Genomic DNA, 57,671 nt, shown 5'->3' with positions numbered 1-57,671 from the left:
TATAATCCCTGTTTTATTAAAAGAAACCTTTTTAGAACCAGGGTGTACCTGCATATTCGTAACACTTTCATTCTTCCCCATCCAATAATCGCCATCCGAATCTTTAAAAATTGATTTTATAGGCTGTTGTTTGATTAATTTATTGGGATCGGTACTCGTTTCAAAAAAGTAATGATCAATTTCCGGTAATGTAAAATGGTCTTCAAACTTAATTTTGTTTAGTCCATTCTCTGTACCAACCCACAGGTAATCATCATCTTCTAAAATAGTATTCACCGATGCATTACTCAAAGTGTTATCGGAAAGGGTATTCCTGGTTAAAAAGAGAATGTCCTTTTTTTGTAAATCACTTTTATTCAAGCCTCCAACCTCATTACCAACCCAAAGTACATTAGTTTTGTCTATAAATACCGTTTTAATCCGCCTGTTGCTTAAACTTTCTTCATACATATCATTGGGCGCATGCAACGTATAGTTTCCGGTTTCCGTATTAAGGTGATATAAGCCATACCCATAAACACCAACATACAATTTACCATGGCTATCTTCTTTAATTGCACTTATATTTCCAAAGGTTTCGTAGGAGTTGTCCAGATTTAAACTGTATTTTTTAAACTCCTCCTTACTCAGTGCGTGTATACTTGTTGGTTTTTCTAAACAGAATAAACCATGCCCCATCTCTCCAACCCAGAATTTTTCTTTGTTGTCCAGCAACATAGCCTCAACAGGCCTGTTGAAGCCCTTAACACTCATAAAGTTTTTTGAATCCGATGTAGATAAATACATTCGGTTTAACCCTTTTTCCGTACCTACCCAAAGGTTGTCATGCCTATCTTTTGCTATCGAAAGAATCGTATTGTCATTAATAACATTGGCCTGATCAGGTTGATAGAAAAAATGCTCAAAAGTTTCTTCTTCTTCATTAGGCTTTACAATACGGTACAAACCCGATTTTCTAGTGCCTATCCAAACCGATCCATCTGATCCGTCAGCATAAATTGCGGTAATATCTTTATTGTCTAAACTTTTATTTGCTTTGAAGAATTGTTGCTTTTTAATGTGGAAAGTACAAAGCCCTCCAACAGTGCCAATCCACAATACGTTATTTTCATCTACTTCTAATTTATTAATAACATTATTAATTATACTATTGGGTTGATTGGCATCATTTCTATAAATGGTAAACCGTTGTCCGTCATATTTATACAAGCCATTGGCAGTTCCAATCCAAAGAAAACCGTCCTGGTCCTGAACAACATCCATAATGGTGTTCTGAGTTAAACCTTTATCATCAATAAAGTGCTCAAACTTAAGTTCAGGTGTTTGGCAGAACAATACATTGCCGACAAACAACAAAAAGCATATTGAGAAAAAGCTTAGAACTTTAAACAAATAAACTTTATGAAAGGATCCCTTTTTTATCATGTTAATAAACCTCGTAGCTTTAAAAATAGACAAAATAGTTTTAATTAAAATTCTCAGGATTAAAAAAACGACTCAAAATACACTGTTATTTTGAGCCGTTTTAAAAACTAAAACAATTCTAAAAATATATGAATATGACTAACTATAATTATTAGTAACCCTCATTTTGACTCCAAAGAGGATTTCTATCAATATCATTCTGCGGAATAGCTATATACTCTCTACCCGGCTTATATGCAGTTGTTCCGGCACTTTCAGATTTTAAATCCGGGTTGTCCACAATTCTGGATTTTACTCTACCCCAACGTAATAAATCGAAATATCTGGAACGCTCAAATGTCAATTCTTTAATGCGCTCATCTTCTATATCCTGTAGCGTAATGCTAACATGTGCCGGCATATCGGCTCTAGCTCTCACTGCGTTTATTGCATCTAAAGCAGCCTGGGTAGAACCATTTAGCATAAATTCGGCCTCGGCAAACATGAGTAGAACATCAGCATATCTCATCATTCTTAAGTTGTTTCCGGCACCATGCCATCCGCCATCAAGCGATTGCGATTTTCCGTTAAATTCCCAATCCTGCCATTTATTACCATAAATATTGGTTCCGGTAGGTGAAAACGCGTCAGCATAAGAAGTGCTTTCAAAAGTTCTGGAACGTAAGGTTTTGCTTTGATAATCTGTTGTTTCTTCAGTATTCCAAAAGAATGTTGTAAACGTTCTGGGGTCAATTTCACCATTAATGGTTTGCTCATCTAAAAACAAATCCAATGCCCACTGATTTACGCGCATGGTATTTTGATTGGTATAACCAACCGGGGCTAAATCCGGTTGATATGCTGAACCTTTTCCGGAATTATTCCTGTCAGCTCCCCAACCACCATTACCATCAGACACCATCTGAATTTCAAATAAAGACTCCGCATTATTCTCAAACTCCTCTGTAAAATTATGCGCATAATCATCCATGAGCTGGTATTGACCGCTAGTCATTACCTTTTGGAACTCTGCTTTAGCTTCAGCATATTTTCCCTGGTATAAATAAGCCTTACCTAAATAGCCCGTAGCTGCTCCGGAGGTAACTCTTCCCTCCTGATCAGCCGGCCATGAAGCCGGTAACAAATTTTGTGCTTGTTGTAAATCTGATTCGATCTGAGCCCAAATAACAGATGGATCTTCCTGTGGTGTAGCCGTTAAGTCCGGTATTTCCGATGTAGGAACTGTTATCAAGGGTAAGTTTCTCCAACTGTTTAATAAATTAAAATAATTGAACGCTCTGATAAAATAACCTTCTCCAGTTATATTATCTCTTAATGTAGCATCCATTTCCTCAATTTGCGGCACTCTAAAAATGACCTCGTTGGCCCTGGCTACACCTTGAAACATAGCTTGCCATACCCAAAAAGTAGCATTACTATCCGGTGTCCCACTAAAATAACCAACAGCAGTTCTTTCAGACGTATTAAATCCATTGATTACGTCATCTCTATAATCCGATGTAAAGATTTCAAATCTGGTGTAGTACCATATGTGAGTAAATGGTGCATAAGCTCCATAAATACCTTTTGTAGCATCGCTTTCGGTTTTCCAAAATGAGGAAGGCGTAATCGAATTTGGATTTACCTGATTCAGCTTATCTTCTGAACAGTTAATGTTCAACACCCCAACTACTGCCAGCATTAGCAGGGCGGTGATTGATACTTTTATTTTTGTTTTTTTCATAATTCTATTTTTTTTTCATTAAAACGATACTTGTAAACCAAGTTGAAAAGTTCTGGGTGTTGGATAAGAACCTTCATCAACCCCTGTATTGAATAAGGTTACATTCCCCGTTCTGGTATTTCTACCAACTTCCGGGTAATATCCGGAATAATCCGTAATGGTGAATAAGTTAATTGCAGAAAGATATAACCTTACCTTTTCTATTTTAACTTTTTCTAAAATACTATCTGGCAGCGAATAACCTATTTGTGCATTTCTCAATCGGAAAAAGGCGCCATTCTCTAAATAGAAATCAGACATCCTTCTATTGAATCCGGGATCAGCTTGCGTATTTCTGGGGATAGTGGAACTCGTATTACTTGGTGACCAGGCATTTAAAGCGTCAGCAAAATAGTTTCCATTGAAATCAAAATAACCTCTATACTTGGTACCATTCAATATTTTATTACCGGAAACCCCATTAAAGAATAAACTTATATCCCAATTTTTATAGTCTGCCGTTAAATTAATTCCATATTCAAACGTCGGTATTCCGTTTCCGAAATATACCTGATCGTCTTCATCGATATCACCATCGCCATCCACATCTTTGAACTTTAAGTCTCCAGCTCTAGGATTACCAGGCTGGTCATTAGCTGCTGTTGCTTCGGCATCGGTTTGATAAATCCCATCCGTCACATAACCATAAAAAGAAGCAATTGGTTGCCCCACATCGGTTCTAGTACTAAAAATAGTATTTGAAGTAAACGATCCTGCTCTGATAGCCGTTCCTTCTCCAATAGAAGTCACTTCATTGTCAAGCGTTGAAAAATTTACGGAAGCACTGAAATTAACATCACCTATTTGGTCCCTGTAGCTTGCTAAAAATTCAAACCCTTTATTTTCAATATTTCCATTATTGGATGGCACCGCATTACCAGTACCAGTAGTAAATGTAAATGGTGTGGCCACTAAAATATCTTCCGTTTCCTTTAGGAAATAATCCATTGTTACACTAAGCCTGTTATTTAAAGCATTAAACTCTATCCCAACATTAGTTGTTTTTGTGGTTTCCCATGTTATAAAAGGATTTACACTATTGGTAATGGCATACCCATTAACTCTCTGACCACCTACAACATAGTCGCTAAACAAGTTAAGAACCGGATCCGTACTGTATATTGGCACGTTGTTCGACCCTACTTCTCCATAGCCTCCACGAATTTTAATATTTGTAAGCGCATCAAAATTTTCCATAAAAGGTTCATTACTTAAATTCCATGCTATGGCACCGGAAGGAAAGGATCCCCATCTTAAACCATCTTTAAAAAGTGAAGACCCATCTCTACGTATGGTTGCCGTAATCACATATCTGTCATCAAACGTATAATTCAACCGACCGAAGTATGACTGAATCACTGATGTATTATCTCTAGAGTTGGCACTTTGTAAGTCACCGGCTGAAACAACGCGAACCTCGTTCGTTGGAAAATCAATGGCATTGGCTCCTAAACTTCTAACATTGGTTATTTGTTCAGTTGCCCCACCCACTAAATCAATGGTATGCTTGCCAAAAGTTTTGTTATAATTAACTGTTGTTTCCACTAAGGTAGACAAAAAGTTATCATTAGTTTCGCTTAGCTCTGAAAAAGCCCTGTTCGACCCATCAAAAATAACCTGAGCGTCCGGGCTAAATCTATAGTTATTGTCTGCCCAACTTTCAAGACCCAGATTAACTTTCACACTTAATCCGTCAATTATTTTAAGTGTACCGGCAATATTACCTAAAACGGTATTTCTAGTCCTGGTTCTATCTTCCAGTTCAGCAAATGCTAACTCATTTAAAATGGATCCGGGACCGTAAAAAGCTCCTAAAGCAATTCCTGTGATGCCCCTATCTGCTCTATCATCGGCACTCCATTCCCCAGCATCATTTCTCATTCTAATAGTCGGAATTAAATTCCTTTCCTTATTAAAATAAGGATTAGGGTTATTAACTGTTCTGGTTAATCCTATGGTACTTTCAACTTTCAGCCTTCCTTTTTCAAAACTACCGTTAGCTCTCACTGTGGTTCTTTTAAAATCGGAATACTTAACAATACCTTCTTCATCATAATCGTTAAATGACAGACTAAAGAGGGTGTTTTCTCCACCTCCGGCAAATCTTATATTTGTATTCTTAATAGTTGCCGTTCTTAAGGATTCATCGTAAAGATTGCTGGAATAACTTGGGTCAAATTGAGCATCGTTAGCCGGGAATCTGGGTTGCCCGTCGTTATCTCTTGCTGAATTTGATATCTGTGCATACTGGTTCACATCGGCCCAATCAAACGTTTTGATCACATCCTGGATACCGTAACTTGTATCCAAATCGATGCTTACTTTTCCTTTTTCACCTTTCTTTGTGGTAATAATTACTACACCATTGGCTGCCCGAGATCCATAGATAGCTAATGCCGAAGCATCTTTTAACACGGAAACAGATTCAATATCCATTGGATTTACTGTATTCATATTGCCGGTAATCATACCGTCAATAACGAAAAGCGGTCCAATATCAGTAAATGATGATGCCCCTCTTATTACAATGTTTGCTCCAGAACCGGGAGCTCCACCTGATGATTGCACACTAACACCGGCCATCCTACCCTGCAGAGCCTGTGATGCACTGGTAAAAGTAAAATTTTCAATGTCCTTTGCACTTACTGAAGCTACTGCTCCGGTAAGATCAGATTTCTTTTGGGTACCATACCCAACAATTACAATCTCATCTAACTGACTGGCGTCCTCAGCGAGTGTAATGTTAATTGAGGTTCTGCCATTTACAGCTACTTCCTGGGTAACAAACCCTAAGTAGCTTACTACAAGTGTAGCGTCACTTGCAGCCGACAGCGAATAGTTACCATCAAAATCGGTTTGCGCCCCGGATGTGGTTCCTTTTACCAAAATGTTGGCACCGGTTAACGGTTGACCTGATTCATCGCTAACAACACCACTAATGTTTATGTTTTGCGCAAAACCCACCGAGACTCCGGCAAGCAATAATACGGCTAGCATAAAAACGCGATGTTGACATTTTTTCTTAAGTAATTTTAATACTTTCATAAGCGTTTTGAAGTTTTAGTTATTTAATTTAGTTTGTAAGTCAGTTAACAGTTCAAAATGGCATTAAAATTTGACTGATTCTTGAGACGTCAGAACCTGAAACATCAACACACACTTCTCCCATTAAATGCTTAGTTCAAAGTAACAGATTTGGCATTTCTTCCTTTGGGAAAATATGTTCATTATTATGGATTATTAATTCAAGCACCAGTAAAATCAATAATTCCGCAAACAATTGAAAGAAATTTTACAAGGCATACACCATAGTAACCTACAATAGATTAAGCTTTGTAAATGAAGCATAATTATACTTAATTACTTTAAAAAGAATAGATACCTACCGAGAAGTAATGAGTCTATTTGGTAGTAGTAACCTCCAATAATTTTATGGTATCATCATTACGGGCAAATAGCACACCTAACTGACCATTTTTTCCTAATTGAATGGTTCGTATGTTTCTTATTTCCCCTTTTATGAATAAACCGGTGGTATTTGCAGATAACAAATTCAGTTCCCCCCTCTCATTAAATTTAATAACCGAACCAATTCCCGCGTCATTTCTTGGAGTTTCTACTTCGGCATTGTATAAATTGCCTGCTGCTAACATGTAAGACTCATTACCCGTATTAATCTTTTGAAACCCGTTTACTGATGTAAATTGCATGTCATTAGGCAATTTATGTAACTTAAATTTGCCAGGACCCTGATTTTCTATCCAGGAATTCCCAAAAGTGGTTGCTTTATAATGCAACGACCGGTCTAACATAGCCTGCCCGTAAATATCGGCCAGGGATGCATCAGCAAAAAGTTCAAAGGTTTCAAAACGCCTGGCTATGGCCGGTACTTGCTGCGAAGAGCATTCTCTTCCTCTTAGCGGTAATAACTTACCATTTTTTTGATAGCTCAAAACTATATCCATACTTCCGTTTTCATCAAAATCATTGGCATACACTTCAAACGGTTTGTCTTTCTTGGCTTTATACTTATAATTAAGTCCTAAATTACCTGCTAAATAATCGGTATCACCATCGCCATCCACATCTGCCTTTTGCAAGCTATACCACCACCCTGTATAATCGCTAAAACCTAATTTATCAGTTACCTCATTAAATATATTACCTCTATTTTCAAAAAAACGAATAGGCATCCATTCACCGGCAATAATCAAATCTGTTTGTCCATCCTGATTAAAATCGTCCCAAAGTGCTGAAGTTACCAAACCGGCTTCATTTAGTTCCGGTAAAACCTCATCGGTTACATCAACGAATTTTAACGCCTTGTCTTGTCCGCCATCATTCCTTAAAATATAGCTTTTAGCCGGAAACGGGTATTTTCCCGGAATGATTCTTCCGCCAACAAACAAATCCATATCACCATCATGGTCATAGTCAGAAGCTACCACTGTATTACCGCTTGATATAATCTTAGGTAACGCAGATCCTGTTTTCACAAAACCTTGTCCGGTATTTATATATAATCTATCCTGATAAAAACTTTCAGGCTTTGTAGCATCATTGCCACCGTTGACCACATATAAATCCAGATCACCGTCATTATCAGCATCAAACAATAAAGCCCCTGTATCTTCAAACATACTATCCTGCTCCCAGGGCCCGTTCATGATACCAAACGTTTTATCCTGATTTTGAACATACATGGCCGCAGTATTTCCGGTAGCGTTGCCAACAAAGAAATCCTCCAGCCCATCATCATTAATATCACCAACAGCTAATGCCGGACCAAAAGCAGAGTTCTTATGCGGCAACAACGGCTCTTTTAAGAAATCGTCAAAACCATCTTCCTTATGGATAAAATCAATACCAGATGTTTGCGTAATATCTTCAAATAATTTAGGTTGTGTTTCCTTTGTTCCCTCAACCTTAATTGACTCCGTAAATGAAATGGTCAATTCCTGATTAACAGCAACATCATTCAAAACCTGGGTATTTCCGTTAGGCCATAAAACCTTTAATTCTTTTATTGTCGAATCATTCCCAAATCCAAAATGAAGTACAGGTGCTACACTGGACTGAAACCCTCTGCTCAACGTTAACTCCTGAAACTGTTCTCCTTGACCAGTTTTAACGGACACTCTTGTTCCCAAACCAAACCGGTTGTTCTCTGGACCATCAAGTTTTACCTTTAAATAATTCTGAACTATGTTATCATTCGTTTTATTTTTAAAAATGGAAGCCGTATCCCCTAAATTATTAATGACAACATCCAAATCACCGTCATTATCAAAATCAGCATATGACACGCCGTTTGAAAAGCCTTCATATTTCAGGCCCCATAATTCATTGGCTTTAGAAAAGGTATAATCACCTTCATTTCTAAAAACGTAATTGTCAATTGGGTTGCTCGGATATTGACGATAATCTATAGCTTTATTTAATTCCGAAAAACCTAGGGCTTTGGTTCTTTCATTTACATCATTATTGTTCACATCGCGTTTCATGCCGTTAGTTACAATGACATCTTTTAGACCATCATTGTCGAAATCTGCAAACAGCACCCCCCAACTCCAGTCGGTTGTCGCTATGCCTGCCAACCTGGAAATATTACTGAAAATTGGAAGCCCGTTAGCATCCACACCATTATGGACCTGCAATGTATTGTGCATATACTGATGGTGCATCCCCAAATCTACCGCCTCATAGAAAGTCTCCGGACTCATACTGGCCATATTGGTTTTAGAGCGTTTATAATCTTCTGGCGTCATATCCAATTGAACGAAGTCCAGTAATTTATCGTTATTAAAATCGGCAGCATCTATTCCCATTCCAAACATGGATATATGGTTAGTAGCTTCTTTTACCATGTCTTTAAAAGTGCCATCCCCATTGTTTAAATAGAAATAATCCGGCACGTTAAAATCATTTGACAAATACAGATCCTGCCAACCATCATTATTAAAATCAGACGCTAATATGCCTAAGGTCATTCCAAAATTCTGAACACCTGCAAGGGTTGTCACATCTGTAAATGTGTTATCTCCATTATTCTTATAAAGATGCCCGGAATCTTCAAATTTATTTTCCTGCATTTTACCATAATAATATCGGTTCCCCTGGCTTACGGGAACCAACGGATAATTGGCTACAAAAACATCTAAAAGGCCGTCGTTATCATAATCGAAAAAAGTAGCTTGTATGGAATACGATGCGTCTGCAAGTCCATAGACTTCAGCTTGTTCTGTAAATGTAGCATCCTGGTTGTTAATAAAAAGCTGGTTCCTGGTCTCGCCATTTAAGCCTGAAACCGCCACATAAATATCTAACCAACCGTCATTATTGATATCAGCCATGGTTACTCCGGTATACCATCTGTCATCACCTGTAACGCCAGCTGACTGAGAAATATCTTCAAACTGCATGTTGCCCTTATTCAGATACAACTTGTTTTCGGTCATATTTCCCGTGAAGTAAATATCAGCTAATCCATCGTTATTGATATCTCCGACAGCCACACCACCCCCCATATACATGTATGGAAACGTGAAATAGTTTAAGGTATCATTCTCTATAATATCATTTGAAAACGAAATACCGCTTTCATCCGAAGTTAAGGACTTAAAGGATGTTTTACTATCAATGCTGGTCTCCGTTTCTTTTTTACAGGAAACCACAAACATTACTAAGCTAATAAGGAAAATTATCTTCTTCATTCTCAAATTTAAGTACTACTAATTTAAATAATCAATAACATAAATCAACGGCTATTTTACGGAAAATCTATTTAGCATATGGTCTTAGATTAACTCTTAAAAGATAATCGTCTGCGGTAATAAACAGGTATCTGCCATCTTCTGTAAACTCACAATTTCCTGTTTTTCTGCCGGTATTGATAGTGCCAATATGCTTTCCTTCAGGAGTGATTATCAGAATGCCGTCACCGGCAGCCACAAAAATATTTCCGTGTTTATCTAATTTGATACCATCAGGGTTTTGCTTTGATGTACTTGAATCAATGACCTTTTTTGGGTTAAAAAATAGTCGTTTGTTCTTCACCACACCTGGTTTTGCAATATCATAGGCCCAAATGATGGGTCTTGGCACGTTAGATTCAGCTACATATAGTATTTTGCCATCATTAGAAACCACAACACCATTAGGGCGGGCTAAATCCCCATCTACTAACTTGACTTCTCCATCTTTGCTTGCAAAGAACACCCCGTTAATCCCCAATTCACTTTTTCCATCCCCTAAGCCATAAGGCGGATCCGTAAAATATAAATTACTATTTGAATCGAAGCATAAATCGTTGGGAGAATTAAACTTTTTGCCTTTGTAATCTGCAACAACAGGCTCAAAAACCGGACTTAACGAATCTTTTAAACTCACTAACCTGCTAATGACCCTATCGCCATGTTGACATAAAATCAAATCGCCATTTTCGTCTAAAGCTAAACCATTGGAGCCTTTACCTCCTGCCCTGGGTGCTGTCCCCGTATATCCCGATGGCGTTAGGTAAACACTCAGGCCATCCAGATCATTCCATTGATATACTTTATTTTCAGGCACATCTGAAAAGAATAACTTTTGGCCCTTGGGTTGCCATACCGGACCTTCGGACCAGTTAAACCCTTGGGCTACCAAATCAATTCTGGCATGTTTTGATATAATAGAATCTATTGCAGGATCTAACCTTTCTATACTTCCCGTGGTTGGATATTTTTTCAAGGAGTCTATAATACCTTTAAATCTTTCTTTCATCTGTTTCTCGCCATCCGATTTAGCTTCAATAACGGATTGCTCCAGTACATCATCTTCAATATTATAAAACCTGCCATCACCGTAAAGTTTGTAATTGGCATTCATAACGAACTCATCCGGATGCAAATGATCTTTATGGGCTCCCGGCTTGGGATTGTAACTCATATAAACCCAATCTCTTCGGGCTTTTGATTCTCCATTTAAAATTGGTAAAAAGCTCTCTCCATCCGTATGAAAATCTTTTGGTGTTTCTGCTTTAGCTACATCTAAAACGGTTGGCAGAAAATCTATAGCGTCTATTAGTTCATCAGATTGTTGCCCTTGTTTAATATGCCCTTTCCAATTAGCTATTAAAGGCACTTTAATTCCAGCCTGTGTAGTTAAGCCTTTACCACCCTGAACCACTTTATCACCCATTTTGGAATATATTTTTTGGTGGGTCCCGTTATCCGAATAAAATAATACAAGCGTTTCTTCCCTTAATCCCTGTGCTTCCAGGTTATCTATAATTTTGCCAATTAATTTATCGGCATACGCCACCATATCTCCAAAATATTGGGGTTCGTTATCCATTCTTAGTTCTTCATCATCCCAGATCTGACTATCCGGTGTAGGCGAAAACGGGTCATGGGTCAATGCCATGGGATAATACACAAAAAATGGTTTATCACTTGGGCTATTCACAAAATCATTTAAATAATCCACAAAAATATCAGGCCCGTATTTCCCTTCGGTGGTGTCCAGAAATACTCCATCCTGAAAGATGGTTGGGTTCGCAAACCTGGAGCCTTTATCTTCCGTATGTCCAATATGCCAACCGCAATACTTATCAAAACCCGCCTTGCTGATCTTCATTCCGGTATCCCTTCTGTATTCCGATCCCGGATACCCCGGAGGATCGTAACTTTGAAGTTGCCACTTACCCGCAATACAGGTCCTGTAACCGGCTTCCTGCATCAGGTGCCCGAATGTTTTCTCTTCAGGGTCTAAAATGCCAAAAGCCGTCCAGTTTCTAAAATTGTACTTCCCGGTCATCAACTTAACGCGCGTATTGGTGCAAAGCGGTTGTGCATAGGCCTGATTAAATTGTATTCCGGTTTCTGCTAGTTTATCTATATTAGGAGTTTTGTATGATGTCCCTCCGTAACTGCCAATACACTCAAAACCCAGATCATCGGCCATAATTAGAATGATGTTTGGCTGTTTGTTCCGGTTTTCCGAAGATTCACACCCGGTAAGAAATAATCCTAAAAAACTAATCAGTAGAAAACCGGCCTTAAATATTTTCATACGTATTTTAATTATCTGACTTATTTTAAATTAACTGACAGAATATAATCATCAGCGGTCATAAAAAGTCGTTTTTCATCAGATGTAAGGGCACAATTAGAAGTACGCTGTCCCGTTAATATTCTCGCTAACACTTTGGCATCCTTATTGAAGATCCAAACGCCTCCGGGACCTGTTGCAAAAATGTAACCTTTACTATTCACCTTCAAACCATCTGGTGCTCCTTGCCACCCTTCCTTACCCATAAGCTCTGTCACGTCATAAAACGTTTGTTTGTTTTTCACTTTACCGGGAGCCATAATGTCATAACTATGCCACACCACTTTTGGCCCATGGGAAACGGCTACATACAAGGTCTTTCCATCGGGTGATTGTGCAATACCATTGGGCCTGGGGACTTCTTTATCCAACAGCTTGAGTTCACCAGATTTCAACAAGCAATAAATCCCCTGGAAGTCCAGCTCCTTGGTCTCATCTTCCATTCTTTTTGGTAAGCCATAAGGTGGATCGGTAAAATAAAGATTCCCTCCGGCATCAAAAAAACCATCATTTGGACTATTAAATCTTTTACCCTTGTAATTATCAACCAGAGCGATATAATCCGGTTTAGGGTCGCTTAGTGGTGCATTCATTTTTCCAACACGCCTTTCTCCATGCTGCATTAACACCAGGTTTCCATCATTATCTAAAGTTAAACCATTGGAACCCGGTTCTGCGAAATCAGGATTGGGCCCTAAAAACCCTGACGGATGTAAATAAACGGATACCTTATTAAGCGAATCTAATTTGAACACTTTATTATTGGGAATGTCTGAAAACAATAAAAACTTGCCCTCTTGAATCCAAACAGGGCCTTCGGTCCAGGTAAATCCTTCAGCCAAAACCTGTATAGTTGCTGTAGAATCTATAATACTTAGTGCTTCATTATCCAAAATTTCAATAGAAAAAGCATCGCTAATATTTGTTTTGGCAACGTCTTCTGTCTTTTCTTTGATCGGTTCCTTTTTAGCGGATTCTTTACAAGCGATTAAACCCAAAAGGCTTATAAAAAGTAAAATACCTCTTTTATACATGTCTATTTATTTTAGTTTAAATAATCAAAGTTACCATTCTGCAAAATTCCCATCACCGTGCCTCCAAATAGGGTTTGCCCAATTATGACCTATTTTAACCCCTTCTTTTAACTTGTCTTCATCTATTTCAACACCGAGCCCGGGTTTGGTCAACAAATCAATATACCCGTCTTTAATATCAAACACCTCAGGGTTTGCCATGTAATCCAAAATATCATACCCTTCGTTATAATGGATGCCGATACTACTTTCCTGAATCACAGCGTTAGCAGACACAAAATCCACATGTAGTGATGATGCCAAAGCAATAGGGCCTAACGGACAATGCGGTGCCAATGTTATGTCATAGGCCTCAGCCATGGCAGCAATTCGTCTTACTTCTGAAATACCTCCGGCATGGCTTAGGTCGGGTTGAATAATATCAACCACACCCTGATGCAAAATGTCTTTGAAATCCCAACGTGAAAACATACGCTCACCCGTGGCAACGGGAATACTGGTATATTGGTAAATATGTTTTAAAGCATCATTATTTTCAGGCAATACGGGTTCTTCAATAAACATCGGATGATATGGTTCCAACTCGTCAATAAGTCTTTTAACCATCGGTTTATGTACACGTCCATGAAAGTCTAATCCAACATCCAGATCATCTCCAAATTCGTCACGCAATAGTTTGATATTGTTAGCAACTTTTTTTACATCTTTAATGGATGCTACCCATTCCAAAGCACCTGTAGCATTCATTTTCACAGCCTTAAAACCTGCTTTTACTTTCTCATGAGCCTGTTCCAGGACCACTTCAGGATGATCCCCGCCAATCCAACAGTACATTTTCATTTTATGTCGAACCGGGCCTCCCAATAATTGATGCACAGGCACACCTAAAGCTTTGCCTTTAATATCCCATAAGGCCTGATCTATACCTGAAATAGCACTCATTAAAACCGGACCACCCCTGTAAAATCCTCCTCTGTAAAGAATCTGCCAGATGTCTTCAATATTACCGGCGTCTTTCCCAATAAGATATTGTTCCAATTCTTTAATACAGGCTGCTACCGTATCTGCCTTTCCTTCAACAACGGGTTCTCCCCAACCCACAATGCCATTTGCGGTTGTGATCTTGAGAAATAACCAACGTGGTGGCACCTTAAATAGTTCTATATTTTCTATTATCATACTATCCGTATTTCTTTACTTCGGCTATGAACTGAGCCGCCCTGTTTTTAACAGCTTCTAATGCTTCTTCGCTTGTAACCGATTTGGTCAATGCACCGCCAATACCTATACCGGCGGCTCCAGCACTTAACCAATCGCCCACAGTATCCAAATCAATACCTCCAACAGCCAAGAGTTTGACGTGATCCAATGGTGCTTTAATCGATTTAAAATAATCAATACCCATGATATCAGCCGGAAATAGTTTTACAAAATCGGCACCTGCTTCGGCAGCATTACAAACTTCGGTTGGTGTCATCGCTCCCATTAAAACCGGAATAGCATGTTTATGGGCCACATCAACAACTTCTCCATTTGTATTAGGCGTCACTAAAAATTGGGCTCCTGCTTTTGAGGCTATTTCAGCTATTTTCGAATTAATTACCGTTCCAGCCCCAATTAAAGCATGAGGATACAACTGCCTTGCTTTTGTGATTTCTTCTGCAAAACCAGGTGTATTAGACGTCACTTCCAAAATCTTTATACCGGCTTCAACTAAATTCTTAATGACACCGGCTACTTCATTTTGGTATTTTAAGCGGATAACAACAACCAGTTTTTCTTGTTCTATTATCCTTGTAATATCTTCTCGCTTCATATAATCTTACCAATTATTAAAAGAACCGTCTTTACGTTTTAAGCGCGGAATTTCAATTGGTGTAAATCCTTGTTCCAGAGCATAGTCTTCATTAAACTCAACGCCTAATCCAGGTTCTGTAGGTACGGGGTATCTCGGGCCTTCCAATTTAGGCTGCACCGGATAGTATTTAGGGTCGTTAGTAGACACATGCGCACCTGTATTCACTTCTTCTAACCAGCTAAAATTAGGACAAGCTGCCGCAACATGAATAGAGGCTGCCGTACATATAGGCCCCAACGGATTGTGTGGCATCAGATCGATGTAATGTGCTTCTGCCAAAGAAGCTACTTTCATGGATTCAGTAATACCTCCAACATTACAAACATCAATACGTGCAAATTGCGCAATATTACGTTCTAAAAACGGTAAAAATTGCCATTTACTTGAAAACTCCTCTCCAATGGCGAAAGGGATATCGATCATTTTACGTAAGCTTTCATAAGCTTCGGGGTTTTCATCCCGGATGGGTTCCTCAATAAAATCCAAAGTCCCGGGCGGCATACGTTTCATGAATGAATAGGTCTGTCCCGGTGTTAATCTGGTATGGTAATCAATCCCGATGGTTACTTTAGTCCCCACTTCTTTTCTCAGTTTGATCATCCAATCTGCTAAAAGCGCTATGGAATCTCTGGGTTCAAAAAGGCTTTGATCTTCCTGTGCTTCAAACTCGGCCGGTGCTAATCGCAACATATTCCAACCCTCTTTCACCATTCTTTTGCACTCATTCAATAATTCTTCCAAGGTTGTAAAACGTACCGAAGCGAAACATTCAACGTAATCACGTTGTTTGCCTCCCAGTAATTCATAAACCGGAACCTCTAAAGCTTTACCTTTTATATCATAAAGTGCAATATCAATAGCTGAAATAGCCGCAGTTAATACGCGTCCACCTTCAAAATACTGACCTCTGTATAAATCCTGCCATATAGCGCCTATCTGCATGGGATCTCTGCCAATAAGTAAGGGTCTGTAATGTTCTACTGCTCCTATAACCGCCATCTCTCTTCCTGATAAACCGGAAGCACCCCAGCCATAAATACCGGAATCGGTCTCTATTTTAATAACTAATTGGCTCCCTGAACCTATATTAACAGGATATGTTTTTACTGCTGTGATTTTCACAAGTCTAAATTTTTGAATTTATTTTTTAGGAACAATACGCTCTACTTTTCCAACTATAAAGATATAAGAAAGCACACCAATTAAAGACACTATGGCTATAAAAACTAATGCCGGGCTAAAATCGCCATCAGACACCAGATATCCAATAATGGCAGGAACGAAAACTGAAAGCCCTCCAATGCAATTAAAAACGCCTCCTACCAACCCCAAGTTTTCTTTAGGAGCTATTAAAGACACAAACACCCAGGCAATACTTGCCAGGCCCATTCCAAAACCGGCCAGCGCCAGGAATAATATTATAAAGAAAGTATCATTAGTATAGTTAGCGCCTACAATAAAAATGGTCATAAGCATACCTATAATTATTGGTGCTTTTCTTGATATTTCAGCAGAAAACCCCTTCTTAGTCAAAGTATCAGAAGCAAAGCCAGATAGGAGTATTCCCAAAAACGCTGCTAAATAGGGCACCGATGCATAAAATCCGGACTTCACAAAGTCAAGCCCTCTAAACTCCACCAAATACGTTGGAAACCAGGTCAAAAAGAACCAGGTCACCGCACCTAAACAAACTTGTCCCAAATATATGCCCCAGAGTTTCTGATATATAAAAGCTTGTTTAAAATCGTCCCAGGTAAATTTCTTTTTTTCTTCATCCTCCGACTTGGAACCTACTAAACCGCCTCCTTTTTCAATGTACTCCAACTCCGATTCACTAACTGATTTATGGTCTCTCGGGTCTCTGTAAAAGAGATACCAAACTACTGCCCAAACAATCCCTATAAGCCCGGAAACTATAAACAAACCTCTCCAGCCTAAGGCATTTTGAATTAATGTTAAAACCGGCATTAAAAAAGCCAATCCTAAAAACTGCCCGGATGTATAAACTGCAATCGCCGAAGCCCGTTCCTTTTCCGGAAACCATCTGGTTACTACTAAATTGTTTATCGGATAAGAAGGTGCTTCAAAAACACCAATACTAGCCCGTAAACCTATTAAAGCTGCTAAAGAATTTATAAAGCCCTGAACCAAAGTAGCAACAGACCACAGCACCAAAATAATGGAGTAAAGAATTCTGGATTTAATGCTATCGGCAAGAATGCCACCCGGTATTTGTAATGACGCGTAGAATATGCCAAATACGGAAAACACCCAACCCATTTGCTCAGTGCTTATTCCCAAATCTGTTCTGAGGGCAAAAGCCGCCACTGAAATATTAGTTCTGTCAAGGTAATTAATAACCACGGTTACAAATATCATTACCAAAATATTGTACCGTTTACGGGTCTGGGTTTTAACTGCCATTCTTAATTGCTTAAAAGCTAATTTACAATCATTTACTTTCACTATAGAATAGCTCCATAGCATTTAAATCAAATATATACATAACCACAGTTAATTCAACTATACAAAACTTATATTGACCAGATTTTACCCCTTAATTCTCATATTTTACAAAAGCAAAAGCTTCCTTTGCCATAATTTTAAACACCCGAAAATTTTAACCTTTGGAGGTTAAAAACATTTGTGTCACTTTTATGTACATATGTTTATATTTTTAAGTGAATAAATTCAGACTTTTATACTTCAGCTAAACTAAATACATTATGAATCGCCGACTATCCCTCACTATCTTATTGATCGCATTGTTTTTTACCAACACAAACGCACAAAACTTACCCTATGGATTCCCTGACACGGACAGAACCAAAATTAGCCTTAATCAAGGCTGGAAATTTCATTTGGGTGATCCGGATGCTAAAAACTACAGGGTTGATCTGGATGATTCTAATTGGGAAACTGTCAATGTACCACACACCTTAAAACTCACCTCTCTAACACTTGATGGTTTACAAGATGAAAAAACACAACTGGTTTTTCACAGGCATGTGGGTTGGTACAGAAAAACCATCCCGGTTGCAAACTCCGGTAAAAAAGTATTTTTAGAATTTGAAGGCTCGCATCAGGTTACCGACTTATGGATCAACGGTAAGCACATTGGACAACATGCTGTGGGTGGCTATACCCCGTTTCATTTTGACATCACCGATTTTGTAGACAAAGGCAAAGACAATCAGATAACCATACTCGCAGATAACAGACGAAACGACATGGTGCCACCGGATCCGGGGCCATTTGATTATGTAAAATTCAGCGGACTTTACAGGGATTTATACCTGGTTGAGACTAACCCGGTTCACGTCACCTTCAACTGGGAAACGTTGAACTCAGGGGTTAACATCACCACGCCAACCATTGATGTGATCAATAAAAATGCTGTTATTTCTGCTAAAACATCAGTCAAGAATGAAACCGATCAGACCGTAAAATGTCAACTCCTAACACGTGTTATCGATAAAGAAGGCCTTGTAGTTCTACGCTTAACTGATGATGCTGATATTTGGCCTGGGCAGGAATATCAATTCAATCAAATAGGGAGTTTGGAAGATAATGTCCAGTTCTGGGGAATAGACCATCCTTACCTCTACAGAGTAAATAGTGTTGTGATTGTCAACGGTAAAGAAGTTGATTTTGTTGAAAATAAAATAGGGCTTCGAAAGTTTGAATTGGATCCTGTTAGAGGTTTTATTCTGAATAATGAGCCAATAGAATTGATAGGAGCCAATCGTCATCAGCAATACCCATATTTAGGGGATGCCGTTCCCAATGCTCTTCATTATAAAGATATGTTGCAGTTTAAAGAATACGGATGGAACATCATGCGAACCGCTCACTACCCGCAAGACGATGAATTAATAAAAGCCTGTGACGAATTAGGTATTCTGGTATATGAAGAAGCACCAACCTGGATCTCTATTTCAGATCAGGGACTTTGGTGGGATAATCTGGAGGCTTCGGCCAGAACCATGGTACGTAATCACAGAAATCACCCCTCTATTGTGATGTGGGGTGCCGGCGTCAATCACAGAGGCTATGTTCCCAGAGTACATAATGCCATCAAACAGGAAGATCCAATTCGTTTAACAGCGTCACAAGGATCTCGCTGGACGGGATGGCAGGCATCGGGATTAACGGATATTAATGCCAATATGCTTTACGGCCCCTTCATTTGGGATAGAAGCGAGCCTATGTTTGCCATGGAGGGTGAACGGGGCGCACACGCTGTAGCACCATTTAAAAGAGACCCTTTAATGGTTGGATTGATATCATGGACAGCGCATGCCTATTACACCTTCCACCCAACCCATAGCAGGGCCAACGATAAAAGAGACCGTACAAGAAGTGGTATGATGACCATTTTCAGAGACCCAAGGCCGTATCTGGAATGGTATAAAGCAGAAATGCTTGAGGAACCCTTTGTGAATATTCAGGAAGAATGGGTTCCGGGCACTAAAGACATTACGGTATTCAGCAATGCCGATGAAGTGGCATTATCTTTAAATGGTAAGCTAATTGAGCGTCTAAGACCAAGTAACGATACCATTTATGATGGTTTGGATCACGCGCCGTTCCATTTTAAAAATATTGATTACAAATCAGGGAAACTGGTGGCCAAAGCCTATTTTAATAATGGAAAAACCATTGAAACCTCAAAGCAAACTCCGGGCAAGCCTTATGCTATCCAGTTACACCTGGATACTGAAGGACGCCAGTTTATTGCCGACGGAACCGATATTTTAGTAGCTTATGCCACCGTAGTGGATAGAAACGGAACACCTGTTTTTGATACGGACCACCTCATCAAATTCTCGGTTAAAGGCGATGCATCGGTTATTGGTGATGCTATTGACATTAATGCCAACCCCATGTTTACCGAATACGGTGTGGCACCGGCATTAATTAGAGCGGGACATACAACCGGAGCGATAACGGTTACTGCAAAATGCAAAGGCTTAAAATCAGCAAGCAGTACTGTGACATTAGTTCCTTACAGCAATGATGACATACAAAAAAATGCCAGTGCTATTTATGACTTTAAAAGCGAGCGTGTTGATATGGGGGCACCGGATCAATTACTTCAGTTTGGCTGGCAACCCTGGTACGGCACCGATGAAGCAGATAACAGTTATGCGTTTAAAACATTCAAGGGAACCAAAGCCAAAATCGTAAAAGGTTCGGATGATGGCGTTGTACGTTGGCTGGGAGAAATGAACGTCATAGGTAAATATGGTTATGCTTATGGTGAAGGACTAATTGCCGTTGATGACAAAGGTGTGAACCTTGTTTTTGAAAACCTGCCAAAAGGCACCTACAAATTAACTACCTGGCACCATGCCCCAAGAAGTAATTCCGATTCCATGGATCCGAATAAAGCGAAACTAAAGTCAGTTACAATCCACAAGTTACCTTATGAAAAATCCCTAATAATTTCTTCTGAAGCATTAATTGGCGAGAAACAAGTGAACGCAAAAGTAACCGAAGGTAAAGAAATGCAATGGGAAGCACCGGGAATTAGCGTTATTGAGTTTACATCCGATGGAAAAACACCTGTTTCCATCAACTTTAACGGTAAAGGCGACAAAGGTATCTGGATCAATGCGTTTGAATTAAGTGAATGGAAATAATCTAGTCATGAAACAATTACTTTCCATAATATTATTGTCTGCTCTGGTTTTTAGCGTAAACCTGACCTTTGCCCAGACAAGTAAACTACCCAAACCTCCTAAAGGGAAGAAATGGGTTAAAATCGAAACCATTTCAGATGAGTTTAACGGCGATCAATTAGATTCCAAAAAATGGATTCCTTACCACCCGTACTGGACCGGCAGAAACAGCACCCATACACCTTCTAATGTGTCTGTTAAAGATGGTAATTTAAGATTGAAATCAACACTAAGAAAGGGTGCTACAGAAGTAAATGCTGAAACGGTGACCGCGGCTTGTGTCACTTCGAAAAAACGAAGCTGCCGTTATGGTTATTACGAAGCCAAAATAAAGTGTTCTAACATCTCAATGACCTCAGCTTTCTGGTTTCAGGGTAAGTACTCCGAAATTGATGTGATTGAAAACCTGGGGGCACCGTCTAAACCAGAACGCACAGGTGTTAAGGATACTATGATGATCAACACCCATTATTTTAAAAAAGGATGGGATAACGACCTGAACACACCATTAAAATATAAGATGCCCGTGCCTGCCGGTAGCACCTATCATGTTTATGCCGTTTGGTGGAAAGATGCCAATACCTGTATATTTTATTTAAATGGTGAACAAGTTTATGAAGTAGCTTTAAGGGGGCCTTTTAAAGAAAAACAGTATCTCTTTTTTGACACTGAGGTTTTTACCTGGCAAGGGTGGCCTACCAAAGAATCATTACTTGACGATTCTAAAAATACTATGCTTGTTGATTGGGTAAGAGGCTGGCAGTTAGTTGATTTATAAATAAAATTAAAATCATGGCAATATGAAACATCTCCTGTTTTTTTTAGTCATGCTATTTGGGTACTTTTATTCAAATAGCCAAAATACTGAGAACAAAGCGTCAAAATACCGATTGATCATTTTAGCAGACATGGGTAATGAGCCTGACGAGATGCAGCAGATGATCCATATGATTACCTGTTCCAATGCGTTTGATATTGAAGGCCTCATTGCTGTTACAGGAAAATATATCAGACCCAATTCGAAGCTTGGAAAATATAATTGGGTAACACATCCCGAGCTTTTTCATGATATTATAAATGCTTATGAAAAGGACCTTAAAAATTTAAAAAAGCACGCTAACGGATGGCCGGAACCGGACGATTTACGAAAAGTAGTTGCTGCAGGGCAAAAAGGCTACGGTATAGACGATGTAAAAGCAGGCAACTCCAGTGAAGGCTCTAAATTAATAGTGAATACACTTCTTAGAGACGATCCGCGACCGATTTGGGTTGTGGTTAATGCAGGATCAAATACTTTGGCTCAAGCCCTGGTAGATTTTCGAAAAGATCACACGATGCAAGAAGTGAATGAAGCTGTCTCTAAACTTCGTGTATTTGAAAATGGGGCCCAGGACAATGCCGGTGCATGGATATGCCATGAATTCCCGAAAATTCATTGGATCCGAAGCAACTATCAAACTTACGCCTATGGAGGACCAGGAGGTAAGGATGGTGACCTGCAGGCTAATCTCGGACCTAACTATTGGCACCCCTTTAAGACAAGTACCACAGGTCAGCTGGAGTGGTTAAAAAAGAATGTTATGAATGATCACGGCGCCCTTGGAGCCATATATCCAGAACGTATTTATCATGCCTGGGGAAAAGGTGTAGTTGGGTTTATGGAAGGTGGTGGTACCATTCCCTGGATGGGATTGGTTAACAAAGGGCTTTTTGACATCGATGAGCCGTCTTGGGGCGGATGGGGAGGCCGCTTTAGTGTTCGCAAAGAACCTGATTTCTGGTCAAGGCATAGTGATATAAAAATAGATGAGATACATGCCGCACCTTTTTATACCTATCGGGAAGTAAGTGATCATTGGGTAGACCCTCAAAACGGCAAAGTATATAATAATAATTATGTACCTGTATGGCGCTGGCGGGAAGCCATGTATAATGATCAATTATGTAGAATGGATTGGTGTGCAAAGTCCTATGAAGAAGCTAATCACCATCCGGTTGCAGCATTCAATGGTGACCAATCAAATAAAATAATCAGGCTTCAAGCCAGTGCCGGAGAGATTATTGATTTAGATGCTACGGCATCCTCAGATCCTGATGGGGACAGCCTGAAGTTTTCCTGGTGGGTCTACCAGGAAGCCGGAACCTATCCCGGAATGGTAAACATTACTAACTCTAATGGTGATAAAGCTAAAATACAAATACCAACCGGTGCCGGCGGTAAGCAAATACATTTGATTTTAGAAATAAAAGACACTAATAAGATCGCGTCGCTATTTGACTATAGAAGAATTGTTATTGATGTAGATCACATACCTGCCAAACACAAACCCGTTCAAGACAATTAAATATGACATTTAAATTTTACAACTCAGTAAAGGCGGCCGTTTATATACTTTTTGCCACAATGATTCTTTCTTGTGAATCCGGCACTGATAGCCTGACGGTGTATATTGAAGATGGTATCAAGGATGATGTTCAATACGGCATCAATAAACTTTCGGAGCAACTCAATACAAATGGTATAGTCTTAAAGTTCACTGATGATAAAAGTAATTCACAACTGTCCATTCAAACCAAAAAGGAAAACACCAAAAATGATGGCTTTGAAATCACAAAACAAGATGACATGATTAAAGTGGCATCCAATGGTACAAGAGGCCTTATTTATGGATTGCTGGATATTACCGAACAATTAAGATCTGGGAAGCGTTGGGAAGACTTATCCGAAAAGACCGTTAACGCTCATTACAAGTTTAGGGCCATTAAGTTTAACCTGCCCTGGTTTTCATACAGAAGCGGCGAAAATTTAGCATTGCATTACGACACCTGTAAAGATTTAAAATTCTGGGAATCGTTTTTAAATATGATGGTCGAGAATAAGTTTAATGTCCTTTCGCTTTGGAATTTACATCCGTATATGTTCATGGTACAATCTAAAAAATTTCCAAAAGCAAGACCATTTTCTGAAGAAGAGATGAAGGAATGGCAGTCTTTCTTTAAAACCATTTTTAAAATGGCTAAGGACAGAGGCATTGAAACCTACATTTTTAACTGGAATATTTTTGTTTCCGAAGCATTCGGTAAAGCCTATAATATTGGTGAATATTCAAAGGACAGCGGTTTTTGGGGCGAAGGAGAAACCAACGCCCTCCTTGAGGAGTATACCAGGGAAATGGTTTCCAAAACTATCAATGAATATGGAGACTTAACTGGTATTGGCATTACTTTAGGAGAACGTATGGGAGGCATGACCTCAGAAGAACGAAGGGATTGGATTGACAGAACTATGATTGCTGCTCTTAAAGAAGCTGACAGGGAGGTCAAACTGTTTTACAGAGCTCCTTTATCGGCCGGTTTAACCAGCCATGGTACTGTTAGTAAATCAACTGAAATATTAACACGTGAAGCCATTGAAAACATTGGTTTGAAAGATGATGTTTACCTGGGGTTCAAATATAACTGGTCGCACGGGCATTCCTCTCCAAAATTGTCTATTGTACACGGCGGTATTTTAACCGACACTTATTGGAGTCCAAAGCCTAAAAATTATAAAGGCGTTTATACCGTAAGAAATGAAGATTTTTTTGCACTTCGCTGGGCGCAACCGGATTTTATACGAGACTATTTGAGCAACAATAGTCAAGACTATATTGGTGGTGCTATTATTGGTTCTGAAACTTATATTCCTGCTAAAGATTATATTACAAAGCCGGAACACAGGACCTGGGATTATGCTTTTGAAAGGCAATGGCTGTTCTATAAAGTTTGGGGTAATTTGTTATATAACGCCGAAACATCCGATGATTATTTCACTGAGGCACTGGAAGAAAAGTTTGGTATTGAAGATGCTACCGGGTTACTGAAAGCCTGGAAGCTGGGGTCGATGAATGCCAACCGGTTTGCCAGTTTTTATAGAGGTACCTGGGATGCTACCATTTATACCGAAGGCTTCACTACTGTTGGCGGTAAGTTTATTGATATCGATAAATTTATCAATCAACCGGTTCTGGACTCCAGTTATGTAAATATCAAAGATTTTGTAGTTAATAAATTTAAGGAAGCACAAATTACACCTATCGAATTAGCTAATATTGCCGAAAACGAAAGTAATGCAGCTTTAGAGATAACTAAATCATTAAAAGAAAAATACCCGGACAACGCTTTGTTACAAATTGAATTAAACGATATTGAAGCCTGGGGACACTACGGATTATATTTTGCCGATAAAATTCAAGGCGGAGTTTTTCTTGAAACCTATAGGACCTTCGGTAAGGAAGGCGCCCAATTTAAAGCAATTAAACACTTAGAACAAGCCATGGAGCATTGGAAAGCGTATACCGAAACCATGGAGCGTTATAATGTATCGTCTATGCCCTATCAATTCGATCCGGAATTCTCATGGCAAAAACATATTGCGGATGCCGAAAATGATATTTTGATCGCAAAACAAAATTAAACGCTTATCTTTAAGCAACTAATCCTAAACCAGTTACAATGACATCCAAAGAGAATCGAGTTCCCCGAAGAGACTTTATTAAAAAATCTGCCCTTGGCGTAAGTGCTCTTAGTATAGGGTTACCTTTAAATTCAGCTATAGCATCAGGTTGCACGTCTTCAGAAAACAAGAAACTAGGTGTTGCTTTGGTTGGTCTGGGAGGTTATTCCAAAGGCCAATTGGCGCCTTCTTTATTAGAGACTGAGCATTGTTATCTATCGGCTATTGTAACCGGCACTAAAGAAAAAGAAAAGGCATGGGCAGAAGAATACAACATCCCTAAGGAAAACATATATAATTACGAGAATTTTGATGATATCGCCTCCAACAAAGATGTCGATATTGTTTACGTGGTACTGCCAAACTCCATGCATGCCGAATTTACTATCAGAGCCGCCAAAGCTGGGAAGCATGTTATTTGCGAAAAACCTATGGCGGTTTCCGTAGCAGAATGCGAAGCTATGATCAAAGCTTGCAATGACAACAATGTAAAGCTATCCATTGGTTACCGCCTGCATTTTGACCCTTATCATAAAAAAATCATCAACCTGTCTAGAGAAGGCACTCTTGGGACTATAAACCATGTGCGAGCAGATTTCGCCTTTACTATAGGAGACCCAACCCAATGGCGCCTAAAAAAGTCGCTTGCCGGTGGTGGTGCCTTAATGGATGTTGGTGTGTATTGTATACAGGCCTGCCGTTATAGTTTTGGACAGGAACCTATTGCCTTAAGAGCCCAGGCTTTTAATTCCGGAAACGAAAAGTTTAAAGAAGTGAACGAAACCATTACCTGGCAAATGGAGTTCCCTGACGGGAAAATTTCTAACTCAACCACCTCCTACGCCATGAGTGTTAACAGCTTATTCGTGAGTGCCCAAAAAGGCAAAGCACAGCTTATGCCGGCCTATAGTTATGGTGGGCTCAAAGGCTTTTTAGGAAATGAGACTTTAGACTTTCCCAAGTTTAACCAACAGGCCGCTCAAATGGACGCCTTTGCCCTCAACGTTAAACACAATACGGAATCTATTGTTCCGGGAGAAGAAGGCTTAAAGGATATGAAAGTGATTGAGGCTATATTTAAGTCCATTGAACAGGATGGAGCTAGGGTTTTGATTTAGTCAAAATGAAAACACTGTGGTTTTTCAACCCTTCCGTCACTGCGTGACACCTTCCCTTACTAAGGGAAGGACTCAAACTACTTCTTTTCTGACTTATATGCTTTGAACATAAACCACCCAATCCTTATCCTTATCTTTTGGTGGTAACCCTAAAGATTGTTTCCCACCGCCTTTAATGGTTTTCACTTTTCCTTTTTGAAGTTTCCCTCCTTTACGAGGGTTGTACCACAATACGGAGTATGCTCCCGTATTACCTTTTAAATCTAAGGTGGATTCACCACCATTTTTCAGGAATACCACATAGTTTTTACCTTCATTAGCTAACACAAAATCACCTTCTGAAGAAATTAAGCTATCATTTGAGACCATATCCCAAACAGGCACTTTATTATCATTAAAAAAGTCTAAACAAATTTTCCCCTGATCCCAGAATAGGTCCCTGGAGCGATAATCCTGACAGGTTAAATCGGAGTGATCATGCGCATAACCAAAATACCATTCGGTACCCCAGGCACCGGCCATCATAGCCCCCCAAAGACCATTTTTTCTGGCATCATTGTGCTCCGGATTGTCTTTGTCCGGCACCAATGAATGTTGCGCATCCCCCGGTTCATCACAAGCCACCGCCCAGGTTTTACCTTCGGCTTCCGCTTCCCTTAAAATTCTCAGCACACTGCCATGGACGTTCCTAAAATCCGCCTTGTTAGTTTGTAACGAGGCCCCTGTAAACTTGCTGTTCTTTCCGTAAATACCTGTAAACCAATTTCCGTTATGAATCACAATATGATGTTTATAAGGATCTATTGAATTTACATAATTAGCAAGCGTTAGTCTTCCCTGAACATCCACCGGAAAGGTTCTTGGCGGATTTTGCCAGTCGCCGGTTTCCTCGCACAAGTTCCAGTTTAAGGCTAAATGATGCCCGAAACGCGCTATCAATTCTCTGTAATACAACTTGGTATACAATCCAACACCACCATTATCCAATAAGCCTTGATTTTCAGCTTCCAAAGTTTTAAAGTGCAAAAACATTCCCAGTTTTTCGCCATGCTCAAACACGATTTCCCACTGATCGAGTTTCGACACGTCAAAACGGTCATAGGTATTGTAATCCACATAAGGGAATACATTTCTATCATCACCCTGTATATTCATGGTGATGAATGAAAACACATTCATGCCCTTTGAGGCTAAATAATTAACCGCTCCTATCAGGTCTTTGCCTTTACCATTTTGCCATGTTGGGTCGCTCTCATTCCAGTCCTGCTCATGGGCTTCCCAGGTCTTTACCAAATCGTCTTTAATACCATCGTTATGAAACGTACCGTCAAACTCTTCATAGGCCAAAAAATTCTCAGGAGCATCAGCACCACACTTTAAAAAATACTCACCAGTTCCCGCAAACTTTAAATAACGCTCACCTACATATTGTAAACGCCCTTTTGAACGCATATCGGGTGCCGATTTATCCGAAGCTGTTACTGTAAACTCACCTTCCTTACCATCTATAAAACCGGCTGATTTCAACTTTTTAGAAACACGCACAGCGGCCCACTTATCTTTTACAAATCGCACTTTATAAGTCCATTTCCCCGCTTCATCCGGTGAAAAATGCACACGCCATACATTACCCGATGTAGCTCCGGAGTTAGCAGCATTTCCATCGGCTGCAAAATACCCGGGAATCGTATAGGTTTTACCGGATTCATGTTTAAAGGTCACATCCAGTTTATAATTTAAAAACGGATTGTCTTTGGCATCTTCAGACGTTTTTGGCCCTTCAAAATTTAGAGTGACCTTATGCCATTTTTTTAATTCTCCTGTAATCTTTTGGGCATTTATCAATTGAAAAACACATAATAAAAGGACTCCGAATACTACTAATTTGGCTTTCATGGATTGCATATTATTTCTGTTAATTTTATTTTTTAATTTCAATTTGAATAACGTCACTTGTGATCTCGCCACTGCTGGCAGAAATCTCTAGCAAGCCTTCGTTTAAATTAGACTGCACTATAAGCAAACAACGTCCGTTAGCCGTAACTATCTTATTAGTTTGGATATCCTGAACATTATCTCTGGCTCCGTTGTCAACCCCAAGAATTTTACAGTCACCTTTAACATCAAATACCACTTCTCTATCATCAACTCTAACCGGAACACCATCTTTATCGGTTAATTCTACCTCTATATGTACAACATCGTATCCATTGGCCTTTAAAACAGTTTTATCCGGTGTGGCTGTTATAGCACCAAATGATTGTGCCGATCTTAATTGGTATTCAACAATGGTCCCGCTGGTGTGTTTCCCTTTAGCCACTAATTTACCTGAACTGAACGGTACATGCCACTTTATAATGTGGTCATGCATATTATCCGCTAATTTTTGAACTCCCAACGAGCTGCCATTCAAAAACAACTCCACTTCTTCACAATTGGTAAACACCTCCACAACGGTAGATTCACCCGCCTCATAATTCCAGTGGTCGTTGTACTTATGCCAGCCCCACATGGGAATGTATTTATCGTTTCGCCTTTTATGTAGTACGTCGCCATTCACAAACTCATAAGGAGAATCATCCATTTTAGTGGTACTGAAGTATACATGAGGTTCCTCGTTCCATAAGGTTTTAAACATATGGTAACTGGGCCGTTTATAACCTGCAAAATCCAACAAACCGCTACTACTGCCTTTTATGGGCCAGGTTCTTGACTCGCCCATATAAAAAATACCAGTCCATAAAAAGACGCCATGCACGTAATCCTTATCAATAACGGGTTTCCACTCGTGCCATTGTGCCCAGTTCTCGGTTCCTAAAATCAATTTTTCAGGATAGTTTCTATGAACATAATCATAAACCGATTGCCTGTAACTTAATCCAACAATATCCAGGGCATCCGTATACCCTGTAAAATAGCTTACCGAAGGAATCACCAGGTTTCCGGTAACCGGTCGGGTGGTATCAATTTCCTTAATCCATTTCGACAGGTTCTTTGCCATGGCTGTAAGTTCGTAGTTGTCCGGCACAGCATTTTTAAAACGCTCTTTTATTTCAGGAATTGAATAAGGTGGTTCATCATAATAATAATCTACCCTGGTAAACCCATCCATACTCACCTTTCGTTCCTTTTCCCAATAACCGGCAGCTTCCTGATAACTTGGATAGGTCCATTCAATTTCGTTACCAATACTCCACATCACTATGGATGGGTGGTTCCTATCTCTTAAAACCATGCTTTTAACATCTTCTTCTGCCCACTCGTGAATATGCTCGGTGTAGCCTTTTGTTATTTCTTCTGCCTTTTGTTGATTGAAATTATGCCTTTTATCTTTAGGGTTGTCCCATTCGTCAAAAGCTTCATCCTGTACTAAAAAGCCCATTTCATCACATAAGTCTAAAAACTCTTCCGATGGTGGGTTATGAGCCGTTCTAATGGCATTACAACCGGCTTCTTTTAAACGTTCTAATCGCCTTTTCCAAACACCCTTAGGGACTGCTGCTCCTACTAAACCGCCATCATGGTGTAGACAGACCCCTTTAAACAAAGTCTGTTTTCCGTTTAAGAAAAAGCCTTTTTCAGCATCGTATTCAATATCCCTAATTCCGAATCTTTGGATGTATGTATCTAAAAGTTGATTGTTCTCTCTAATACTAATTTTAGCGGTGTAAAGATTGGGGGTTTCAATATCCCAAAGTTTAGGGCTAATTACCTCAAAGGTTTGCTCAACTTCTTTAGTCTCATCTGCGTTCATGTCAACACTTTTGTTAACCTCAGCTACCTGATTACCCGCTTTGTCTATAATTGAAACATGTAAATCAATAGTTTTTGAAACCTCATTTTTGTTAACTACTGTATTTTGAACAGAAACCGAGGCTTTTTCCTCTGTTATGTCAGGTGTTGTAATGAAAGTTCCCCATGCCTGAATATGAACTTTATTTAAAGTCTCCAATCGAACATTTCTATAAATACCCGACCCTGGATACCATCTACAATCCAAATAGGCTGTTCTATCCGCCTTAACTGCGATGACATTTTCATTATCCCCATAATTCAGATAAGGCGTTAGATCATAATAAAAACCGATGTAACCGTAAGGCCTTTTTCCTAATAAATGGCCATTTATATAAACTTCGGAATCATTATAAACCCCGTCAAAATTAATTCGGGTTAGTTTACCGGAAGCACTTTCAGGCATCCTGAAGGTTTTTCTATACCAACCTATGCCACCAGGTAAAAATGCAGTAGCCCCTCCGGCATTTTCTTGTGTGAAAGATTCTGCTACACTCCAATCATGTGGCAGTCTAATATTTTCCCATGAAGCATCATCAAAATCTGCCTTTTCAACACCAGGCATATCACCCTTTTTAAATTTCCAGTTAAAATTAAAGTCGGTTGAAACTTCAACAACCTTTTCCTTTGCACAGGAAAAAAATAATATAACAGCACCAATTAAAACGAATTTGATGGGTTTCATAAGTCTACTTTTTATACAGTTCTTCTATAGTCCAATAACCGTCTCTTTCTCCAATCTTCTTCTTATAATTTTTGAGTCTCCATTCCGGGATAGGATTCACATTATTAAGTTCTGTTCTTATATAGGTTAACACACTGGCCAGCCATTTGTCATCCTGATGTTTCATACCTACCATAACTCCGGAATAGGTCTTCCCTTCAATAGGGCCCGTAAGCCCGTCTAAAAGAATTTTAGTAGTTATTTCCGGATCACCGGTAACGCGCTTAGACCCCACCAGTGTTGGTGCCAGGTTTTCAATACCTTTACCATCTTTTCCATGGCAGGCGGCACAAATACCTTGATAATTATGATACCCTTCTATAATGGTATTCCTGATCCTGTTATTTTTAAGCACGTGTTTTTTCTTAAGTTGCTCAATTACCGGAGGCTCCTCTTTAAGGGCCTCGGTACCTGAAATGGTCACCACTTCATTTTCAGGATGTGTTTCCATGACCCCTTTAATTAGACCCTTTGTTGTATCATTCTTATGGGTACTTAAAGACAATATAAGCTGGATAGCTACTTCAATATCTTCATCGGATTTTAAATTATCAAAAGCTTTTAACAGGTTTTCTTTACTACCTTTTAAAAACGATTCGGATAGTCTAATAGCAGCTCGTTTTACTCTGGAATCTTCGTCGGTCAAGGCCTTTAAAATAGTAGCCTCATCTAGGGCGTCCAACCCTTCCAGGGTCCAAAGGGCGTGTAATCTGGCTAACGCGGAATTATCTTTTTCAATCATTTCAACCAACAAAGGAACCACCGAAATGTCCTTTTTAAGAACAATCAATTTCTGTGCATTGATACGATACCATCCGTTATCATGACCCAAATACTTTAATAATTGCTTTGAAGATTTATCCAGTAACGATTCTACTTTTGAAGGTTTTATGTCGTCATGAACAATTCTGTAAATGCGCCCTTTACCAATGTTCTTGTCCAAACCTTTACGTGCCACTACCGGTCGTAAAAAACTACCTTTACGCACCCAGTTCCCTTCCTGAATGATGCCACGATACATATCCACTACATACAAACAACCGTCAGGTCCGGTTTTCATATCTACAGGTCTAAAATTAGCATCTGTAGAGGCCAAAAACTCGGTTTCTTTATAAGCATTCTTTAAAACCGTTTTACCATTTATGCGTTCTACTTTAGCTCTTCTTACTAATCGCCCGACGGGCTCCGGAATAAACAAATCACCATAAAGATTAGATGGCAACTTATCTCCCAAAAATATTGCCTGACCACAGCTTGCGGTAAAATGGTTCAGTGTACCGTCTTCTCTAAGACGTCTTAGTCCGCCCTGAACATCCGGTGTGCCAATAATGGGCCATACTTTTTCAAAGCCTTCCTCCCATTTACCTTCCAGTTCCAGCTCGCCATAATACGGATGTTGTTGATAGCCTAAAGCAGGTACTTCCCCTCCGGCGCTGGAATAGTATAATTGCCCTCCTTCATCTTGTGTAAGCCCCCATTGTCCGTGCGGCGCACCTACCAGTGTATCCGTTTCAATTTTCCCATGGGTGAATCTATATCTAACAGCACCTTTTGAAAGGTATAGCCAATTATCAATGCCCCAAAGCATACTAGCCGACTGGTGTTCTAAGTTGGCATTGTCGCGTTTTGGAACATCAAATAACTTGATTTTTTCATCAGCCACATTATCACCATTGGTATCTCGATAGCTCCACATATGTCTATTATACGTTTCGCCAACGATCAATCTGTCATCTAAAGGCAATATGATACGCGGTAAGATGATACTGTCAATAAAAATCGTGCTTTTATCCATTTTACCATCGTTATCCAGATCTTCTAAAACGGAAATCCTGCTCCAGGGTTCCTGCTGATTGGTTCCGTCTATGTCCTGCATATAAGTGAGCATTTCCGCCACATACATTTTACCATTCCCATCCCATTCAATAGCAACTGGTTCATTTATCATGGGCTCACTGGCTACTAATTCCATACGATACCCTTGAGGCAAATACATGGTTTTGATACTTTCCTCAGGAGATAGAAAATCAACCGGCGGATCTTTGACTATTTCAGGCTTTTCATAAATGATATCGGCATATATTTTGTCCGCTTCTTTACAACCGGAAAACAGCACTATGCTCAAGAGTATTGTTAAAATGTAAAAATGGTTTTGTAGTTTCATTTAAAATAGTTTTTCAACCGCAAAATACAGCAATCAACTTTACTTTTATATAAAAATTGACCTATAGAATATAACATATGTTTATTTAACGCCTCCACCTTCATATTCCACCGGAAATATCAAACTTAAACAAACAACAAGAATCTTCAATAAAAGTGATTATTCTATACTTGTTTTTGGTCTTTATTTCCAACTGTATATTTTGTACATAAAAAAAGAGGCTATCCAAAAAGCCTCTTTTCTTATTGTCAGGTTGAGCCGAATCGAAACTTATGATTGATTGTTAGTGATTTTAAAGCATTTCGACTGCGCTCAATGTGACATAGAGATTACTTTTTGGATGGCCTCTTTTAAAATATATTTTACAATAATTTATCCGGCCGCTAAGCTATTGGCATAGGCTACAATAACAATGCCTATTACCATACAGGTTAACCCCATATATAAAAAGTTCTTGGCCTTTCCCGACGCTTTCACCCATTCTTTGGTTATAATACCACTTACAATAGCAGTAACCACACAAGCCGTATTAAAAATAGCATAGCCTACGGTGTTTCCACTGTTACCAAGTTTATAAGCTGCATAGGCGAATAAGGCAGATGCTGCATAATGGAATACTGCCATGATCAAGATCAACACAAAATTCTTCCCAAATGCAGGCGTTTTAAAATCACCCCAGGCTTTTTTCTGAGATAATTGCCATAGGAAAAATGCTGTCATCACAATACCACCACTTAAAAAGATGGGGAACATAACCGCTACGGCTGTTACCCATTCCGCATTACCGGCTGCCTGGCTGGCTTCGTGTAAATAAGGCCTTCCCGCTGCATTGGCATAACTGAACCCGGTAGCCAATAAACCACCTATAACCGCAATTAAAATACCGGCTACCATAGAACCTTTTGCTGTTTTTTCTTCTTCTTTCTCCTCATCCTTCTCTCTGATAAAACCTGCTTTACCATTAGCAAAAACGCCAATAAGCACTACTCCCAATCCAATTAAAACAGTTGTTAAAACGTTTGATTCCGGTAAGCCTTCTTCAATATAAGGTAACAACGACCCCACTAAAATGATGGTTCCAATAAACAGTGAAAATCCTAAAGACAATCCAATGTGGTTAATGGCTTTACTCCACATCATCACTCCAATTCCCCAAAGGAATGAGGTTAATCCCATTTTAACCCAAATATCGGATGGCATGTTCCCAAAAATGTCTCCGAAGCCTTTAATCAGACCAACGGAAGCTATAATTGGTACCACAAACATGGTTAACAAGAAGAATAAACTCCAGGTGTTTTCGTATTTAAAATCTTTGGTAAATTTTTCCGGGAGTGCATAAAGCCCCAGTACTAATCCGGCGAAAATCGCAAATAAAATACCTTCAATCATAATAATTGGTTTTTAGTTAATATTAATTGGTTCTTATTTAAACTTAAAAATAGTTGTACTTGTAAAAGTCTCTCCGGCTTTGGTAACGGAGCCGGGAGCGTTCTCAATATTGGGCCCGTTCGGATAACGGTGTGTCTCACAACAAAAGCCTCTGTACTTTCCAAATTGTGTACCGTCTTCACGTTTTAAATCATCTGATGTGTACTTACCCGTATATAACAACATACAAGGCTCTGTAGTGGATACGTCTAAACTCAGATCTCCTGCCGGGTTCGATACCGATGCTGTTTGCTGTAACTCTGAATTTGGGTTATCAAACACATAAAAATGCTCAAAACCATCCCCCATGGCCTGGTGAACATCTGCTATTCGCTTACCTGTTCTTAAATCATCTGCTTTCCCATCGAGATTTAAAATAACACCTGTTGCTGCTCCCGTATCATCAGTTTCCAATCGCCTATTGGTATTGACCCGGGCCACATGGTTTTCAACAGTCTCGGCAAAACCGGTTAAATTGAAATAGGTATGATTGGTTAAAGACAACGGTGTGTCGGCATCCGGCGTAGCTTCATAATTAATATGCAACTCGTTGTTGTTATTAATACTAAAAATCACCGATACTTCAACATTACCGGGAAAACCTTCTTCCAAACTGTCACTTGACAAACTCATTTTAAGTGCTGCAGTAGCCCCGGCAACTTCAACTTCTTCAGCAGACCACATTTTTTTATCAAAACCTACTGCGCCTCCATGTAAATTATTAGGCCCACAGTTATCTGCTAAACTGTATTCGGTTCCGTTCAAAGTGAATTTTGCATCTTTAATTTGTGAACAATAACGTCCCACGGTACACCCAAAATATGGTGCATTATTCTTATAGTCCTCAGCAAAATAGCCCTCGAACGTATCAAAACCGCAAGCCACTTCTCTTACACCTCCATTTACAGGCACTTTTAATGAAGTGATTGTAGCTCCATAGTTCATTATTTTAACGGCCATACCGTTATCATTTGATAAGGTATATAATTCAACAGCCTGATCGTTATAGGTTCCGAAATTGGATTTTGTGGTACTCATGTCTTATTTAGTTTATTTTTTATTGTTCTTCAAATTCCGATAATTTTTCCCAGTCAAAAATCACCCCAACACCCGGGTAATCAGGAGCAACCGCTCTATAATTTTCCACTACCAAAGGCCTGGTAGTATATTCATCTATAGGAAAACTATGTACTTCCAGCCATCCTGAGTTTGGTTGGGACGACACTAAACTTACATGGAGCTCCTGCATACCATGAGAACATGCTGGAATACCATGTTTATCTGCTAATCTGGCTGCCGCTAACCAACCTGTAATCCCTCCACAGTTGGATGCATCCGGCTGAACAAATGATAATTTTGACTGTTCCATAGCATATTCAAATTCATGAATGGTATGTAAATTTTCACCCATGGCTAAAGGGAAACCTGTTTTGTCAACTATCTCTCCGTATCCTTTAAAATCTTCCGGAATAATAGGTTCCTCAAACCAGGTGATGTCATACTGTTTAAACCCTTCTATGGCCTTAATTGCTTTTTCAACTGACATAGAGTAATTAGCATCTACCATAAAAGTCACCTCCGGCCCTACAAACTCACGTACGGCTTTAATGCGGTCTAAATCTTCTTGAAGATTTTCTCTACCAATTTTAATCTTAACGGCTTTAAAACCTCTATCAAGGTAGCTTTGCATATTACCTAAAAGCTTTTCCAAAGAAAACATTAAATCAATACCTCCGCAATAAGCTTTACATGTGTTTCCTGCCCCGCCAGCCATTTTCCAAAGTGGTTGACCGGCTTTTTTACATCTGATGTCCCAAAGTGCAATATCTACGGCCGAAATGGCAAATGAATCAATACCCCCGCGCCCGACATAATGAATGTGCCAGCGTAATGCTTCATTGATGGCTTCAACATTTGTGGCATCCGTACCAATCAGGAAATTTTTGAAATCATAATCAATCATAGCTTTGATGGCATGGCCTCCTTTACCTCCTGTATAAGTGTAACCAGTACCTTCACTACCATCTTCTAAGGTGATCGTCGTTGTTATTAACTCAAAATGGTAATGGTCTCCATGTTTGGCATCAGAAAGCACCTCTGGTAACGGTACTTTAAAAAGACGTGTTTCTACTTTTGAAATCTTTGTGCTCATTGCTTTACTAAACTATTTTATTTCAATGTTAAATTAATTTCAGCCGGAACCGCTGAACCCAGATCTATACTTCTTTGACTAGGCAAGGCATTACTTATCATTAATTTATAATGGCCCTTCATCCAAACTTTTGCTCCTTCTAAATTGGTTTGTTTAAAATCGTTTTCTGTGAACTCAAATGCCAATGCCCTGGTTTCTCCGACTTTTAAATGCACTCTTTTAAATGCTTTTAGGGAATACACAGGCAAATAATCTTCCGTGTTTTCCGGAACTAAATACACCTGAACCACATCATCATAAGCTGCTTTTCCCGTATTGGTAACTTCTACTGAAAGCGACACCTCTTTACCACGCTTTAATTTGTTAGTACTTGCAGTGGTATTTTTAAAGGCAACTGTACTATACGACAGGCCAAATCCGAATGGATATTGGGGTTCCTTAGTCATATACTTATAGGTTCTACCTTTCATGTTATAATCATCAAACGCCGGTAATTGCTCTACGTTTTTGGGGAATGTTATAGGCAAATGTCCCGAAGGCGCCACATCACCAAACAACACATCAGCCACTGCATGGCCGCCCTGTTCTCCGGGATACCACATACAAACAATGGCATCAACCAAAGGCTCAACCTCTTCTAAAGACACCGGGCTACCGGTTCCAACCACTAAAATGATCGGCCCCTTTTTAAACTCACATAATTCTTTGATATACTGTACCTGACCAGGCGGAAGTTTTAAATCTTTTCTATCTCCTTTATGTTGAGACGCAATGGCATCTACCTCTTCACCTTCAATTTCATTTGAAATTCCAACAACCGCAATAGTAGCTTCAACTTGTCCTGCCACCCTTGGCGCCCAATTCAATGGATTTTGATTTTTATTGAAAGGCAACACACCCTGACGATAATTTAAGGAAGTTCCTAAAGACACTTTTTCGGTCACACCTTCCAAAACAGTCACCAAATTAGCAGACATGCCATAATAATTAGCCATTAAAATATTGCTGGAAGATGCGAACGGCCCTGTAACGTACAAGGTCTTAATGTTTTTATCTAAAGGCAGTACGTGGTTCTTATTCTTTAAAAGGACAATGGATTGTTGTGCTACTTTACGAGCAATCGCTTTATGGGCATCGGAATTGATCACATCCGAAGTTACTTTATTGAAAGGGTTACTTTCTTCTTTGTCAAAGAAGCCCAATTGAAAACGAATTAAATACAACTGTTTTAGCCGTTCATCAATCAATTCTTCGGTGATTAAGCCTTTATCAATAGCTTTTTTAAGGTTTTTATAAACCCAGCCACAATTTAGATTTACGCCGGTTTGCATCGCCAAAGCAGCGGCTTCTTCCGCAGTTTTCACTTTTTTGTGGCCTTTCATGATGTCACCCAAAGCCCCACAATCAGACACAATATAACCGTCAAATCCCCACTGTTTTTTAAGGAGTTCATCTAATAAAAACGGACTACTGCAAGACGGATCTCCGTATACCGCATTATAGGCTCCCATCACCCCTTTTACATGGGCCTCTGTCACCAAAGCTTCAAATGCCGGTAAATAAGTTTCGTATAAATCCAGTTTTGAAGGTGATGCATCAAAATGATGACGCAGCTCTTCAGGCCCCGAGTGTACTGCAAAGTGTTTGGCACAGGCCGTCGCCTTTAAATATTTCGGATCATTCCCCTGAAGGCCTTTTACATAAGCCACTCCAATTTTAGACGTCAGGAACGGATCTTCTCCGTAGGTTTCCTGACCACGCCCCCAACGTGGGTCTCTGAAAATATTCACGTTTGGCGACCAATAAGTTAATCCGGCATATAAGCCTCTATTCCCCATGGCTTGTGCAATCTTAAACTTAGCACGCCCCTCATCAGAAATAGCCGTAGTCATTTTTTGAATTAACTCCGGATTGAACGTTGCCCCCATGGCAATACCTTGAGGGAAAATAGTGGCCTTACCATTACGCGCAATCCCGTGAAGCGATTCATTCCACCAGTTGTATTCGGGAACACCTAAACGCTCAATGGCCGGAGAACTATTCAGGAATTGACTGCATTTTTCTTCAAGTGTCATGGCCTGAACCAATAAATCCGCACGCGTTTCAAAAGCGATGGATTCATCAAACCACTTGAAATCATTTTGAGCGACACCATAAGAAGTAACACTCAGAATTAATACAATCAAAATTCGTTTCACACGTTCTCCCATTAAAAAACGAACAGGCTCGAATTAAACATATAATTCGAACCTGTTCAGACTAACTAAATTAAACTTTATGTCTAACATAAAATGTTTTCTTCTCTAAATACTGCTCAAAGCCGTACTTCCCGTCTTCACCTCCGGAACCGGATAATTTGTATCCGTTATGGAACCCCTGATGTTGTTCACCATGACCTCTATTCACGTAGATCTCACCGTATTCCAACTCGTCATTACACTTCATGATGGTATTCATGTCATTGGTAAATACCATAGCTGCTAAACCATACTCACAGTCATTGGCATATCCTATAACTTCTTCGAAAGTTTTAAACTTTAATACCGGTAAAATTGGTCCGAAAGACTCTTCATGCACAATGGTCATATCCTGAGTTACATCTGTTAATACCGTTGGCTCAAACCAATATCCTTTTTCGAATGCTTTTCCTTCCGGTTTTTTACCTCCGGCAGCAATAGTAGCACCTTCTTTTACAGAAACTTCTACTAAGTGCTCCATGTGCTTTAATTCAGAAGCATTTACTTTTGGTCCCATATCAGTGTCTTCCAGCATAGGGTCACCTACTTTAATCTCAGCGACTTTAGCTAAGAATTTTTCCATAAACACCTCATAGATATCTTCATGAATATACATACGTTCATTACAAGTACAAACTTGTCCGCAGTTATCAAAACGTGAATGTAACGCTGCATCTACAGCTGCATCAATATCAGCATCGGCAAATGCAATAAATGGTGCTTTACCACCTAGTTCTAACTGAACATGTGTTAAGTTTTCAGCAGCAGCGCGAGCAATACTTTGTCCTACGGGAGTTGACCCGGTCATAGTAATCATCTTAGTAATTGGACTTTCTACCAAAGCGTTACCCATAGCTCTTCCCGGCCCTGTTAAGATATTAATGACCCCTTTAGGGATGCCCACTTTATTAGCTAAATCTCCTAATTCTAATGTAGCGATAGGCGTTTCAGAGGTAGGCTTAATAACTATGGAGTTACCTGCTACTAATGCCGGTCCTAATTTACGACCTGCCAAAGCCAATGGAAAGTTCCAGGCTGTAATGGCAACCACTACGCCTTTAGGAATTTTTTGGATCCAGATCTGCTCATTCGGATTATCTGAAGGGATGATATCACCTTCAATTCTACGAGCACCTTCTGCAGCATATCTAATGAATGATGCTGTAACAGCTACTTCAAAACGGGCTACTTTTAAAAGTTTACCTTGCTCTTTGGTTAACAATACCGCTAATCGTTCATTATTAGCATCAATTTCATCAGCAAATTTGTATAACAAATCAGCCCGCTCTTTAGCCGGTATTTTTTTCCATTCTTTCTGTGCAGCTTCAGCAGCTTTTAAAGCTTCAACAGCTTCTTCTGCCGTACCATTTTGCACACGTGCCACAACTTCTTCAGTTGAAGGACTAACAATGTCTATGGTTTCTCCTGAAGTTGATGTTTTCCATTCACCATTAATAAATAACTGGTATTCTTTTACTTGACCCATAATATGTAATTTATTTTTTAATTTTAGGTTTTCTATGATTATCCATTCTTACTGCAGCTTTCCCTTCATATAAGCGCTTTAGTTGCCATAACGGACGCTCTAAAGTCAGCTCCCACTCGAATAGTTTTTTGTAAAGTTCACGAACCAGCTCCGGGTTTTCGGCTGCTAAATCGTTTACTTCTGAAATGTCTTCTTCTATGTTATAAAGCTCTGCCGGTCTATCCGGAAATCGAATGAGTTTCCATTCATTATGACGAATAGCCCCTCTGGCTTCCTTTTTCCAATACAGCGTTTCATGCGGTTTTCCTTGGTTCTTACCCGTTGCGTACGGCATCAGGTTCACACCATCCAACCCTTCAATTTTTGAAGTATCACCGCCTCCAACTGTTACAAATGTTGGCAACAGATCTAAAGTTGAAATGGGGTTAGTATAGGTTGTATTTGCTTTTAGCTTACCTGCCCAGGACATCAAAAAAGGAACTCTGATCCCGCCTTCCAAATGATTTGCCTTAGTGCCACTTAAAGGGTCATTAGAAGAATGATTTGTATCTGAAGGCCCGCCATTATCATTTGAAAAAACAATTAGGGTATTTTCACTTAGCCCCAATTCTTTAACTTTATTAAGCACCCTGCCAATAGCCCTATCCATTCCCATGGTCATGGCTGCAAGTGTACGACGTCTTCCTGTTAAATGTGCCGGTACTTTTTCTAAATCATCTTTACGTGCTTCCATAGGTGTATGCACCGCATTGAAAGATAAGTATGCGAAAAATGGATCTTCTTTGTTTCGTTCTATAAACTCTATTGTTGCATCAGCTAAATCGTCGGTTAGGTATTTTTTGGGTTCTTTAAAATCTTCAAAATCTTTTTCTAACTTACCTTCAGGCTTTTTTTGCTTATCAGCTTCACTCATCTCCCAATAACTACGTGCCCCTCCTCTGAATCCGTAGAATTCATCAAAACCACGGTTTGTTGGGTGATATCTATCCGCATGCCCCATGTGCCATTTACCAAAAATAGCAGTTCTATAACCTAATTCTTTCAGATAATCAGCTATTGTAATCTGGTCTACCGGAAGCCCCATTTCATGCCCCATTAAAGCCGAGCTATTACTCATATAACCCCGAACATTATTCTCTTCAAAACCAAACTTTTGCTGGTACTTACCTGTTAACAATCCTGCACGGGATGGCCCACAAACCGCAGCAGACACATAAGCTTGGGTAAACTTAACGCCACTGGCTGCTAGTGCATCTAAATTAGGTGTCTTAAAATCTTTACTTCCATGAAATCCAAAGTCTGCGTATCCAGCATCATCAGAAAAAATGAACAGGATATTAGGTTGTTGCGCCACTAGTTTTTGATGGCCACACAAGGTGACCATCAAAACTAACAGCAATAGTTTAGTATAGTTGAAAGTTGCTTTGAAATTCATTGATTGTTGGAATTGGATTATCTACCCATCCAGCCACCATCCACAAGAACGATAGCGCCACTCATATAAGCCGCAGCATCAGACGCTAAGAATACAGTTGGCCCTGCAAAATCTTCCGGGTTACCCCAACGTCCTGCCGGAATTCTCGATAAAATAGATTCGGCTCTTACCGGGTCGTTACGTAAAGCCTCCGTGTTATCCGTTGAAATATAACCCGGCGCAATAGCATTTACATTAACACCTTTTCCTGCCCACTCATTAGCGAATGCCATGGTTAACTGGCCCACAGCTCCTTTACTTGCTGCATAACCAGGTACCGTAATACCTCCCTGGAACGTTAATAATGATGCTGTGAAAATGATCTTTCCATACCCTCTGGCAACCATTTCTTTACCAATCTCTCTGGTTAAGATGAACTGTGCATTTTGGTTTACTTCAATTACTTTATCCCACATCTCATCCGGGTGTTCTGCCGCCGGGGTTCTTAAAATAGTCCCGGCATTATTTACCAAAATATCTATTTGAGGATGGTCTGCCTTTACGGCTTCTATAAAAGCGTATAACGATTTTCTATCGGAGAAATCACATTGATACGCACTAAAGCTTTTTCCTTTTGCTTCTACTTCTTTAGATACTTCACTTCCTTCTAATTCCAAAGATGCCGACACACCAATAATATTGGCACCCGCCTCTGCTAAACCTACAGCCATAGCTTTACCAATACCACGTTTACAACCGGTTACCAATGCTGTTTTTCCTTCTAAGCTGAATTTATTTAAAATACTCATTGTTATGTTTTTAATTTTTTATAGTTAATGTTGACCGTCATACTTTGACAGCACTTCGACTGTGCTCAGCATGACATACGTTTGATTAAAGTTGGCAATCCATTAAGACTTTCATGCCGTCAGGATTATTGTCGATGTTCTCGAATACTTTTTGAATGTTTGATAAGGGTTGTACATCTGTGATCATATCTTCAAACGGCAATTCATTGGCCGTGATCAATGAGATTGATTTTTCATAATCTTCTTTTTCATAAACACGGGCTCCAATTAATTTTAATTCTTTCCAGAAGAATTTGAACAGGTTTACCGGTTTTGGTTGCCCATGAATAGCCACCATAACGATACGACCTCTAATGCCGGCCACTTCAGTCATTACATCTAATGCCGGTTGTACACCTGCCACTTCAAAAACCACATCAGCTAATCTGCCTTCTGTTTTGGAGCGTACATACTCCACCAAATCCACATCAATAGGACTTACCGCTTCAAGCCCCATAGATTTTGCTTTTTCAATTCTTGTTGGATTCACCTCTGAAATAATGACCTGAGCCCCCACTTCTTTGGCTACCATAGCCACCAACAGCCCGATCGGGCCACCACCAAGAACCACGGCAGTTTCGCCTGGTTGCAATCCGCTTAAACGCACATCATGCGTTGCTACCGATAAGGGCTCAATTAAAGCCGCTAGTTTTAAATCGGTCTGCGCTTTTAACTTGTGCAGAGTGAATGCCGGCACATTCCAATATTGCTGCATGGATCCCGGACTATCAATCCCGATAAAATTCAATTCCTCACAAATGTGATTAAACCCTTTGTCTGATGGTTTTGCTTTTCTGTCGTCTAATGGACGCACCACCACTTTATCACCTTCCGAGAATCCATCAACACCAGAACCAACGGCGTCAATAACTCCTGACATTTCATGACCAATGGTTTGCGGCATGGCCACTCTTTTATCCATCATCCCATGATAAATATGTACATCTGTTCCACAAACTCCCGAGTAGGCTACTTTTATTCTTACTTCACCCTCAGCCGGAGCTTCGATCTCTTTTTCTACAACCGAAAACCTCTTATTACCTTCGTATTGCGTTGCTATCATTTTAGTTTAATTTAAAATGTTGTTATTAATTATTTTAAAAAGTTCAGTACCGAAATACTAAACAATCTTAGTCTTATTTTTTTTAGTGAAACGAAACAAATGTCCTTTTATACACCACATTTATCCGTAGACTTAAAAACCCGAATAAAACTGCCAAAATACGGCCTCCGGATTTACTCAAGTTTAATTTTAAAAAAGTTTCAAATAAGAAACAAGTTCATAATATGAAACAAATATACAATAAAATTTTGTTTTCAATATCATGAAATCAAAAAAAGTTATTCACTGATTTTAAAGCATTTAAATCAGAAAAGTAAAACAAATAAAACCGAAAAGACAGTTGAGAAACTGTTACAAAAAGAAAAGGTTAAAAAACAGCTCTTATTAAGACGCTACATACCCTAATTTAGCAGAAATCTCCAAAGCATATTTTGAGACTATTTTACCTTTTTCATGAAATTCTTCATGTGGCAGTCGTCCATGCGGAGCCGTTATCCAAAGTGACGCTACGGGATACCCATATTCATTAAAGACCGGCGCACCAATACAATGTATCCCTTGTATATCTTCCCCATTATCAAAAGCATACCCTTGTTCTTTTATTTCTTTGAGCAGCTCTCTAAATACTACTTTTGATGTAATGGTATTTTTTGTGTATTTGGTAAGCGTCATTTGCTTAATAATATTATCCGATTCTTCATGAGGTAAAAAAGCCAAAATAGACTTACCTCCAACAGAACTGTGTAAATTAAATTGCGTACCACGCTCAACAAACAACTTAACCGGATATGAAGAAGCCACCTGCTCTAAAATGGTGCCTTTTTTAGAACCTAAAATAACACCCAACATAACCGATTCTTTTAATTCATCCCGTAAGGCCCGCATGACATCAATAGATAACTCTACTATACTTTGTTCATTCATTGATGAAATACCCAAGGTTACCATTTTTCTGGATAAGGTGATCTTTTTAGTAGTTTCGTTTTTTTGAAGATAATTTTTAAATATTAAGGTATTTATAATACGAAACGCACTGGTTTTTGAAATATCCAAAGCCTCAATGATTTCAGCCAGGGTCAAACCTTGCGTATGATTTGCCAATAGTTCAATTATTAACAGACCGCGTTCTAAATTTGGAACGTTATAATTTGACTTAACGTCATTGGATTCTTTACTCATATTCAGTCAGTGTAGTTCAACAAAAATAACATTATTTAACAAATCGAAATAAAAGGCAAAAAAAATCAACCACAACACCATGTTACGGTTGATTCAATTATAATATAGTTATAATGTTATTTACTGTCTCCTTTTGATTCCCCCTTAGCGGTATGTGATGTTCTTCTTTTGGAAGAAAAACGCATGATACTTTGATAATTGTAACTATTATAAACATGCGTTAAGCCCCAACGAAGAATCTCTGTGGGTTCTTTTTCAGTATCAGCTGTTCTGTTCAATCCGATGGCATGTGCATCCACACTTTTCAAAACCGACATGATCTCAAAATTAATACCATCCGGCGCCCATTGGATCGTGTTTTTTTCAGGCCCATCCGTAGTAATTAAAGAAGCAATGCCACCGTTGTACGGCCATACACAAATCTCATGACCACTATTACTAATTGGGTTATAAGGTGATTTCACATAAGGCCCTAACGGATTATCTGCTATTGCTACCCCATGACGGATTTGACGCCCGCCAAACGTGATCTCTTCTCCCATTTGCTCACCTTTATAATACAAGTAAAACTTACCATCATAAGGAAGAATACAAGGGTCATGCACTTTATGACTATCAAAATCCCCCTTTTTTATAACAGAACGCCTATCTTGTAAATTGTCTCCTTTCCAAACACCGTTGTCTGCAGGACTTAAAATAGGTTCTTCAAGTTTTGTCCAGGGGCCATCCGGTGAATCTGCCCATGACAAGCCAACCTGGTTTTTCACTCTTACATTATAAGGTGACTTTACAGTTTGATAACATAAATAGTACTTCCCTTCATGCTCCATAATTTCAACAGTAAATACGGAACGATCATCATAAGCTCCCTTTTCACCTCTTTTAACAGCTACACCTTCTTCTTTCCAGGTCCATCCATCTTCAGAGGTTGCATACCAAATATCACATCTATCCCAGGGGAACACTTTTTCATTTTCGATATCCCCTCCAAAACCTTGAGTTTCTCCGGTACTTTTTGAATACCAAACATAATATTTACCATTATGCTTGATCATAGCACTGGGGTCACGTCTTACAACGCCTTCTTCATAAGCCAAATCACCTTTTAAGGGTTTAAGTTTTCCAAATTCAATAAACCATTCATTTCCAAGGTCCACGGGCCATTTCAATGCCCTTTTTGAAGCTGCGCTTAAATGGTTTACATCTGTAATTCCTAAATGATCTAGTTGTTCATCCGTTATTTTCATTGCTTCCTGATTTACGTGTTCATGTCCATGAGCTTCTTCCTGTGAAGGCTTGGAATTGCACCCTGCCATGATAATTGCTAATAATAAAATTGTTATTGAATTTAATGTTTTTTTCATTTGCCCTTTAGTGTATTTTAGTTGATATGTACATAATTCTCGCTTCAAAGTTAAAATAAGACTAAGAAAATCATCAAATTTAAACTTGACAAAAACTATACTTACAAAAATATTAACAAAGAACGACTGCACTAACAACAAATAAACCAAAAACTAGAACAAATCTCCAAACACTTATAATCAAACATTTAAAAATGGGTCTTTTCATCTGTTTATTTTTATTGTTTTTTATTTGTCATACTTCGACTAAGCTCAGCACAGGAATGTAATTACTCATATGGTTTTTATTTCAAATTAATGAATTCGTGAATCTATGATTTCGCCATTAAACATTTCGACAAGCTCAATGCAACGCATCTTGGTGAGTATTACCGTTTAGTTATTATGGCTCATTTCATACTTTGAAAAGATAAACATTTGTTTTAGGAATATAGACATAAGTTTTGATGCAAATCCCATTAAATAATGATTTTTGAATAATTTGATTTTCAAGTCAACCAAACTAACTAAATAACCAAAATGATTTTTACTAAGTACTTACTCAAAAGCAAATTCACTTATTTGCTATTATTAAGCTTTATTTTAATTTCATGCAGCGGAAGTGATCCCAACACCGAAGAACAATCTGTCTGTACAAGAACCTGTTCTCCGGGTTTTATTCTTAATTCTGAAGATTGTTCCTGCGAACCTGAGCCCTGCACCAAAACTTGCGATTCTGGCTACACCTTAAACTCAAATTCCTGTGAATGCGAATGCACCAAAACCTGTCCTTCAGGATTTACATTAAATACAGCCTCCTGTGAGTGCGAAGAAGATTTTGTTGCCAATGTGATAGAAGTTGAAACCGAAAGTATTACAGTGATAGATGATTGGAAAGAAAGAACGACGATAGCTGATTTTTCAGGTGATGGCTACATCATTTGGGAAGGACCTAATCAATTCTGGAGAGGAGAAGCCAATATTGGTGCCGCCGGCAGATTAACATATAAAATAAATATCCCTAGAGCTGGAACCTATCAATTTAATTGGAGATCATACATTGGAAAGGTGGACCCAAGTAATCCTACGACGGAACACAACGATAGCTGGCTAAGGTTCCCTGATGCCGATGACTTCTACGGAAAGAGAGATGGAAGCATTGTTTACCCAAAAGGCTCAGGTAAAACTCCAAATCCTGCAGGCGAAAACGGCAACGGCTTCTTTAAGGTTTATATGAATACGGGTAATGCCTGGACATGGACCACCGGAACCTTTGATAATAATTTCCACTCCATTTTTGTACGCTTTGACGAAGCTAAAGAATATACAGTCGAAATTGCTGCCAGATCAGATCATCATGCCATTGACAAGTTTAGACTTACTGAACAAGAGCCGGAATAATTAAATAACTCAAACCCTGTTTAACAGATTATTGTCACTTCAAGTCGGCCCGAACAGGCTTGAAGTGACATTAGTTTTATATTATAGTTAATTTCGGCATTTAAATACCCAGAACAAACTTTGGAAACTCAGATCTTAACTGAAGGGCATCTACATCCTCCTTTAAAATAGCCGTTTCCCAAACATATACATTTTTTAAGTTCGTTAATTTTGAAAGCGGCTCTAAACTTGCCCTGGTAATTTTAGTTCCGTAAAGGTTTAAACTCTCTATAATTGGATTTGAAATCTGAGACACCCCTGCATCGGTAAGCGGATTTCTACTGAGTTTCAATTTCTGAAGATTACTAAAGGTATTTATGATCTCCAAATGGTCATCAGTAACCTGATTGTCCTCTAGATGCAACCAAAGCACATTGTCTTTTATTTTTGCCAGTACTTGAAGTTTTTTGCCCAATTCCCCCATGTTATTCTCCGTAATGGTTTTTGACGGTAACACTACGGCATAGATATTTGAATCAAAAACCAGTTCAGATACAGTAAATCCTTCCGAAATAATCTCCTGCAAAACACTTTCTTCGACTTTTGTAACCACAGGTAATTCAACTTTATTCGGATCGTTACTTAATCCCAACATGACTGATGCTATTTCTTTAATATGCTCTGATGTTTCAACATGCCCGACTTTAGTACTAAATCCGGCAGCAGCATGATCGATCCAGTATTTTACTATGTCGATTTCCTCTTCTGTTAAAGGTGTTTTCCCCTCAGGCGGCATAAAATCGTCATGATGCGGATTTAACAACACCCTTTTGACTATTTCAGACTCCAATGATTTACCGGCTATCAAGGCATCACCTCCTTTACCTCCTTTCATAATCGAAAGGGAATCAATTAGGGACAATCCGCCTTTTTTCTTACTTTCATTATGACAACTGGTACATTTTGCATCCAAAATAGGGGCTACCAAATAATCAAAGACTACTGCATCCTCTACTTTTGCAACGGGAGTCAAGATGGTTTCCTCCGTGTTATTAAACGGCATGTACTTGGTCAAATAGTCACTTCCGTGCGTCAAATTACCACCATAGTGACCCGTAACACTCAGTAGAATGACTATTAACGTAATGGTTGAAATATTGGCTTTCAGGCTCTGTTTCTCTTGAAGTTTTATCTTGCCAGTCCTGATTAGCCAAGCGACTAAAACAAGTACCGTTGTAACGATACCAAACCAAAAATGGCTATCCAGCATGCCTTGCTCATAATCGCCACTTAAGGACAACATATACCCCAAAACACAGGCCAATACAGCGGACACAAATCCGCTCAATAAAGCCAAAGGAACCGCACTGGTTAAAGCTTCATACTGCTTTTTTCTACCAAGAAGTTCCAGCATAAATGCAAAAAATAAAAACCCGATAGGAAGGTGAACAACTAATGGATGAAATCTTCCTAAAAACAGTACAAAGTCTGACGTTTCACTCATAAAATAAAAGGTAAATTCTTTAGATGCGTGTTAGTTTGTATGGCGCTGAATGGTTCGCATTCCACTGGCAGATGTATATATTTTTATCCTCGTCTATACACACGTCATGACCATGTAAAATTGGTTTTTCGTCAATTTGATAAGACTTTTGAAGTACACCATCTTTATAAACGGGTTCTGTACCTCCCGGATTAGACACTACTTTATCACCCTCCATAATGGTCACAAAGCCCGTATGATCTCTCCAATTGGTTTTTCCAACCTTGGGTTGCGACCAACATACCCCTGCATATAAATTGTTATCGTCAAAAACCGCTCTACATACTTGCATATTAGGCATGTTCACAGTTTTAATGTACTTACCATCTAAAGTGTAATATTTAAAACACTGTTGTGAACGTGAAGTACAAACCACCATAGGGTTACCTGGTTCGCGATAATCAATAGCTACACCGTGCGCACTTACTAATTTGTAATTTGGATCGGGATTATCGCTACCACCCCAATGACGAATGTAGCGTCCATTAGAATCATATTGAATGATTCTGCTTTGCCCATAGCCATCGGCTACATAGATATCCCCGTTAGGCCCTATGGCTGTTTCGGTAGGACAAAAATCTTCTCCCGGCTTATAAACACCAATAGTCACAGGGTGCCCAATATCAAAGATCACCTTGCCGTCAACCGTAGTTTTTGCCACACGGCCATTGTGCTTTACCATTTTATTATTTTTACCCAATGCCCATCCGGAGTCGGTGATATACAACATGTCTTCACCGCCTTCATCGTGAAGGGTTAATCCATGACCTCCCTGATATGCCGTACCCCAATAATCCAACAACTTACCCGATTTATCAAAGATCAGGATATTATTCTGCGGATGGTCTCCAACCATAATCAAACGTCCTTTACTATCCATTACCATCTCATGACAATTGAGTAAAGGGATCCTGGTAGAACTCATTTGAGCCCAGTTCTTTGTGAGTTTATATCTGTAATCACCATGTCCCAGAATGGTATCGGTTTCATTCAACAAATGATTTGACGCTTTATTTTTTGTTATAATTGAAGCTCCAAAAACCGATGAAGAGGTTGCCAATGCAGCTCCTGCCAATCCTGTTTTCTTTAAAAAGTTTCTTCTTGTAGACATATTAAAAATTTTAAGTTAGGATATCTTTTACCAGGTGGCCATGAACATCTGTCAGTCTATAGCGTCTACCCTGATGTTTAAATGTTAATCGCTCGTGATCTACACCAAATAAGTGCAATAAAGTCGCGTGAAAATCGTGTACATGAACGGGATCTTTAGTGACGTTGTAGCTGAAATCATCCGTTTCACCATAAGAAAACCCTGGCTTCACTCCTGCTCCGGCCATCCACATGGTAAAGGCTTTTGGGTGATGATCTCTTCCGTAGTTTTTCTTAGTCAATTGCCCTTGTGAATACACAGTTCTTCCAAACTCACCGCCCCAAACAACAAGCGTGTCTTCCAGCATCCCTCTCTGTTTAAGATCTTTAATTAGAGCAGCTGTAGCCTGATCTGTTTGTCGTGCCTTATTTTTAACACCTCCGGGACAACCAATATGCTGGTCCCAACCTTGATGATATAGTTGGACAAACTTCACACCTTTTTCCAATAATTTCCTTGCCATTAAGCAGTTGGCCGCATAGGTTCCAGCGTCCCTACTGTCCTTTCCATACATTTCAAAAATGTGCTCCGGCTCATTGGAGGTATCGGTTACTTCGGGAATGGAGGTTTGCATTCTAAAAGCCATCTCATATTGGGTCATTCTGGCCTGAATCTCAGGATCCCCATAGGCATCATGCTGAATGGAGTTCAATTTATCTAAATAATCCAGCATTTTTTTCCGGTCGGTTCCGTCGTAATTATCCGGATTGTTTAAGTATAATACGGGATCTTTCCCGGAACGGAATTGCACGCCTTGATGCTCTGTTGGCAAAAATCCGTTGCCCCATAAACCTGCTTTAAGGGGTTGGCCTTTTCCGTTTTTGGAAATCAAAGTAATGAAAGTTGGTAGATTTTCATTGTCAGACCCCAATCCATAACTTAACCACGACCCAATCGATGGTCTACCGGGTAATTGATGTCCGGTCTGCATAAAAGTCACTGCCGGCGTATGGTTAATCTGATCCGTTTGCATGGATTTGATGAAACACAAGTCATCAACCACTTCCGATAAATGCGGCATGATTTCGCTCACCCAGGCTCTGGACTCACCGTATTGTTTGAATTTAAACAGTGAAGGCGCCACGGGTAAAGTACTTTGACTTCCACTCATCCCCGTTAATCGTTGCCCACCAATAACCGATTCCGGTAAATCTTTACCAAACATATCCACCAACCTGGGTTTATAATCAAATAGATCCAATTGCGACGGACCGCCACTTTGGAACAAATAGATAATCCGTTTTGCTTTTGGTAAGTGATGTGGCAAGCCTAGCTTATTTTTTGCAAAGGCATTGACCCCCGCTCCAGAATTTCCAATGGAACTCCATGCTTTTTCAGTATTCAGTAAACTCCCTAAGGCCAGCGCCCCAATACCTAAAGAGGTCTTCTTTAAAAAATACCTCCTGTCTATTTGCTTTTCAATGCTTTGAAGATCTTTATTGTTCGATCTCAATATATCATGATGATCACACATAATGAACTATTTTATCGTTTTGTTATAAAGGCATCCGAATTGATTATTGTAGATGCCACAACGGCATTTGCAGCCACCAGGGCTATATCATCCTGGGGATCAATTTTATATTCCCCTATACTAATCCAACCTCGTGCCTTCGCATTGTTGTTTCTGAACTTTTCAAATTCCGACTTTTGTAAATCCGTAAGCACCTCCAGTTCTTTTGGTTTAATGGTTCGACCCGTTAACTTTCTATAGGTTTTAGAAATACCTTCGTCTAAGCTATCATACTCGACCATCTTTTTACCTAATACCCTTGCCGCTTCCACAAAGGTTGGATCATTCAATAAGACAAGCGCCTGCAAAGGCGTATTGGTTTCCTGCCTTCTTGTAGTACACAAGTCCCTTGATGGTGCATCAAAGGTGGCTATGGTTGGATGTGGTACCGTACGTTTCCAGATGGTGTACATACTTCTTCTATATAATTCTTCACCTGTACCCTGCTCATAGGTTCCACCACTAACACGCCATAATCCCGGCGGTTGATAAGGGTTCACACTTTCTCCTCCAATTTTTTCACTTAACAACCCTGAAGCATATAAAGCGTTATCCCTTAACATTTCACCAGATAAACGCTTCGAAGGCCCTCTGGCCAGCAGCAAGTTTTCGCCATCCATTTCCATCAGCTCCTTACTAGCCGTACTACTTTGTTGATAGGTGTTGGACATCATAATGGTTTTGTGCAATGCTTTTACATTCCATCCGGATTTAATGAATTCCAATGCCAACCAATCTAATAGTTTTGGATGTGTAGGTAATTCGCCCTGGTTTCCAAAATCTTCGGCGGTTTTAACAATACCTCTTCCAAAAAGATTTTGCCAATAACGATTCACCGTCACTCTGGCTGTTAATGGATTATCGGGATGCGTTAACCATTTGGCCAAACCAATTCTATTTTTCTCTAAACCTTTTGGGAATTCAAATATTTCTGCCGGGGTATTTGGGAACACAGAATCTGTTGGTGAATCATACTGCCCCCTATCCAACACATAGGCTTGCCTGGGAGTTTCGCTTTCCTTCATCACCATAATCTGTTTCACATTATCCATGCTATCAACCAAAACCAACCTTTCTTTTTCCAGTTTATCAAGAACTGAATTATATGGTTTCGAATTAACTGAGAGATAATATTCTGAAAGCGCTTGTTTTTCTTCCTTGGTTAAATTAGCATAAGATTTTTGCTTAATCCCATTTAATTTATCGGCATTGGAAATTTGCAGGACCTCAATTTCGGTAAGTTCTTTTTCAAAAACCATTAAATTATCCACTACCGCACCTCTAATACCTTTTCCTCTCCAAACCGCACCAATTCGTAAACCAGGCTCTATGATAGGGCTATTTTCATATAATTGTAACCCATGAAATATGATGTCTTTATAAAGGTTATCAAAAGTCGTCTTAGTTCGAAGTTTTTTACCATCCATGTAAATAGAAACTCCACTTGCTTTACTGGAACCATCATAGGTCATGGTGAGTTGCACCCATTTTTCTTTTGGCACATTTTCTAAAGACTCCACTACAAGGGCGTTATCAGGCCATACATGTGCCAATAATACTTCTAGTTTATTGTCTTTAATTTTCAAATGATACCCTCTAAAACTATGTAGTTCCGGACTATTCATTTTGTGAAAAACAACCCCTGTTTCTAAATCTTCAGGCAGAAAAACATCTATACTAATTGAAAAGGCTTCGGCCCTTTGATAAATACCAATTTTATCAAGATCCAGCCAGGTGTCACCATCCATATAAAGTCCTTTACCTTGAGCGCCTTTTTTGAATACAGTAGGCTCATTATCAGCAAACTGTTGGCGCATACGAACGTTGTTTTTACCATTGCCACCAATGCTATTTACCAGTTTACCATTATCAAAATTAAATGCAGCCACCAAAGCCTTTGGTTTAGCTTTAGATGGAATCGTTTTATAACCTTGCTTAGCAATCCAGTTTTCAGCCTTTTCCGTTTCTTTATTTACAGTTTCTTCAAGTGTTGTCTCTGTATCATCAACAAGCGTTTCCAGGTAAGCGATTACTTTCTCCTGTTCTTCAGTTGGAATCATCATGGCAGGAACCGGAGTTGCATTATCCCAGGAAATCAACCCGGTTTCGTCTACATTGTTAAAGAAACTATATAGTTGGAAATAATCCTTTTGAGAAATAGGATCATATTTATGGTCGTGACATTTGGCGCATTCCAAAGTCAAGCCTAAAAAGCCTTGCCCCATAACCACTGTTCTATCAGACACATACTCAGAACGGAATTCTTCATCTATAATCCCGCCTTCCATATTTTGGGGGTGCAACCTGTTAAAGGTTGTTGCCAACTTTTGCTCCCTTGAGGCATCAGGCAGCATATCTCCCGCCATTTGCCATAGAATGAACTGGTCATATGGCATATTTTCATTAAAACTCTTAATGACCCAGTCACGCCAGGGCGACACATCTCGATAGCGATCCACACTATAACCATGGGTATCTGCGTATCTTGCCAGGTCCATCCAGTCCAAAGTACGCTGTTCCCCATAATTTGGAGAAGCTAAAAGACGGTCTATTTGTTTTTCAAAAGCGTTAGGGGAAGTATCCTTTAAAAAAGCGTCTATTTCTTCTATTGTTGGAGGTAAACCGGTCAAATCGATAGAAGCCCTCCTTAGTAATAATTCCTTATCAGCCCTTTTTAAAAGTTTTAAATCGCGCAGTTCCAATTCCTCCAACACAAAATTGTCAATAGGGTTAGCCACCTGATCTTCATTTTTTACTTCTGGAATTTCGTGATTTTCCGGCTTTAAGAAGGCCCAGTGGTCTTTATACTCCGCGCCATCTTCGATCCACTTAATTAAAACGGCCTTTTCATAATCACTTAAAGTTAAATGTGAACTAGGCACCGGCATGATCAATTCGGGATCATCGGTCATGATACGATGAAAAAACTCGCTCTTCCCTAAATTCTTGGGCTTAATGGCAACCCTTCCAGGATTCTCAGGCAATTCGGAATAGGCCGCTTCGGCATTATGCAACTGCACCCCTCCCTTAATATTGTTTTTATCAGGTCCATGACAGAGAAAGCACTTATCTGATAAAATAGGCTTGACATGCTGATTAAAATCTAACTTTTTCGGAAGTTTATCATACTCCATAGCCACGGTATCGGGAATACCCGGACCGCCACACGAAAATACCATGAGCACCCCTACCACCAGAGTGCAAAAACTCATACCTTTTGACATAAAAAAATTACTCTTGAAATTTTTTTTCAAATATAAACGAAAAAAACATAATGCCATCTGTTCAAATCAGGTTATAAATTGTACATTTCCGATATTTTTTGTTTATTTTACGAAAAGCTACTATATTTTTTTTATACAAAGCAGTTATTTCTACTAAAAGAAACTTACATAAAACCATTCCATGCAAAAACTCTCGCAACCTATAAAACTTGATTTGCTGCACATTGGGTATGCCAAATTAGATGAAAAATGGAACTATGATAATGTTATAAGCCCTTTTTCCAGACTCTTCTACGTAACAACGGGAAGCGCCAAAGCCTACCATACAAATCAGGCATTTGAATTACGTCCCGGCTATATGTATTTAATTCCCAGTTATACCTATAACAGATACAAATGTGATGAATATCATGAACAATACTATATTGGATTCTTTGAAGAAATTATGGAAGGGCTTTCTATTTACACTTTAAAATCCTTTAAATATGAGGTAAAGGCCACCACCTCAGACATCCATTATTTCAATAGGCTCCTTGAATTAAATCCGGATATTTCCGTAACGAATAATGATCCGAAAGCCTATGTAAACAAACCTTCTCTACTTAATTTCCACAAGAAAGACAGAGTCCTAAACTCCAGTCAATATCTTGAAACACAGGGCATTTTATCTATTTTACTATCAAGGTTCATTGATGATGATGACGATCAAATGATTGAGAAAAGCAGCACTAAGAATAACCTGGAAAAGGTTTTAATTTACATTGCCGAACATTTACATGAGGCACTTTCTGTTCAAAATTTGGCAAATTACTGTCATTTAAGCACGGATCATTTCTCGAGAATCTTTAAACAAAACTTTGGAGTAAGGCCTTTAAAGTATATACAATCCAAGCGTGTTGAAAGAGCCCAGTTATTACTCCTCACAACCTATGATTCTATGCAGCAAATAGCTGAAAAAGTAGGGTTTGACAATATATCTTACTTTTCCAGAATCTTTAAAAAAATAACCGGTAAAACTCCTGGAAGTTTTAGAAAAGAACAGCTAAACGTATAATACACTTAGTGAAAATCCTAACAGATGCCAACTAAGCAGTTATTTTAACCATTTGTGGCATAGTTCTGTATATAATTAACATTTTTATCTTTAAAGAGTGTTTAATTTTGCTTTCAGGACAAATCACAAACAACTAAACTTCTAAACTTACACACATGCTTTCACTGCTAAAAAAACTACTCCCTTTGGTGGCTTTTATTATGCTTTTTAACTGCAATAACACCACCAAAGAAAAGTCTGCAAATGAACCGGAAAAAACAGAATCTACCGAAAAAAAACAACCAAACATTATAGTTGTTTTAACCGATGATCAAGGTTGGGCTGATGTAGGTTTTAACGGTGCAACCGATATTCCGACCTCTAATCTGGACCGTATAGCCAAGGAAGGGGTTATCTTTTCAAACGGCTACGTGTCGCACCCTTACTGCAGTCCTTCAAGAGCCGGTTTATTAACAGGAAGATATCAGGCACGTTTCGGACATGACTGTAACATGCCATACCACGGAGAAAATGATGCAACCGTTGGAACACCTTTATCTGAAAAAATGATTTCGGAAGCCTTAAAAGAACAAGGTTATAAAACAGCCGCTATTGGTAAATGGCATGTTGGGGACCATCCCGATCTACATCCTAATGCGCAAGGATTTGATCACTGGTTTGGTTTTCCGGGAGGTGGTATGAATTTTTGGGGAACTCCTAACGGCCCGTTAAGAACAATCCTAAGAAACGGTGAAGCAGTATCGGAAGACGAACTAAGCTACCTGACGGATGATTTCACCGATGAAGCCATCAGCTTTATTAACCGGGAAAAAGGCCATCCGTTCTTTATTTATTTGGCTTATAATGCACCACATGCTCCGGACCATGCTACTGAAAAATACTTAGAGCGCACCAAACATATTGAATATGGTGGACGTAGTGTATATGCGGCCATGGTCAATGCCGTTGATGATGGTGTGGGTAGAATTGATTCTACTTTAATTGCTAATGGCATTAAGGACAATACCATAATAGCCTTTTTAAGTGATAATGGCGGACGAGCAGAACATGCTGACAACAAGCCAAACCGAGGCCACAAAGGCATGCTGTTTGAAGGCGGTATAAAAGTACCGTTCTTTATCTCCTGGCCCGAAGGCTTAAAAGGCGATCAGGTTTATGAAAACCCTATAATTTCATTGGATCTGTTCCCAACATTTCTTGAAGCTGCCGGCATAGATTCAAGTAAGGAAAACCAATTAGACGGGGTTAACCTATTACCCTTTATTAAAGAAGGAAACACATCACAACCACATGAAAAACTCTTTTGGCGTTCCGTTGGCGGATTTGAATATGCCGCCAGGATTGGTGATTACAAACTTTATAAGAGTGCCTACAAAGAAAAAACCTTACTTTTCGATTTAAAAAATGATCCGCTTGAAAGACATGATGTAGCCTCTAATCACCCTGAAGTAGTTACAGAATTAGAAAAGGCGTATACCGAATGGGATTCAAAAAATATGGAACCGGGTTGG

At 39.3% G+C, this 57,671-nt stretch carries 35 protein-coding genes (2 of these 35 running past the window's edge); 8 read left to right on the top strand and 27 right to left on the bottom strand.

All coding sequences use genetic code 11. The features are described from left to right. From Q0983_RS10500 to Q0983_RS10455, 10 genes are all read right to left on the bottom strand, one after another. Positions 1–1,353, bottom strand: partial view of a two-component regulator propeller domain-containing protein gene (locus tag Q0983_RS10500; RefSeq protein ID WP_299552455.1) — the beginning only. The gene continues 2,817 nt to the left of window position 1, outside the view; the window shows 1,353 of its 4,170 coding nt (coding positions 1–1,353); it begins with the start codon at positions 1,351–1,353; its stop codon lies off the left edge, out of view. A gap of 223 nt (positions 1,354–1,576) precedes the next feature. Continuing rightward, positions 1,577–3,148: a RagB/SusD family nutrient uptake outer membrane protein gene (locus Q0983_RS10495; protein ID WP_299552452.1), complete on the bottom strand. Its 1,572-nt coding sequence runs from the start codon at positions 3,146–3,148 to the stop codon at positions 1,577–1,579. A gap of 18 nt (positions 3,149–3,166) precedes the next feature. Next, positions 3,167–6,184: a TonB-dependent receptor gene (locus tag Q0983_RS10490; protein WP_299552449.1), complete on the bottom strand. Its 3,018-nt coding sequence runs from the start codon at positions 6,182–6,184 to the stop codon at positions 3,167–3,169. Positions 6,185–6,588: 404 nt separating this feature from the next. Beyond that, entirely contained in the window at positions 6,589–9,900 is a 3,312-nt protein-coding gene (locus Q0983_RS10485; RefSeq protein WP_299552447.1) for a VCBS repeat-containing protein, read from the bottom strand. A gap of 67 nt (positions 9,901–9,967) precedes the next feature. After that, positions 9,968–12,238 carry a sulfatase-like hydrolase/transferase gene (locus Q0983_RS10480; protein WP_299552444.1) on the bottom strand — a complete coding sequence of 757 codons (2,271 nt, stop codon included), beginning with the start codon at positions 12,236–12,238 and terminating at the stop codon, positions 9,968–9,970. A 20-nt stretch (positions 12,239–12,258) separates the two neighbouring features. Beyond that, entirely contained in the window at positions 12,259–13,311 is a 1,053-nt protein-coding gene (locus Q0983_RS10475; RefSeq protein ID WP_299552441.1) for an SMP-30/gluconolactonase/LRE family protein, read from the bottom strand. A 30-nt stretch (positions 13,312–13,341) separates the two neighbouring features. Beyond that, complete coding sequence (gene dgoD, locus Q0983_RS10470; RefSeq protein ID WP_299552438.1) at positions 13,342–14,490, bottom strand: galactonate dehydratase; 1,149 nt, start codon at positions 14,488–14,490, stop codon at positions 13,342–13,344. A gap of 1 nt (position 14,491) precedes the next feature. Beyond that, positions 14,492–15,127, bottom strand: a complete 636-nt coding sequence (locus Q0983_RS10465; RefSeq protein ID WP_299552435.1) for a bifunctional 4-hydroxy-2-oxoglutarate aldolase/2-dehydro-3-deoxy-phosphogluconate aldolase — start codon at positions 15,125–15,127, stop codon at positions 14,492–14,494. 6 nt (positions 15,128–15,133) lie between these two features. Then, complete coding sequence (locus Q0983_RS10460; RefSeq protein ID WP_299552432.1) at positions 15,134–16,291, bottom strand: mandelate racemase/muconate lactonizing enzyme family protein; 1,158 nt, start codon at positions 16,289–16,291, stop codon at positions 15,134–15,136. Between the two features lie 18 nt (positions 16,292–16,309). Continuing rightward, positions 16,310–17,593, bottom strand: coding sequence for an MFS transporter (locus Q0983_RS10455; RefSeq protein WP_299552429.1), 1,284 nt, complete (start codon positions 17,591–17,593; stop codon positions 16,310–16,312). Positions 17,594–17,895: 302 nt separating this feature from the next. Here Q0983_RS10455 and Q0983_RS10450 point away from each other — a divergent pair, with 302 nt between their 5' ends. Genes Q0983_RS10450 through Q0983_RS10430 form a run of 5 tightly spaced genes read left to right on the top strand, consistent with a single transcriptional unit; the run spans position 17,896 to position 26,466 of the window. Then, complete coding sequence (locus Q0983_RS10450; RefSeq protein ID WP_299552426.1) at positions 17,896–20,814, top strand: glycoside hydrolase family 2 TIM barrel-domain containing protein; 2,919 nt, start codon at positions 17,896–17,898, stop codon at positions 20,812–20,814. 7 nt (positions 20,815–20,821) lie between these two features. Then, positions 20,822–21,631, top strand: a complete 810-nt coding sequence (locus tag Q0983_RS10445) for a family 16 glycosylhydrolase (protein WP_299552423.1) — start codon at positions 20,822–20,824, stop codon at positions 21,629–21,631. Positions 21,632–21,653: 22 nt separating this feature from the next. After that, a complete protein-coding gene (locus tag Q0983_RS10440) occupies positions 21,654–23,198 on the top strand; it encodes a nucleoside hydrolase-like domain-containing protein (RefSeq protein WP_299552420.1) in 1,545 nt (514 codons plus the stop codon). A 2-nt stretch (positions 23,199–23,200) separates the two neighbouring features. Next, positions 23,201–25,309 (top strand): hypothetical protein, encoded by a 2,109-nt coding sequence (locus Q0983_RS10435; protein ID WP_299552417.1) that lies wholly within the window; start codon positions 23,201–23,203, stop codon positions 25,307–25,309. Between the two features lie 38 nt (positions 25,310–25,347). Next, positions 25,348–26,466 (top strand): Gfo/Idh/MocA family oxidoreductase, encoded by a 1,119-nt coding sequence (locus tag Q0983_RS10430; RefSeq protein ID WP_299552414.1) that lies wholly within the window; start codon positions 25,348–25,350, stop codon positions 26,464–26,466. A gap of 93 nt (positions 26,467–26,559) precedes the next feature. On the opposite strand, the gene Q0983_RS10425 is transcribed toward Q0983_RS10430, so the two are convergent. The 13 genes from Q0983_RS10425 to Q0983_RS10365 form a co-directional block, all read right to left on the bottom strand. Further along, positions 26,560–28,362, bottom strand: coding sequence for a DUF5060 domain-containing protein (locus Q0983_RS10425; RefSeq protein ID WP_299552411.1), 1,803 nt, complete (start codon positions 28,360–28,362; stop codon positions 26,560–26,562). A gap of 25 nt (positions 28,363–28,387) precedes the next feature. After that, positions 28,388–30,943 (bottom strand): glycoside hydrolase family 2 TIM barrel-domain containing protein, encoded by a 2,556-nt coding sequence (locus Q0983_RS10420; protein ID WP_299552408.1) that lies wholly within the window; start codon positions 30,941–30,943, stop codon positions 28,388–28,390. 4 nt (positions 30,944–30,947) lie between these two features. Further along, positions 30,948–33,146 carry a cytochrome C gene (locus Q0983_RS10415; protein ID WP_299552405.1) on the bottom strand — a complete coding sequence of 733 codons (2,199 nt, stop codon included), beginning with the start codon at positions 33,144–33,146 and terminating at the stop codon, positions 30,948–30,950. 372 nt (positions 33,147–33,518) lie between these two features. Further along, a complete protein-coding gene (locus Q0983_RS10410; RefSeq protein ID WP_299552404.1) occupies positions 33,519–34,535 on the bottom strand; it encodes an L-rhamnose/proton symporter RhaT in 1,017 nt (338 codons plus the stop codon). Positions 34,536–34,568: 33 nt separating this feature from the next. Next, a complete protein-coding gene (locus tag Q0983_RS10405; protein WP_299552402.1) occupies positions 34,569–35,612 on the bottom strand; it encodes an aldose epimerase family protein in 1,044 nt (347 codons plus the stop codon). 19 nt (positions 35,613–35,631) lie between these two features. Then, positions 35,632–36,726, bottom strand: coding sequence for a mandelate racemase/muconate lactonizing enzyme family protein (locus Q0983_RS10400; RefSeq protein WP_299552400.1), 1,095 nt, complete (start codon positions 36,724–36,726; stop codon positions 35,632–35,634). 17 nt (positions 36,727–36,743) lie between these two features. Further along, complete coding sequence (locus tag Q0983_RS10395) at positions 36,744–38,924, bottom strand: glycoside hydrolase family 3 C-terminal domain-containing protein (protein ID WP_299552398.1); 2,181 nt, start codon at positions 38,922–38,924, stop codon at positions 36,744–36,746. A 70-nt stretch (positions 38,925–38,994) separates the two neighbouring features. Next, positions 38,995–40,449, bottom strand: a complete 1,455-nt coding sequence (aldA, locus tag Q0983_RS10390) for an aldehyde dehydrogenase (RefSeq protein ID WP_299552396.1) — start codon at positions 40,447–40,449, stop codon at positions 38,995–38,997. A gap of 10 nt (positions 40,450–40,459) precedes the next feature. Beyond that, complete coding sequence (locus Q0983_RS10385; protein ID WP_299552394.1) at positions 40,460–41,884, bottom strand: sulfatase; 1,425 nt, start codon at positions 41,882–41,884, stop codon at positions 40,460–40,462. A gap of 17 nt (positions 41,885–41,901) precedes the next feature. Beyond that, positions 41,902–42,666, bottom strand: a complete 765-nt coding sequence (locus Q0983_RS10380; protein WP_299553183.1) for an SDR family NAD(P)-dependent oxidoreductase — start codon at positions 42,664–42,666, stop codon at positions 41,902–41,904. Between the two features lie 91 nt (positions 42,667–42,757). Continuing rightward, positions 42,758–43,774 (bottom strand): alcohol dehydrogenase catalytic domain-containing protein, encoded by a 1,017-nt coding sequence (locus tag Q0983_RS10375; RefSeq protein ID WP_299552392.1) that lies wholly within the window; start codon positions 43,772–43,774, stop codon positions 42,758–42,760. A 384-nt stretch (positions 43,775–44,158) separates the two neighbouring features. Further along, entirely contained in the window at positions 44,159–44,953 is a 795-nt protein-coding gene (locus Q0983_RS10370) for an IclR family transcriptional regulator (RefSeq protein WP_299552390.1), read from the bottom strand. A 116-nt stretch (positions 44,954–45,069) separates the two neighbouring features. After that, the gene (locus tag Q0983_RS10365; RefSeq protein WP_299553180.1) at positions 45,070–46,269 is read right to left on the bottom strand and encodes a family 43 glycosylhydrolase; all 1,200 of its coding nucleotides are present in this window, start codon (positions 46,267–46,269) and stop codon (positions 45,070–45,072) included. Positions 46,270–46,836: 567 nt separating this feature from the next. Here Q0983_RS10365 and Q0983_RS10360 point away from each other — a divergent pair. After that, positions 46,837–47,697, top strand: a complete 861-nt coding sequence (locus Q0983_RS10360; protein ID WP_299552388.1) for a hypothetical protein — start codon at positions 46,837–46,839, stop codon at positions 47,695–47,697. Positions 47,698–47,797: 100 nt separating this feature from the next. On the opposite strand, the gene Q0983_RS10355 is transcribed toward Q0983_RS10360, so the two are convergent. The 4 genes from Q0983_RS10355 to Q0983_RS10340 are packed head-to-tail and all read right to left on the bottom strand — an operon-like array spanning position 47,798 to position 55,094. Continuing rightward, a complete protein-coding gene (locus Q0983_RS10355) occupies positions 47,798–49,180 on the bottom strand; it encodes a DUF2231 domain-containing protein (protein ID WP_299552386.1) in 1,383 nt (460 codons plus the stop codon). Positions 49,181–49,199: 19 nt separating this feature from the next. Then, complete coding sequence (locus Q0983_RS10350; protein ID WP_299552384.1) at positions 49,200–50,330, bottom strand: twin-arginine translocation signal domain-containing protein; 1,131 nt, start codon at positions 50,328–50,330, stop codon at positions 49,200–49,202. 10 nt (positions 50,331–50,340) lie between these two features. After that, on the bottom strand, positions 50,341–51,843 hold the full coding sequence (locus Q0983_RS10345; protein WP_299552382.1) for a DUF1501 domain-containing protein: 1,503 nt from the start codon (positions 51,841–51,843) through the stop codon (positions 50,341–50,343). 11 nt (positions 51,844–51,854) lie between these two features. After that, entirely contained in the window at positions 51,855–55,094 is a 3,240-nt protein-coding gene (locus tag Q0983_RS10340; protein WP_299552380.1) for a DUF1553 domain-containing protein, read from the bottom strand. Positions 55,095–55,287: 193 nt separating this feature from the next. Between Q0983_RS10340 and Q0983_RS10335 the strand changes: the two genes are divergently transcribed. Both Q0983_RS10335 and Q0983_RS10330 read left to right on the top strand, forming a co-directional pair. After that, a complete protein-coding gene (locus Q0983_RS10335; protein ID WP_299552378.1) occupies positions 55,288–56,160 on the top strand; it encodes a helix-turn-helix domain-containing protein in 873 nt (290 codons plus the stop codon). Between the two features lie 155 nt (positions 56,161–56,315). Continuing rightward, a protein-coding gene (locus Q0983_RS10330; protein ID WP_299552376.1) for a sulfatase-like hydrolase/transferase crosses the window boundary here: on the top strand, positions 56,316–57,671 show its 5' portion. Its footprint extends 84 nt past the window's final position; the window shows 1,356 of its 1,440 coding nt (coding positions 1–1,356); its start codon is at positions 56,316–56,318; its stop codon lies beyond the right edge, outside the window.

Origin of the sequence: Seonamhaeicola sp. (genome assembly GCF_028281565.1) — a bacterium.
GTDB lineage: Bacteria > Bacteroidota > Bacteroidia > Flavobacteriales > Flavobacteriaceae > Seonamhaeicola.
The sequence above is the reverse complement of the archived record's forward strand: the minus strand, read 5'-3'. Positions and strand labels throughout refer to the sequence as shown.

Bases quoted from the DNA above. Each gene is read 5' to 3' on its own strand.
- Q0983_RS10495 (WP_299552452.1), bottom strand. From the start codon at position 3,148: ATGAAAAAAACAAAAATAAAAGTATCAATCACCGCCCTGCTAATGCTG.
- Q0983_RS10490 (WP_299552449.1), bottom strand. From the start codon at position 6,184: ATGCTAGCCGTATTATTGCTTGCCGGAGTCTCGGTGGGTTTTGCGCAA.
- Q0983_RS10485 (WP_299552447.1), bottom strand. From the start codon at position 9,900: ATGAAGAAGATAATTTTCCTTATTAGCTTAGTAATGTTTGTGGTTTCC.
- Q0983_RS10480 (WP_299552444.1), bottom strand. From the start codon at position 12,238: ATGAAAATATTTAAGGCCGGTTTTCTACTGATTAGTTTTTTAGGATTA.
- Q0983_RS10475 (WP_299552441.1), bottom strand. From the start codon at position 13,311: ATGTATAAAAGAGGTATTTTACTTTTTATAAGCCTTTTGGGTTTAATC.
- dgoD (WP_299552438.1), bottom strand. From the start codon at position 14,490: ATGATAATAGAAAATATAGAACTATTTAAGGTGCCACCACGTTGGTTA.
- Q0983_RS10465 (WP_299552435.1), bottom strand. From the start codon at position 15,127: ATGAAGCGAGAAGATATTACAAGGATAATAGAACAAGAAAAACTGGTT.
- Q0983_RS10455 (WP_299552429.1), bottom strand. From the start codon at position 17,593: ATGGCAGTTAAAACCCAGACCCGTAAACGGTACAATATTTTGGTAATG.
- Q0983_RS10450 (WP_299552426.1), top strand. From the start codon at position 17,896: ATGAATCGCCGACTATCCCTCACTATCTTATTGATCGCATTGTTTTTT.
- Q0983_RS10445 (WP_299552423.1), top strand. From the start codon at position 20,822: ATGAAACAATTACTTTCCATAATATTATTGTCTGCTCTGGTTTTTAGC.
- Q0983_RS10440 (WP_299552420.1), top strand. From the start codon at position 21,654: ATGAAACATCTCCTGTTTTTTTTAGTCATGCTATTTGGGTACTTTTAT.
- Q0983_RS10435 (WP_299552417.1), top strand. From the start codon at position 23,201: ATGACATTTAAATTTTACAACTCAGTAAAGGCGGCCGTTTATATACTT.
- Q0983_RS10430 (WP_299552414.1), top strand. From the start codon at position 25,348: ATGACATCCAAAGAGAATCGAGTTCCCCGAAGAGACTTTATTAAAAAA.
- Q0983_RS10425 (WP_299552411.1), bottom strand. From the start codon at position 28,362: ATGAAAGCCAAATTAGTAGTATTCGGAGTCCTTTTATTATGTGTTTTT.
- Q0983_RS10420 (WP_299552408.1), bottom strand. From the start codon at position 30,943: ATGAAACCCATCAAATTCGTTTTAATTGGTGCTGTTATATTATTTTTT.
- Q0983_RS10415 (WP_299552405.1), bottom strand. From the start codon at position 33,146: ATGAAACTACAAAACCATTTTTACATTTTAACAATACTCTTGAGCATA.
- Q0983_RS10410 (WP_299552404.1), bottom strand. From the start codon at position 34,535: ATGATTGAAGGTATTTTATTTGCGATTTTCGCCGGATTAGTACTGGGG.
- Q0983_RS10405 (WP_299552402.1), bottom strand. From the start codon at position 35,612: ATGAGTACCACAAAATCCAATTTCGGAACCTATAACGATCAGGCTGTT.
- Q0983_RS10400 (WP_299552400.1), bottom strand. From the start codon at position 36,726: ATGAGCACAAAGATTTCAAAAGTAGAAACACGTCTTTTTAAAGTACCG.
- aldA (WP_299552396.1), bottom strand. From the start codon at position 40,449: ATGGGTCAAGTAAAAGAATACCAGTTATTTATTAATGGTGAATGGAAA.
- Q0983_RS10385 (WP_299552394.1), bottom strand. From the start codon at position 41,884: ATGAATTTCAAAGCAACTTTCAACTATACTAAACTATTGCTGTTAGTT.
- Q0983_RS10375 (WP_299552392.1), bottom strand. From the start codon at position 43,774: ATGATAGCAACGCAATACGAAGGTAATAAGAGGTTTTCGGTTGTAGAA.
- Q0983_RS10370 (WP_299552390.1), bottom strand. From the start codon at position 44,953: ATGAGTAAAGAATCCAATGACGTTAAGTCAAATTATAACGTTCCAAAT.
- Q0983_RS10365 (WP_299553180.1), bottom strand. From the start codon at position 46,269: ATGGCAGGGTGCAATTCCAAGCCTTCACAGGAAGAAGCTCATGGACAT.
- Q0983_RS10360 (WP_299552388.1), top strand. From the start codon at position 46,837: ATGATTTTTACTAAGTACTTACTCAAAAGCAAATTCACTTATTTGCTA.
- Q0983_RS10355 (WP_299552386.1), bottom strand. From the start codon at position 49,180: ATGAGTGAAACGTCAGACTTTGTACTGTTTTTAGGAAGATTTCATCCA.
- Q0983_RS10350 (WP_299552384.1), bottom strand. From the start codon at position 50,330: ATGTCTACAAGAAGAAACTTTTTAAAGAAAACAGGATTGGCAGGAGCT.
- Q0983_RS10345 (WP_299552382.1), bottom strand. From the start codon at position 51,843: ATGTGTGATCATCATGATATATTGAGATCGAACAATAAAGATCTTCAA.
- Q0983_RS10340 (WP_299552380.1), bottom strand. From the start codon at position 55,094: ATGAGTTTTTGCACTCTGGTGGTAGGGGTGCTCATGGTATTTTCGTGT.
- Q0983_RS10335 (WP_299552378.1), top strand. From the start codon at position 55,288: ATGCAAAAACTCTCGCAACCTATAAAACTTGATTTGCTGCACATTGGG.